This is a genomic window from Bradyrhizobium sp. CCGE-LA001, assembly GCF_000296215.2.
In the GTDB taxonomy this organism is placed as follows: domain Bacteria; phylum Pseudomonadota; class Alphaproteobacteria; order Rhizobiales; family Xanthobacteraceae; genus Bradyrhizobium.
Genome location: NZ_CP013949.1, coordinates 5,353,255 through 5,410,213, shown reverse-complemented (window position 1 = coordinate 5,410,213; position 56,959 = coordinate 5,353,255). Strand labels below are relative to the sequence as shown.

The following is a 56,959-nucleotide window of genomic DNA, read 5'->3' as shown; positions in this document are numbered from 1 at the left end:
GCCACACCATTACGCAGATCATGGCGAGCAGCATCAACAGGTCGCGCCCGACGGCGTTGACAAGCATGTTGAGGACGTCGGTGATCGACTTGGCGCCGGCGGTCAGCCGCGCCAGGAATTCAGAGGAATGCCGCTCCGAGAAGAAGCCGACGCTCTCGCGCATCAGCTTGGCGAACAGCTGGCGCTGGTTGGTGGCAAGGATGGCGTTGCTGATCTTCGTCAGGATCACCATGTGGCCGTAGGTTGCGACACCCTTGATGAACAGCAGGATCACCGTGATGCCAGAGAACATCGCGATGCCCGGGATGTTCTTGTCGACATAGGCCTGGTTGATGACCTGGCCGAGCACATAGGTCGCGCCCGCGGTCGATCCGGCGGCAAGCGCCATCAACGCGAAAGCAACGAGGTACCGCCGCCAATAGACGACGCCCTGCTCCACGACCAGGCGGCGAATCAGGACCACTGCCGCATAGGGATCGTCGGTGATTTTCTTTGGAAACTGGGCCATCCGGGGTCCATTGACGGGGCAGGGCAAAGCCTGCCCGCGCGTCAGGGATCGATGGGCCTCTGTGCCCGCTCAAGCGGGCCTTTTCAAGCCCAATTAAGGGCTTGCGCTTGAGATGATTCTAGGCCGACACGGCCTGGCGGAGCTCGCCGTGGCGCTCGCGGAACAGCTTGTCCTCCCAGGCCAGCGCATGGGCAGCGATGGTCTCGAGGTCCTCGTATTGCGGCCGCCAGTCGAGCAGGCCGCGGATGCGGCTGGTGTCGGCCACCATGGTCATGATGTCGCCGGGCCGCCGCGGGGCGTATTGCACGGCGAAGCTGCGGCCGGAAACCCGCCGCACCGCGTCGATCGTCTCCAGCACCGAATAGCCACGGCCATAGCCGCAATTGAGCGTCGTCGAGGCGCCGCCATTGCGCAAATAGGCCAGCGCCGAGCGATGCGCCTGCGACAGGTCGGTAACGTGGATGAAGTCGCGGATGCAGCTGCCGTCGGGGGTCGGATAATCGGTGCCGAACACGTCGATCTTGGCGCGCTGGCCGGTGGCGGCTTCCACCGCGATCTTGAGCAGATGCGTGGCGCCGACGGTGGCAAGGCCGATGCGTGCGTGCGGATCGGCACCGGCGACGTTGAAGTAGCGCAAGGTCACATATTGCATGCCGTAGGCGGCGGCGACGTCGTGCAGCATGATCTCCGTCATCAGCTTCGACGAGCCGTAAGGCGACAGCGGCCGCGTCGGCGCGTGCTCGGGCACTGGCACCTGATCCGGATTGCCGTAGACGGCGGCGGTCGAGGAGAAGATGAAGCGGCCAATGCCGCGCTTGACCGCGACGTTGAGCAGATTGCGCGCGGTCATGAAATTGTTGCGGTAGTAGCCGAGCGGATCGCGCATCGAATCCGGCACGACCACCGAGCCCGCGAAATGGATGATGCTCTCGATGTCGTGCTGCGCGATCACGCCTTCGAGCAAATTCTCGTCGCCGGCATCGCCGATGAAGAGCGGCACGCCCTCGGGCAGATAGGTGGAGAAACCCGTGGAGAGATCGTCGATCACGACGACGTCCTCGCCGGCTTCCGCCAGCGCCAGAACCGTGTGACTTCCGATATAGCCGGCACCGCCGGTGACAAGCACAGTCATGATCTCACCCGTCTTCGATCAACGCGCAAAACTAACGCTTGCGTGGTGAAGAGGGGGTATCGGCGCGGCTGAACTGGTCACTATGCTTAATGTTGCGTATAGGGATTTTGCGAAACGGAGCGTGACGTGGCGAATTTCCCCGGCGATCTCGATGTGATCGTGCCAAATCTGCACAGGCGCTATTCCGGGGTCACCGCGACCAACCGGATGGTGGCGCCGCGCTTGGCGAAACTATATCGCGCCGCCTGGTTCGGCTCGGACGCGCCGGAGGGCATTGCGCGCCTTGGGGTTGCGGATTTCCTGAAGCTGTGGCGCCGCAAGGCGCCGCTGATCTGGCACGCGCGGCGCAACAACGAGATGATCGCAGGTGTCGTGTTGCGCGCGCTCGGCTGGCCGCTCAAGCTCGTGTTCACCTCTGCCGCGCAGCGCCATCACAGCTGGATCACGCGCTGGCTGATTCGGCGCATGGATGCGATCATCGCGACGAGCGACATCTCGGCTTCGTTCCTGAAGGTGAAGGCGACCGTGATCCCGCATGGTGTCGACACCGACGTCTATGCTCCTCCGACGGATCGTGCGGCGGCGTTCGCCGAAAGTGGTCTGCCCGGCCGCTACGCCATCGGCTGCTTCGGCCGCGTGCGGGCGCAGAAGGGCACCGACGTATTCGTCGATGCGATGTGCCGGCTTCTGCCGCGTCATCCCGATTTCGCCGCCGTGATCGTCGGCCAGGTCACGCCCGAGCAGACAGCTTTCGCCAACGATCTGAAAAAGCGCATCGAGGCAGCCGGCCTGCAATCGCGCATCATCATCACCGGCGAATTGCCGATCGAGCAGGTGCAGCGCTGGTATCAGCGGCTGACGATCTACGCCTTCACCTCGCGCAACGAAGGTTTTGGCCTGACGCTGATCGAGGCGATGGCGGCCGGCAGCGCCCTCGTCGCCGCACGCGCCGGCGCGGCCGAGCTCGTGGTGGAGGATGGCGTCAGCGGCGTATTGATCCCGACCGGCGATGCGGACGCGTTGGTCGCCGCGCTGGAGCCGCTGATGGGCGATGTCGATGCAGCGACGGCAATGGGCGCGCGAGGGCGGGCGCGGGTGCTCGAGCGCTTCAGCCTGGACGCGGAGGCGACGCGGATCGGTGAGGTCTATCGGCCGCTGCTCTGAATCGTCACATTTCGCGCGCGCCAAACAATAAGTGCGAAAACAACCCCATGCACAGTAGACGACGATAGCAAGATCAACGACTTGGCCGGCGGCTCTCTTGGGTGCTGATTTTTCGAAGTTCGACGCGTCGGGCAAAACACCTGTAGACAGGCATCATCCCAACATGCCTGTTTTCCGCAGGACGTCCGCAGGACGTCCGCCGGACGAGCCGGGTGGCGGATCTCTGGCCCGATCAATCCGAGGATTGTCGTGCGGCCTGCTTCCTGGCCTTCTGACGCAGGAAGCTGACCTCGAGTTCGTCGCCGTTCACGCGATCGAGCTGGCATCGCCGGTAGGCGAGGCCGACCGAGGAAAGGACAAGAAAGAATTCGGCCAGCGTCAGGCCCTCGATGGAGCTCTCGACGCGAAGCGTGGCGGAGTTCTCGGACACGTCCTTGACGTAGCAGGGGCGCCGCCAGGTGCCGTCGATCGCCATCATCTGGGCCGGCAGCGGCCGCTCGAAGGCGACGCGCTGGCTCTCGCGTTCCTTCTCTTTCGGCATGCCCTACTGCTTCGCCCGCGGCTGCAAATGAGCACCCGGCGCTCTCGCAGCGGGGGAGGTTGCTGGCCGCAGCCTGCGCTCGTAGGCGCTCGCAAGGTCGAGCAGGCGCTTCTTGGTGAACGGGTCAGCCTTGGTCGCAAGTTCGCGGATGTGCTCGGCGCGCGTTTTGATGAAATCGTCGTCCATTGGCTCTCCCCGGAAATGCGAGGATGCCGACTCTTCCCGAGTGTGTAAGTAACATTTGTTACAAAGGCGCGTGCGAAGGCCCCTTTACGTCTCCGTCCTTACCCCCGTTTCCCCCAGCACCCGCTGCGCGATCGCCACCACCTCGCTCGCCGCGATGTCCCGCATGCAGCGGTGGTCGTTCATCTTGCAGATCGTGCTCTGGCAGGGCTGGCACGACAGCACGCTCTTGTCCTGCACCACGGTTGCGGCGAGGCCGTTGAGGGGAGCCCAGAGATAGGGGCTGGTCGGGCCGAAGATGCCCATGGTGGGGGTGCCGAGGGCGGCTGCGATGTGCATCAGGCCGGAATCGTTGGAGATGGCGACGCCGGCGGCGGCCATGGCCAGCACGCCGTTGCGCAAATCGGTGCCGGTGAGGTCGCGGACACCCGGGCCGCCAGCCGCCACGATCTCCTGGGCCAGGTCCTTTTCCGCGGGGCCGCCGACCACCCAGACCTCCAGCCCGCGCTCGACCAGCAACCGCGCGGCCTCGGGGTAGGAGGTCCAGCGCTTGGAGATGCCGACCGAGCCGGGGGCCAGCGCCACGGCTGCGCCGTTGCTCAGTCCGTTGGCCTGTCGCCAGCGGACGATGTCCTCTGGGGGCACGCGGAGCTGCGGCACCGGCCATTCCGGGGGCAGGGGCGCGCCATCGGGCTGCGCGAGGGCGGCGTTCTTGTCGATGAAGCGGGGCAGCTTCTTCTCGCCCCAGCGCCAGTGGTTGAGCAGGCCGAACCGGAACTCGCCGACGAAGCCGACCCGTTCGGGGATGCCGGCCAGCGCAGGCGCAATGGCCGCCTTCCAGGTCCGGGGCAGCACCAAAGCGGTGCCGTAGTTCCGCGCGCGCAGCAGTTTTGCCAGGCTGAGCTGGCGGCCAATGGCGAGCCGGCCGCGCGGCAGGTCCCAGACGATGCCCTCACGCACGCCGGGCATGTAATCGACCAGCGGGGCACACAGCGACGTCGTGAGCAGATCGACCGGCCGGTTCGGCCAGCGCTGCTTCAGCACCCGCACAACGGTGTGATTCCGGACGAAATCGCCGATCCACATGTAGGGAATGATCAGGATCGGGCGCGTATCGCTCCGGTCTGGATCTTCACTAAATTGCGAATCTTGGTTCATTCGTTAAATAGCATTTGGGAGCGATATGGCGTCGCGGTTCGGTTAGCCGCTCCGGGCCGGCAGGTAAAGCCGGGAGAGCGGTGGTCCAAAACGCTTACACTTTGGCGGACGATGCGCTACGGCAGTTATCGGGGCCGCAAAGATCGGGCAGGGATTTCGGAATGTTGCTGGTGACCGGTGGGGCCGGTTTTATCGGGTCGAATGTCGTCGCCGCGCTGAACGAGGCCGGCCGCAGCGACGTCGTCGTGTGCGATCTGCTCGGCGACGAGGGCAAATGGCGGAACCTCGCCAAGCGCCAGCTTGTGGATATCGTGCCCCCGGCCGAGCTGCTGGATTGGCTGAAGGGCCGCAAGTTAGAGGCCATGATTCATCTCGGGGCGATCTCCGAGACCACCGCGACCGACGGCGATCTCGTGATCGAGACCAATTTCCGCCTGTCGATGCGCCTTCTGAACTGGTGCGCGGCGAATGCGGTCCCGTTCATTTATGCTTCCTCGGCGGCGACTTATGGCGATGGCGCGGATGGTTTCGACGATGACGCCTCGCTGCCGGCGCTGAAGAAGCTGCGGCCGATGAATCTGTACGGCTGGAGCAAGCACCTGTTCGACCTCGCCGTCGCCGAACGGGTCGCGCGCGGCGATCAGCTCCCGCCGCAATGGGCCGGACTAAAATTCTTCAACGTGTTCGGGCCCAACGAATATCACAAGGGCTCGATGATGAGCGTGCTGGCGCGTCGCTTCGAGGACGTCAAAGCGGGCCGCGTCGTGCAGCTGTTCAAGTCGCACCGCGACGGCATCGACCACGGCGACCAGCGCCGCGATTTCATCTATGTCGACGATGTCGTGCGCGTCGTCATGTGGCTGCTGGCGACGCCGTCGGTATCCGGCCTGTTCAACGTCGGGACCGGCAAGGCGCGTAGCTTCCGGGATTTGATGCTGGCAGCCTATGCCGCGCTCGGCAAAAATCCCAACATCGAATATATCGACATGCCCGAAAGCATCCGCAACAGCTACCAATATTTCACCCAGAGCAAGGTCGATCACCTCCATCGCGCCGGTTATAACGGCGGCTTCACGACGCTCGAGGATGCGGTGAAGGCTTATGTCGGCGATTATCTCGACCGGCCCGACCGCTTCCGCTGAGGCCTCGATCATGCCGGCACCCATTCTCGATTTCGACGCCCTCGCACGAGCCATCTCGGGCCGCACGGTGTTGTGCATCGGCGACATCATGCTTGACGAGTTCGTCTATGGCGAGGTGTCGCGGATCTCACCGGAGGCACCCGCGCCAGTGATCTCGGCCCAGCGCAGCGAGATCCATGTCGGCGGCGCCGGCAACGTCGCGCGCAACGTCGCCGCCCTCGGCGCGCGCTGCATCTTCGTCGGCCTCGTCGGGGAGGACGATTCCGGAAGGCGGCTCGCTTCCGCCCTGGCGGAGCACGCCGGCATCGACAGCGTGCTGGTATGTGATCCGTCGCGCCCGACCACGCGAAAGGTCCGCTTCGTCTCCGAGCATTTCTCCACGCACATGCTGCGTGCGGATTGGGAGCAGGCGCTGCCGGCCTCCGATGCGATCGAGACGAAGCTGATCGAGGCGATCCTGCCGCAGCTCGCGCGCGTCGACATCGTGCTATTGTCCGACTACGCCAAGGGCGTGTTGACCGCGCGCGTGATCCGCCACACCATCGACGCCGCCCGTAAGCTCGGCAAGCCCGTCATCGTCGATCCCAAGAGCCTCAACTGGGCGATCTATCGCGGTGCGACGCTGCTCACACCGAACCGCAAGGAATTCTCGGAAGCGACGCGCAGCCGTGCCGACACCACGCAGAGCATCGTCGATGCCAGCGAAGACGTGATGCGGCTCGCCGATTGCGAGGCGATCCTGGTCACGCTCGGTGAGCACGGCATGACGCTCGTGCCGCGCGGCGGCGAGGCGGTCCATGTTCCGGCTTTTCCGGTCAAGGTGCGCGACGTCTCCGGGGCCGGCGACACCGTCGCCGCCGCGCTCGCGGTGTCGCTCGCTGCGGGCGCCGACTGGGACACCGCGCTGCGCATGGCCAATGCCGCTGCCGCGGTCGCCGTCGGCAAGCAGGGCACCGCCAGCGTGAGCGCGGTCGAGCTGCGGCGAAAGATCCTGCCGCATGCCTATCTCGCCGCCGAGGAGAAGATCGTGCTCGAACCTGATACGCTGGACGCCCAGCTCGCCGAATGGCGAAGGCAGGGTCTGCGCGTCGGCTTCACCAATGGCTGCTTCGACATCCTCCATCCCGGTCACGTCAAGGTGCTGACTGCGGCCCGCGCCGCCTGCGACCGCCTGATCGTGGGGCTCAACAGCGACGCCTCGGTGCGGCGGCTGAAGGGCGCAGATCGGCCGGTCCAGGACGAGCGCGCGCGGGCCGAGGTGCTGGCTGCGTTGGAGGCCGTCGATCTCGTCATCATCTTCGAGGAGGACACGCCGATCGAGCTGATCACCAGGATCAAGCCCGGCGTGCTGGTCAAAGGCGGCGACTACACCCGCGAGCAGGTCGTCGGTCACGAGGTCGTCGAGGCCGAGGGCGGGACGGTCGTGCTGGTCGACATCCTCCAGGGCTTCAGCACCACCGCTCTAGTGCATCGCGCGCGGGGAGGGGGCAAGTGACGGCGCTCGCCGGCGGGACGGCCGGTCAGATGTTCGGGCGGCGCCTACGCAGCCCGGCAGCCTGGCGCGAGACGGTGGACATCCTGGCGGTCCTGACCGCGGCTTCGCTGCCATGGTCGACGTCGCTCGCGGGAATCTTCAACGCGCTGATGCTGCTCTGCATGGTGCCGTTTCTCGACTTCCGCGCGTTCCTGCAATCGCTGAAGCGCCCGATCTGTGTTGCGCCGATCGCACTGGTCGTTCTCGCGCTGGTCGGGACGCTGTGGTCGGAGGCGTCCTGGGGCGCGCGCCTCTATGCGGTCAATCCAACCGTCAAGCTGCTCGTGCTGCCCATCCTGCTCTACCATTTCGAGCGCTCGCAGCGCGGGCATTGGGTGCTCGTCGCCTTCCTGGTGTCCTGCGCACTGTTGTCGGTGATGTCGTGGCTGGTCGCCTTCTATCCCAACCTCGCCCTCAAGACCGATCCGCCGGAACGCGGCATCTTCGTCAAGAACTACATCGACCAGAGCCAGGAATTCACGCTCTGCGCGGTCGCGCTGGCCTATCCAATCGTAATGCTGCTGCGCGAGAAACGATACTGGTTCGCCGGGCTGCTCACGGCGCTCGCGCTCAGCTTCTTCGTCAACATGGCCTTCGTGGTGGTGTCGCGCACTGCGCTCGTCACCATTCCGATCATGTTCGGTGTGTTCGCGCTGCTTCACCTGAAATGGCGCAGCATTGCCATCGTCGCTGCCGCTCTGCTCGCAGGCGCCGTTCTCGCCTGGCAGGCCTCGCCGCATCTGCGCGAGACCGCAGAGCGGTTCAAGAGCGACTACACCCGCTATGTGGAAAAGGGGGAGCCGACCTCGCTGGGCCTGCGGCTCGAATTCTGGCGGAAATCGCTCGGCTTCTTCGCGGAGGCGCCGATCGTCGGGCACGGCACGGGCTCGACCCGCGGATTGTTCGAGCGCGTCGCGACGCCCAGCGGGCAATACCAGGCGTCAGCCGAAGTGATCGGAAATCCGCACAACCAGACGCTGAACGTCGCCGTCCAATGGGGCGTCATCGGCATCGTCGTCCTGTATGCGATCTGGATCCTGCATCTCTTGTTGTTTCGCGGCGACGGGCTTGCCGACTGGATCGGGCTCCTGGTGGTGGTGCAGAACGTCTTTACCTCGCTGTTCAACTCCCATTTGTTCGACTTTCACGAGGGCTGGATGTACGTCATCGGCGTCGGCGTTGCCGGCGGCATGGTGATGCAGGCGCGACGGACCGGGGCCAGGACGGCGGAAGCTGGTTCCTGAAGGGTCGGCGCGGATGCCTTGGCTGGCAAGCTGGCATGTCTTGCCGAGATGGGCTATCCAGCGCGGATCAAGTTTGCACCTAACTGGGCTTTCATCGGTCGGCGGATGACGCGTCTTTCGCATCTCACCTTGCGCAACTTCCTGATCGCGCTCCACGACCTGCTGGCGACCACGGCGGCGCTGTTCGTTGCTTTCTATCTGCGATTCGAGGGCGGCGACGGCTTCTACGAGCGCCTGCCGCTGCTGTTCCAGATCCTGCCCTATTTCCTCGCCTTCAGCGTGGTCGTGTTCTTCATCTTCAACCTGACCACGACGAAGTGGCGCTTCATCTCGCTGCCGGACGCGCTCAACATCATCCGGGTCGCGACCGTTCTGACGGTTGCCCTTCTCGTCCTCGACTACATCTTCGTCGCCCCGAACGTCCGCGGCGCCTTCTTCCTCGGCAAGGTGACGATCATCCTTTACTGGTTCCTCGAGGTCTCCTTCCTCAGCGCATCACGCATGGCTTACCGCTATTTCCGTTACACGCGGGTGCGGCGTCATGCGAGAACCGACGATGCTGCCCCGACGCTGCTGATCGGCCGTGCCGCGGATGCGGAAGTGCTGTTGCGCGGAATCGAGAGCGGAGCGATCAAGCGCATCTGGCCGATCGGCGTGCTGTCGCCCTCGAGCTCCGACCGCGGCCAGTTCATCCGCAACGTGCCGGTGCTGGGTGGCATCGACGATGTCGAGGACGTCATCGCGGACTTCGCCAAGCGCAACAAGCCGATCGCCCGCATCGTGATGACACCGTCGGCGTTCGAGCCGGAGGCGCATCCGGAATCGATCCTGATGCGGGCACGAAAGCTCGGCGTCATCGTCAACCGCATGCCTTCGCTGGAGAGCGGCGACACGCCGCGCCTCACGGCCGTCGCGGTCGAGGACCTCCTGCTGCGGCCGAGTGAAGAGATCGACTATGCGCGCCTCGAAGCCCTGATCAGGGGCAAGGCGGTGATCGTCACGGGCGGTGGCGGCTCGATCGGGTCGGAGATCTGCGAGCGCGTCGTCGCCTTCGGCGCCGCGCGTCTCTTGATCGTCGAGAATTCCGAGCCGGCGCTCTACGCGGTCACCGAAGTGCTCGCCGGCACGACGGCCGAGATCGAAGGACGCATCGCCGATATCCGCGACCGCGAGCGCATCATGCGCCTGATGGCCGAGTTCAAGCCGGACATCGTGTTCCACGCCGCGGCCCTCAAGCACGTGCCGATCCTCGAGCGCGACTGGAGCGAGGGCGTCAAGACCAACATCTTCGGGTCCATCAACGTGGCGGACGCAGCGCTGGCCGCCGGCGCCGAAGCCATGGTGATGATCTCGACCGACAAGGCCATCGAACCGGTGTCGATGCTGGGACTGACCAAGCGCTTTGCGGAGATGTACTGCCAGGCGCTGGATCACGACCTCGCAGCGGCGGGGCGCGGCGCCAAGCCGCCGATGCGGCTGATCTCGGTCCGGTTCGGCAATGTGCTGGCCTCGAACGGCTCGGTGGTGCCGAAGTTCAAGGCGCAGATCGAGGCCGGCGGCCCGGTGACGGTGACGCATCCGGACATGGTCCGCTATTTCATGACCATCCGCGAAGCCTGCGATCTCGTCATCACGGCTGCCACGCACGCGCTCGGAACGCAGCGCTCGGACGTCTCGGTCTACGTGCTCAACATGGGCCAGCCGGTGAAGATCGTCGATCTCGCCGAACGCATGATCCGCCTGTCCGGCCTGCAACCGGGCTATGACATCGAGATCGTGTTCACGGGGATGCGGCCGGGCGAGCGCCTGCACGAGATCCTGTTCGCCTCCGAGGAGCCGACCCGCGAGATCGGCGTTGCCGGCATCATGGCCGCGCAGCCGAACGAGCCGCCGATGCAGACGCTGCGCAAATGGATTGCCGCGCTCGAGCAGGCCATCGCGCGCGACGACCGCGCCACCATCAGGACCATCCTGAAGGATGCCGTTCCCGAGTTCGGGTCGACCGCGGCCTGACCATGCAGTCTTCAGGCAAGATCGTCGTCGCGAGCCAGCATTACCCGCCTGACACGAGCACGACGGCATCGATCATGGCGGAGATTGCCTGCCGTCTCGCCCAAGACCACGACGTCGTCGTGCTGTCGGGCTCGCCGGGCGCGCTTCCGGCCTCGCAAACCGGCCCGGGCAAGCCGCGCGTCGTCATGGTCAGGAACCGGATGGCGGGCAAGGCAGCGCTGCTGCGGCGCGGCCTGTCCGAGCTGCTGTTCGCAGGGCGCACGTTCCTCGCGCTGATCCGGCAGCTGAGACGGGGTGACGTCGTGCTCACCGTCACTGCGCCCTTCATGCTGCCTTACGCGGTCGCGGCAGCGGCAAGGCTCAAGGGCGCGCGGTCGGCGCTGATCATGCACGACCTATTCCCTGACGTGCTGGTGATGGCGGGCCTGTTGAAGCCCGGCTCGTTCGTGACGCGGACGATGCGCGCCGCCAACAGCCTGATGTTCCGCGCGCTCAATGCCGTCATCACCATCGGTCGCGACGCGGAGCGTCCGCTGCTGAGCTATTCCGGCATGAGGCGAAACAAGATCCGCTTCATCCCGAACTGGGCGACCCTGGTACCCGGGCCGCGTCCCCTTACACGGGACAATCCATTCCGCAAGGCGCTCGCCGCGCGCTTCATCGTCGGGCTATCAGGCAATCTCGGCTTCACCCATGATCCCGAGATCGTGTTCGAGGCGGCGCGCCTCCTCAAGGATGAGACGGACATCCACTTCCTGCTGTCCGGCTGGGGCATCGGCTTCGAGCGGCTGAAACAGTTGCAGACCGAGGCGGGACTGCCCAATGTCTCCTTTGTCGCGCGCGTCGCCGATTTGGAGCTCGAGGCATTTCTGGCGTCCGCCAATCTCTGGATCATTCCCTACCGGAAGGACGTTGCGGGAGTGTCGGTGCCGAGCCGGTTCTACAATCTGCTGGCGGTCGGCCGTCCCGTGGTGTTGGTCTCCGAGCCGGAGGCCGAGGCCGCCTTGACGGTGGCCGAGAGCGGGCTCGGCTGGGTCGTGACGCCAGGCCGCGCCGACCAGCTCGCTGAAGCGATCCGCGCGGCCTGCCGTTCGGACGACGACGCCATGACGGAGCGCGCGGTGAAGGCGGCAGCGCGCTTCGACCGCACCGTTGCGATGAATGCTTATGCCGGCCTGATCGAGGAATTGTTGCACAACCCGGACCTTGCGGAGCAACGATGAGCGAGAACAAACCAGTCGTGCTCGTGACGGGAGCGAACGGCTTCGTCGGTCGTCATCTCACGCCGGCAATGGCACGCGAGGGCTGGTCCGTCCGCCGTGCAGTCCGCAGCCCGAACGGCAGCGACGACGAGGTCGCGATCGGATCAATCGGCCCGCAGACCTGCTGGCAGGCCGCGCTCGAAGGCGCCGACGCCGTCGTCCATCTCGCCGCGCGCGTGCATCACGCCCAGGAGAAGAATGCGGAGCAGATCTATCGCGACGTCAACATCGCCGGCACCCTGCAACTGGCACGCTGTGCGGCGGCCGCCGGCGTGCGCCAGTTCATCTTCGTGAGCACGGTCCTCGTGCATGGCCGCAGCAACGACTGGCGTGCGCCGTTCAGTGAAGACGACGTCCTGACACCCCGCGGCCTCTACGGCATGTCGAAGGCCGAGGCCGAGGCCGGTCTGAGAGCGATGGCGCCCGACAACGAGATGAACATCTCGGTGATCAGGCCGCCGCTGATCTATGGTGCGGGCGCCAAGGGTAATTTCGCGCTGCTGACGCGCGCAGTGGATCTCGGACTGCCGCTGCCCTTCGCCGGGATCCGCAATCACCGCGCCTTCCTCGCCGTGCAGAACCTGTCATCGTTCATCCTGCACCGGCTCAGCCATCCCGACCCCACCAGCAATTTCGAGATCTTCCTGGTGGCTGACCGGGAACAGGTCTCCACGGCCGAATTCATCGCGCATCTGGCGAAAGCGTCCGGCAAGCGCCCGCGCCTGTTCGCCGTGCCGCCGGCCTTGCTCGGGGCACTTCTCAAGATGATAGGCCGACAGAACACGCGCGACAGCCTGATCGGTTCGCTCGAGCTCAACATCTCGAAGGCGCTCGCGACCGGCTGGCAGCCGCCGGTCTCGCTCGACGAGGGGCTGCGGCTGGCGCTGTCGGCTCAGAGGAATTGAGGTCGGGAGAAGCGCCGCAGCACGATCGCGATCGCGATCGCGCCTGCGAGCAGGGAGAGGAGCGTGATCGCGATCGAGCCGGCGCGGACGGTCGCGATAGCAAGCAAGGCCAGCATGAGATTGAGCGCAAACACCTCGCCGATCACCTGCGGCACCCTGAAGCCGTTGTCGGTCGCGCGCTGATAGAAATGTGAGCGGTGCGCCGACCAGAACTGTTCGCGGCGCGCGATGCGGCGAAACAGCGTGATGGTGGAATCGGCGAGGTAATAGCCCGGCAGCAGCAGCGCCGCGGCGGGGTGCCCGTGCCAGGCAAGCTCGAGCAGGCACCAGCCGAGCAGCAGGCCGATCGGCAGGCTGCCGACATCCCCGAGAAATACGCGTGCGACCGGCTTGTTGAACGGCGCAAAGCCGAACATGGCACCGCACAGCGCGATCGCGAGCAGGGTGGCGGCCGAGGAGAGCTCTCCGAGCCATCCGAGCAGCCCGAGCGCGGCCGTCGTCGGCACCACTTCGGCCACCGTCATCAGGTCGAGGCCGTCCATGAAGTTGACGAGGTTCACGAACCAGACGCCGGCAATGACGATCAGGACGCGTTCGAACGCAAGCGGCAGGGCGGGCACGATCCGCAGCGCCTCCGGTGCCGCAGAGACGACAGTGGTCACGGCCGCGGCTTGCAGCAACAGCCGTACGGTGACCGGCAGAGGCCTGATGTCGTCGACCAGCCCGACCAGCGCGATCAGCACGGCGGAGCCGATCAGGGGCAGGGGAATCGCGCCATGGGCCCAGGCGGCCCAGGGCGCAGCGACCAGCAGGGTGGCTGCGACGACGGCGATGCCGGCGCCCTGCGGTGTCGGGATACGATGCGAGGACCGCGCATTCGGCCGCGCCAGCGCATAACGCTGCAGCAGCGGCATGCTCAGGTAGGTGATGCAGGCGGAGATCAGCGCAGCGAGCACGGCCGGCGCGAGCGCGAACAGGACCAGTCCGACCGCATGGTCTTCACCCGCGGCGGACGTCGTCACTCCGGCACCCCGATCGGGGCCGATCCTTGCGCGGCCTTTTCCGCGCTGAGGATCCAGACCAGGCCGCCGATCGCGCCGACGATGAACAGCACCGCGCCGAACAGCAGCGAGACGTTGACGCCCTCGTCAGCGGCGAGCCCGGCGAAGCCGAATGCAAGGCTCATCGTGGCTTCACGCACGCCCCAGCCGGCGATCGAGATCGGCATCAAGGTGATCAGCATCACCGGCGGCACGAGCAGAAAGACGTCGCTGAAGCTGACCGGGGCCGCAATCGCCTGCACGACGCACCAGGCGATGACGACCGCCAGCACGTGGACCAGGATCGACAGGACCGCGATGATCGGCCCGCGGGCGGGGCTGAAGATCACGCGATTGGCGATCACCGCGCAGGCGTGAAGGTGATGCGTTGCCCACCAGGTTTTCAGCCAGCGCCATTTCAGCGCGCCGAAAATCAAAAAACCGAGTCCGCCCGCGAGCGCCGCGAAGTCGAGCAGCAGCAGCGCCGAGCGCCCGTGCGGATCGGTGATGAGGCTGTAGCTCCAGGGCAGGCTCGCGACGATGAGGATGGCGAGTGCGATCAGGCCGATCGCGCGATCGACGAAGATTGAGTAGGTCGCCGCACGCCATCCGGCGCCGGCGCGCGCGACCAGCCACAGCCGGACCGCGTCGCCGCCGATGGCGGACGGCAGCGTCTGGTTGAAGAAGGCGCCGATCACGTTGTAGCGCATGGCGCGGGCGAGCTCGAGCGGCGCGCCGCATGCGGCGCTGATCTCGCGCCAGCGCAGCACGCCGATGAAGATCTGCAGGAAGGTGACCGCGATCGCCAGGCCGATCCAGAGCAGGCTGGTCAGCGTGAAGCGCGAGAATAGTTCGGACAGGTCCACCTTGCGCAGCGCCAGATAGAGCAGCGCCGCGGAAATCAGGATCTTGGCCGCAGAAAGCAGGATTCGGCGCATCTCGCCCGCATCAACAGGGTTTGCTTAGATTGGAGGCAACCCGACGCGAGGCGCCGAATTCGGCCGCTTTGGTATGGTTTTGGCGCCGATCTTGCAATAGCCGTCGTAGGAGCCGTCGTAAAGGACGTTTGCAAAAGGGCGCTGTGATCGCCGGCCAGGCTATTGCGACCCCCACGAGGCCGCGGCTAAAGAGGCGCGGCGGACTGGATATTCCTTGGGAACAGGATGACGGATCAGGCGATTTTGGTCACGGGCGCTGCCGGCTTCATCGGCTTCCACGTCGCCCGGCAGCTCCTGGGCGAAGGCCGCACCGTCGTCGGGCTCGACAATCTCAACAGCTATTACGATCCGGCGCTGAAGCGGGCGCGCCTCGCGTTGCTGCGGAACGAGCCCCGCTTCTCCTTCGTCGAGGCCGATCTCGCCGACCGCGCGACGATCGCCGCACTGTTTGCGCAACACCGCTTTGAAAAAGTCGTGCATCTCGCGGCTCAGGCCGGCGTGCGCTACTCGATCGAGCACCCGCAGACTTACGCCGATTCCAATCTTCAGGGCTTTCTCAACGTGCTCGAGGGCTGCCGCAACAACGGCTGTCGTCACCTCGTCTACGCTTCGTCATCGTCCGTTTACGGCGCCAACACAAAAATGCCATTTGCGGTTGCGGACCGCACCGATCATCCGGTGAGCTTCTACGCGGCGACCAAGAAGGCGAACGAGGTGATGGCCCAGTCCTACAGCCATCTCTACCGGCTGCCGGTCACGGGCCTGCGCTTCTTTACCATTTACGGGCCGTGGGGACGGCCTGATATGGCCATGTTTCTGTTCGTAAACGCCATCCTGGCGGGCAAACCGATCCGTCTCTTCAACCATGGCAGGATGCGCCGCGACTTCACCTATATTGATGACGTGACGCGTGTCGTATCCAAGCTGATCGATCTTGTGCCTGCTGACGATCCGTCTGCCGCAAATGCGCCGTCAAAGCTCTACAATGTCGGCAATCACCACCCGGAGGAACTGATGCATGTCGTCGGTCTTCTGGAGCGGGAGCTGGGCCGGACGGCGATCAAAGAATTGCTGCCGATGCAGCCGGGAGATGTGCTGGAAACGTTCGCGGATGTCGAGGACCTGATGCGCGACACCGGCTTTGCGCCGTCAACGCCGATCGAGCAGGGGGTCCATAACTTTGTCACCTGGTATCGCGACTACTTCAAGGTTTGAGATGACGATGGACAAACGCATTATCCCCCTGATCATGTGCGGCGGCGCCGGCACGCGGCTGTGGCCGGCTTCGCGCGAAGTACGACCAAAACAGTTCCTGCCGCTGTTCGGCCCCCGCTCGACCTTCCAGGACACGCTGCTGCGCGTGTCTGATCCTGCCCTGTTCGACCGGCCGATCGTCATCACCAATGCGGCCTATCGCTTCATGGTGCTGGAGCAGCTCGCCGAGATCGGCATCGAGGCCGACGTGCTGCTCGAGCCGATGCGGCGCGATTCGGGCCCTGCGATCGCCGCCGGCGCAGTGTTCGCGCAGAACCGCGCCAGCGAAGCCATCGTGCTCGCGCTCGCCGCCGACCACGTGGTGCAAGACAACGCCGCCTTCGTCGCCGCCTGCCGCGAGGGCCTCGCCGCCGCGAATGCCGGGCGCATCGTCACCTTCGGCGTCAAGCCGGAGCGCCCCGCGACCGAATACGGCTATATCAACCCGGGCGAAGTGATCTCCGGCGAGGTGCATGCGGTGGCGCGTTTCGTCGAGAAGCCGGACGCGGTGAAGGCGTCCGACTACGTCAATTCCGGCTATCTCTGGAACAGCGGCAACTTCATGTTCCCGGCCAGTGTGCTGCTCGATGAATATCGCAGGGTCGATGTCGCGAGCATCGAGGCCGTGACCAATGCGGTCAACAATGCCGGCCGTGATCTCGGCTTCGTCACGCTGGAGCCGGAAGCCTTCGGTTCGGCGAGGGCAATCTCGATCGACTATGCCGTGATGGAGAAGACCGCGCGCGCTGCCGTGGTGCCGGTGTCGTGCGGCTGGTCCGACGTCGGCTCCTGGCTCGCGGTGTGGGAGCTGTCGGAGAAGGACGCGCAAGGCAACGCCGCGCACGGCACTGCGGTGTTCGAGGACTCCCGCAATTGCAACGTCACCACCGATTCCGCGCTCGTCGCGCTCGAAGGCGTCGACGATCTCGTGGTGGTCGCCACCGCGGACGCGATCCTGGTCTCGCGCCAGAAGGACGCCAACGGGCTGAAGCGCCTGGTGACCAAGCTGAAGGCGGTCGCACCGAAGGTCACCGAGGAGCACCTGAAGGTGCATCGGCCCTGGGGCAGCTATCAGTCCGTCGACAATGGCGAGCGCCACCAGGTCAAGCGCATCGTGGTGAAGCCGGGCGGGCGCCTGTCGCTGCAGAAGCATCACCATCGCGCCGAGCACTGGATCGTGGTGCGGGGCACGGCCCAGGTCACCGTCAACGAGACCGTGAAGACCGTGCACGAGAACGAGTCGATCTACATTCCGATGGGCGCCGTCCACCGGATGGAGAATCCCGGCAAGATCCAGCTGGAACTGATCGAGGTCCAGACTGGAAGCTATCTGGGGGAAGACGACATCATCCGGATTGAAGACGACTATCAAAGGTCGTAACCAGCAAACTCCGAATCACGCGACCCGGGCCGGAAGAGCGGTATCTTTTTCGGCTTAAGGCCCGGGGAACGTGTAATTTTTTGAATCAAATCGTGTCCGGATCGCTAGCTCCGCGTTCGCCACAAATGTGGCGGCCATGCTAGAAGCGGCGCCGGGGATTTGGGTTAAATCGGGGTTCCACCAGATGAGTTCCATAGGGTCTGTGGCGGCAAAGGCCGGCCTGCGTGTCGGCGTTATCGGCGCCGGCGTGATGGGCAGCAACCATGCGCGCGTGCTCGCGGGTCTTCCCGGCGTCACCCTGGTCGGGATCGTCGATCCCTCGCCGGCACACCGGACGCGCACCATCGAGCTTGCGACCTGTCAGGGCTTCGAGACGCTCGACGAGCTGCTCGCCGAAGGCGTCGATGCCGTCACCATCGCCGCGCCGACCCATCTGCACCACGACTTGGCGCTCGCCTGCATCGCCAGGAACATCCACGTTCTCGTGGAAAAGCCGATCGCCTCCACGGTCGAGGAGGGCCGCGAGATCGTCGCCGCCGCGCAAAAGGCCGGCGTCACACTGATGGTGGGCCATGTCGAACGCTTCAATCCTGCGGTCGCCGCGGTCAAGAAGGCGATCGCCGGCGAGGACATTCTCTCCATCGCGATCACCCGCGTCGGCCCGTTCCCGCCGCGCATGTCCAATGTCGGCGTCGTCATCGACCTCGCCGTGCACGATATCGATCTGATCCGCTGGTTCACCGAATCCGACATCGTCGAGGTGCAGCCGCAATTGTCGAGCGCCGTCGCCGAGCGCGAGGACATCGCGCTCCTGCAATTCCGCACCGCCAGCGGCGTGCTCGCCCACATCAACACCAACTGGCTGACGCCGTTCAAGGCGCGCAGCGTCACGGTCGCCACGCGCGGCAAATACGTGATGGGCGATCTGCTGACGCGCCAGGTCACCGAATGCTTCGGCTTCCAGCCTGACGGCAGCTATTCGATGCGGCATCTGCCGGTCGGTCATGACGAACCGCTGCGCGCCGAACTGCTCGCGTTCCTCAAGGCGGTGCGTGACGGCGAAACGCCGGCGGTCACCGGCGACGAAGGCGTCGCCAGCCTCGAGATCGCCACGCAGTGCCTGGAGACGCCAACGCGACCTGCCGCCACGGCGCCTGCCCGCAAGGGCCCGCGCCGCGTCGCCGGCTGATCCTTATCCATGTCGATCACGCAAGAAGGCACCAAGAACCAGACCATGAACCAGCATCTGCGGTCCGAACCCATTCCCTTCATCGACGTCGGCGCACAGCGCCGCCGGCTGGGCGCCTCGCTCGATGCAGCCGTGAAACGGGTTCTCGATCATTGCCAGTTCGTCAACGGCCCCGAGGTGTTCGAGCTCGAGAAGCAACTCGCGGCCTATTGCGGCGCCAAGCACGTGATCGGCTGCGCCAGCGGCACCGATGCGATCCTGATGGTGATGATGGCGAAGAATATCGGGCCCGGCGATGCCGTGTTCTGTCCGTCCTTCACCTTCATCGCGACCGCCTCGCCGGTGGCGCGGACAGGCGCTACGCCCGTCTATGTCGACGTGGACGAGGCCACCTTCAACATGAGCCCGGAGTCGCTGAAGCGCGGCATCGCGACCGCTCGCAAGGCCGGGCTCAAGCCGGCGGCAGTGATTCCGGTCGATCTGTTCGGCCAGCCCGCCGACCACGACGCCATCGCCGAGATCGCCAGGGCCGAAGGCCTGTTCGTGCTCGACGACGCAGCCCAAGGCTTTGGCGCCAGCTACAAGGGCCGCAAGCTCGGCACCTTCGGGCACGCCACGGCGACCAGCTTCTTCCCGGCCAAGCCGCTCGGCTGTTTTGGCGACGGCGGCGCCATCTTCACCGATGACGACGAGCTCGCGGCCACGCTGCGCAGCATCCGCGTGCACGGGCAGGGCGTCGACAAATACGACAACGTCCGCCTCGGCCTCACTGGCCGGCTCGACACCATGCAGGCCGCGGTCCTGATCGAGAAGCTGAAGATCTTCGACGACGAGGTCGCCGCCCGCAACAAGGTTGCGGAGCGCTACGCACGCGGCCTGAGCAACGTTGTGACCGTGCCGCGCCTCAGCCCCGGCAACACGTCGGTGTGGGCGCAGTACACGATCCGTCTGCCTGAAGGCACCGACCGCGACGGCTTTGCCGCCGCGCTGAAGGCTCAGGGCGTGCCGACCGCGATCTATTACGGCAAGTCGATGCATCAGCAGACCGCCTACAAGCAATATCCGGTCGCAGAGGGCGGCCTGCCTGCTTGCGAGAGCCTGTCCCAGGACGTCATCAGCCTGCCGATGCACGCCTATTTGACCGAGGCTGACCAGGAGCGGGTGATCGCTGCAGTCCGCGGCGCGCTGGCGGGGTGAATCTTTCCCTCTCCCCTTGTGGGAGAGGGTGGCTCGCCGCGCGAGCGGCGAGACGGGTGAGGGGTCTCTCTCCGTCTGGAATGCTGGGAGAGAGACCCCTCACCCAATCGCGTTTGTCTCTACCTGCGGCGCTGCCCTCTCCCACAAGGGGAGAGGGCACAGCAATGCGCATTTCTAGTCGGGCGCTCGTCTTTTTTGATCACGTCAACTTCAAAGCCTTATCGTTAGGCTGATAAGTCTCTAAAACAGACGCATGCTCGGACGCATCTTCACGGTTGGTGGATACACGCTGCTCTCGCGGGTGACGGGGTTTGCGCGCGACATCATGCTCGCGGCGATCCTGGGCGCAGGCCCCGTGGCAGATGCCTTCTTCGTGGCGCTGCGGCTGCCCAATCATTTCCGAGCGATCTTCGCCGAGGGCGCCTTCAACGCGGCGTGGGTGCCGGCCTACGCGCATGTCCATGGCGAGAAGGGCGAGGCGGCGGCAAAACTCTTCGCGGACCGCATCTTCACGCTGCTCCTGGCTTCGCAGGTGGTGCTGCTGATCGTCGCCTGGCTGTTCATGCCGCAAGCGATGAGCATCTTGGCGCCCGGCTTTTCGGAGGACGCCGAGCAACGCAAGCTCGCGATAGAGCTCACCCGGATCACCTTTCCCTATCTGCTGCTGATCACGCTCGTCACGCTCTATGGCGGCATGCTCAACGTGATGCAGCGCTTTGCCAGCGCTGCGGCCGCCTCGATCTTTCTCAACGTCGCGATGATGATGACGCTGGCGGTGGCCGTCTGGTTTCCGACCGCGGGGCACGCGGCAGCCTGGGGCGTGCTGATCTCCGGCTTCCTGCAATATTTCCTGCTCGCTGGCGATCTCGCCCGCCACGGCGGCCTGCCGCGTTTCGCGCCGCTCAAGCTCGACGAAGACGTGCGCGGCTTCTTCAAGGCGCTCGGCCCTGCGACGCTGGGATCGATGGGCACGCAGGTCGCGCTATTTGCCGACACCATCATCGCGACCTTCCTGCCTGCCGGCGCGCTATCGGCGCTCTATTACGCCGACCGTCTCAACCAGCTGCCGATCGGCGTCATCGGCATCGCGATCGGCACGGTGCTGCTGCCGGAGATGTCGCGGCGGATCACGGCCAGCGACCATGATGGCGCAATGCGGGCGCAGCGCCGCGCATTCGACTTCACGCTGCTGTTCTCGGTGCCATTCGTCGCCGCCTTCATCACCGTGCCTGACGAGATCATGCGTGCCCTGTTCGCGCGCGGCGCGTTCTCGCAAGCCGATGCGGTTGCCGCAGGCAATACGCTCGCTGCCTATGCCATCGGTCTCATTCCCTTCGTGCTGATCCGCAGCGCCGTCGCGACCTTCTATGCGCGCAAGGACACCGCGACGCCGGTCCGCGCGTCGCTGACCGGCATCGCCGTCAACGTCGCGCTGAAGCTCGCCTTGATGGGATCGCTCGCCCAAATCGGCCTCGCGCTCGCCACCGCCGTCGGCGTTTGGACCAATCTCCTGCTGGTGCTCTACTTCGCAGTGCGGCGAGAATTCCTCGTGCTGGATCGGGCGTGGCTCTTGTCGCTCATCAAATTCTTCGTGACCGGGATTATCCTCGCGGCCACCTTCTGGCTGATCGCGCGCTTCAGCGGTTCTATCGTCGGCGCAATGCACTTCCGGGACGAGTTGACGCTTGCCTTGCTGGCCATCGGAGGAACGATCGTCTACGCGCTCGCGATCCTCATCCTGTTCGGCCGCAATTGGCTGGTCGCGTTGGTGCGCAAGTAGTTTTTATTGCCCAACCCGTTTGCCTTGCCAGTTTTTCCACGGCAATATGCTACCAAAACAACCATAGGACGGGAAAAGACAATGGCGGCTCCCATCAAGTTCGGCGTTGGCCAAAGCGTGCTGCGCAAGGAGGATGATGCGCTCATCCGCGGCAAGGGCCGCTATACCGACGACTATTCGCCGCAGGCTGCGCTGCGCTGCCTGATGCTGCGCTCGCCGCATGCGCATGCCAAATACACCATCGATGTGAGCCGCGCCCGCGGGCTCCCCGGCGTCGCGCTGATCCTCACCGCGGATGACGTGGGGGATCTCGGCAATCTGCCGTGCCTGTTCAACCTCGAGACCGATCCCTTCACCGGCCCGCCTTACCCGATCCTCGCCAAGGACGAGGTGCGCCATGTCGGCGATGCCATCGCCTTCGTCGTTGCGGACACCATCGACCAGGCCCGTGACGCGATCGAGGCGATCGAGGTCAAATGGAGCCCGTTGCCGGCCGTGACCGGCGTCGTCAACGCCGTCAAGAAGGGCGCGCCGCAAGTCTGGCCCGACAAGGCCGGCAACGTGCTGTTCGACGTCTCGATCGGCGACAAGGCGGCCACCGAAGCTGCCTTTGCCAAGGCGCATGCGGTCGCCGAAATCTCCATCGTCAATCCGCGCGTGGTCGCGAGCTTCATGGAGACGCGCGCCGCGGTCTGCGAATACGACGCCAAGCGCGACCATCTGACGCTGACGATCGGCAGCCAGGGCAGCCATCGCCTGCGCGACATCCTCTGCCAGAACGTGCTCAACATCCCCACCGACAAGATGCGGGTGATCTGCCCCGATGTCGGCGGCGGCTTCGGCACGAAGCTGTTTCCCTATCGGGAATACGCCCTGATGGCGGTCGCGGCGCGGCAGCTGAAGAAGGCGGTGAAGTGGGCGGCGGACCGCACCGAGCATTTCATGGGCGATGCACAGGGCCGCGACAACGTCACCACCGCGAAGATGGCGCTGGCCGAGGACGGCAAGTTCCTCGCGATGGATTGCGACCTGATGGGCGACATGGGCGCGTATCTCTCGACTTTCGGTCCCTATATCCCGCATGGCGGCGCCGGCATGCTGCCCGGCCTCTACGACATCCAGGCGTTCCACTGCCGGGTGCGCACCATCTTCACCCACAGCGTGCCGGTCGATGCCTATCGCGGCGCGGGGCGGCCCGAGGCGGCCTACGTCATCGAACGTCTCGTCGATGCCTGCGCGCGGAAGCTCGACATGACGCCGGATGCCATCCGGCGCAAGAATTTCATCCAGCCGAAGGCGCTTCCTTACAAGACCGCGACCGGCAAGGTCTACGATTCCGGCGACTTCGCCGCGCATCTCAAGCGCGCGATGGAGATCGGGGAATGGAAGGAGTTTGGCAAGCGTGCCAAGGCGGCCAAGAAGAACGGGTTGATCCGCGGCATCGGCCTTGCGAGCTATGTCGAGATTTGCGGCGTGATGGGTGAGGAGACGGCCAATGTCCGCCTCGATCCCAGCGGCGACGTGACCGTGCTGATCGGCACGCAATCAAGCGGGCAGGGCCACCAGACCGCCTATGCGCAGATCGTCGCCGAGCAGTTCGGCCTGCCGCCGGAGCGCGTGCATATCCGCCAGGGCGACACCGAGGAGATCGCGACGGGCCTCGGCACCGGCGGCTCGGCCTCCATTCCCACCGGCGGCGTTTGCGTGGAGCGCGCTGCGGGCGATCTGGGCAAGAAACTGAAGGAGTTCGCCGCGCAGGCGCTGGAGGCAAGCGCAGGCGACCTCGAGATCACCGACGGTGTGATCCGGATCGCCGGCACCGACCGCTCGATCTCCTTCGCGGACCTTGCCAAGCGTCCCGGCGCCGATCCGTCGAAGCTGAACGGCAGCGCGACCTTCGCCAGCGCCGACGGCACCTATCCGAACGGCACGCATTTGGCGGAGGTCGAGATCGATCCGGCCACCGGCATCATCAAGATCGTCAACTACGTGATTGTCGACGATTTCGGCAAGACGCTCAATCCGCTGCTGCTTGCGGGCCAGGTGCATGGCGGCGCCATGCAGGGTATCGGCCAGGCCCTGATGGAGCAGGTGGTGTATGGCGCGGGCGATGGTCAGCTCATCACCGCGACCTTCATGGACTACGCGCTGCCGCGCGCCGCGGACGGGCCGGCCTTCGTGTTCGAGACCGCCAACGTCCCCTGCAAGACCAATCCGCTGGGCGTGAAGGGGGCGGGCGAGGCCGGCGCGATCGGCTCCTGTCCGGCCATCGTCAACGCCATCGTCGATGCGCTCTGGCGCGAATACAAGATCGACCACATCGACATGCCGGCAACGCCCGAGCGGGTGTGGATCGCGATCAACGAGCATCATCGGCGCCACAGCCTCTAGTCCGAGATCCTCCCGCGCGGGCGGGAATAAACGCCCCGCGCGGGGTTCTATCCATGATGGGTCCCGACTTCCCCTGAAGCCGGTGAAGCATGCCCTGAACGTCTCGAGAGCCGGAGAAACGAGCCAATGAAGCGAACGATGATTGTCGCGGGCGTCCTCGTGCTGGGCGCAGGCGCCGTAATGGCGCAGCAGGAGATTGCCGTCCAGCAGGACAATCTGATGCGCTCGATCGCCAAGAACCAATATGGTGTCATTCAGAAGATGACCAAGGGCGAGATCCCCTTCGACAAGAAAGCTGCCGATCAGGCCATTGCCAGCATCGAGGCGGACGTTGCCAAGATCGCGAAGACCTTCGAGATCAATCCCAAGCAGGACGTGGTGAACGCGACCTATGGCTCGTCGCCAAAGGTCTGGCAGAACAAGGCCGATTTCGACTCCAAGATTCCACCCGTGCAGAAGGCGATCGCCGACGCCAAGGGCAAGATCACCGACGTTGCGAGCCTGAAGGCGGCCTACACCACGATCAATGATCGCTGCAACGATTGCCACGATACCTATCGGGTGAAGTTGAAATAGCTGGGCAGAGCCCATAGCCCGGATGAGCGCAGCGATATCCGGACAACTGCCAGCTCGGCCGGTCTTGCCGGATATCGCTTCGCTCATCCGGGCTTCGAGACTCAGTCGCGCAGTTCAACGGGAAATTCCGTGCGCAAGGTCTGACGTTCCGCAGGCGGAGCGGCTATCTATGCTTCAGTTGCCGCGGCGTTGACGAGAGCTGTCGGAACCCAGCGCATCCGCTCCGATTGCCTCATCAATGCGAAGACCACAGCGCCGCGAGCGAACCAACAGCGAGGCAGGGCCATGGTAAAACCGTTCCCGTCGAAGACCCACATCGGCAACCACATGCTGCATCCGGAAACCCTGATGCTGACCTATGGCTATGATCCGCAATTGTCGGAAGGCGCCATCAAGCCGCCGGTATTCCTGACCTCGACCTTCGTGTTCAAGACCGCCGATGACGGCCAAGACTTCTTCGATTTCGTCGCCGGCCGGCGCGAGCCGCCGGAGGGCATGGGTGCAGGCCTGGTCTATTCACGCTTCAATCACCCCAACAGCGAAATCGTCGAGGATAGGCTCGCGATCTACGAGCGCACCGAGAGCTGCGCGCTGTTCTCGTCCGGCATGGCGGCGATCGCAACCACGATCCTCGCCTTCGTCCGCCCAGGCGACGTCATCCTGCACTCGCAGCCGCTCTATGGCGGGACAGAAACCCTGCTGACGAACACGCTTGCGCGTCTGTCGATCGGCGCCGTCGGTTTCGCCGACGGCATCGACGAGGCGGCAGTCAAGCAGGCTGCGGAGGAGGCCATGGGCAAGGGGCGCGTTTCGATGATCCTGATCGAAACTCCGGCAAATCCGACTAACGGACTGGTGGACGTCGCGATGATGCGCCGTGTCGCCGAGGCGATCGGAAAGACGCAAGGCGACACGCCGATCATCGCCTGCGACAATACGCTGCTCGGGCCGGTGTTTCAGCGGCCGATCGAGCACGGCGCGGATGTTTCCCTGTACTCGCTCACGAAATATGTCGGTGGTCATTCCGACCTGATTGCGGGTGCAGCGCTCGGCTCCAAGGCGCTCATGAAGGGCATCAAGGCGCTGCGCGGCGCCATCGGCACCCAGCTCGATCCGCACTCATGCTGGATGATCAACCGGTCGCTGGAGACACTGAGCCTGCGCATGGAAAAGGCCAATGCGAATGCGCGCCTCGTCGCGGACTTCTTGCGCGATCACGCCAAGGTGGCGAAGGTCCATTATCTCGGTCACCACGAAGAGGCGTCTGCCGCGGGCCGCGTGTTCGCACGGCAGTGCCTGGGGGCGGGCTCGACGTTCTCCTTCGACATCGTCGGCGGCAAGGATGCGGCCGTCAAATTCCTCAACGCGCTGCAAATCTTCAAGCTCGCGGTCAGCCTCGGCGGAACGGAGTCGCTCGCCAGCCTGCCGGCGACCATGACCCATTCCGGCGTTCCCGCCGCCATCCGCCAGAAGATCGGCGTGCTCGATTCCACCATCCGGCTGTCGATCGGCATCGAGAATCCGTCGGACCTGATCGCCGACCTTGCGCAGGCGCTGAACGCGGCTTGAGCGTGGCGAGAATTGAAAAGGCCGGACGCCCCCTCCAGCGCCCGGCCTTCGCCGACGAAGCCGCGTTGAGAGCCTACTTCGTCACCTGGCCGCGGATCTCGCCGCCCGGATTCGCCGCGGTGTGGATGTTGATGTAGTACTTGCCGCCGAGCAGATCTGCGGCCTGCGCGTCGGTGAGCGTGGCTTCGCCCTTCACGGGGCTTGAAGCCGCATTCGGGATCGGGACGGCAACGCCGGCATTCTTGCCGGCCTCGGCAGGCCCGTGGAAATGCGCGGCGGTGGCAGGCCCGGAGAGGCCCGAGTAGGTGACGGTCCAGGACAATTTCTTGCTGGCGGCGTCATAGTCCAGGTCGGCCGTTCCGGTGGCGCTGCTGGTGTTTGGCGGCACTTCGGCCTTGCCATCCAGCGCCGCCTTCAGCTTTTCAGCGCTGGCGGGGCCGGCGAATGCGACCGCAGCGCCGAAGGCCAGCGTGGCGAAAAGAGCTTTATTCATGGGGTTCTCCCTGTTGACGCCTGATTGCTGTCAACCTGCAAACAGTGCGTCTGCGACTTTATTCCCACGGTCGGGCCAAACCATCTAAATTAATCGTGGCTGGAGCGGGCACGGAATATCCGTAAGCTCGTGGTCCTGACGGAATGCTTCGATGCTGCGACGAGCGATGCTTGCTGTCCTGATCGCCATGGTTGTGGCGTTCGGAGTCTATTGGTGGCTGACCATGCCAGCCGCCATGGCGGTGCCGGCCGCAACGCGTGCGCCCGATCTCGCCAACGGGAAGGAGCTGTTCAACGCCGGCGGCTGTGCGTCCTGTCATGCCGTGCCGAACCAGGACGATCGCCTGCGGCTCGGCGGCGGCCTGCCGCTCCGCTCGCCGTTTGGAACGTTCTACGTTCCCAACATCTCGCCGGATCCCAATGACGGCATCGGCCGCTGGAGCGAGAGCGATTTCGTCAACGCCGTGATGCGCGGCATCTCGCCCGATGGCAAGCACTACTTCCCCGCTTTTCCCTACACCTCGTATCATCTCGCGAAGGTCGACGATGTCCGCGATCTCTTCGCCTACCTCAAGACGTTGCCCGCCGTGCAGGGCAAGTCGCGTGATCACGACGTGCCGTTTCCATTCGATATCCGGCGCAATGTCGGCATCTGGAAATTACTGTTCATGAATACCGGGTCGTTCGTGCCGGACGCGTCGCGTTCGGAGCAATGGAATCGCGGTGCCTATCTCGTCAACGCATTCGGCCATTGCGCCGAGTGCCACAGCCCGCGCAATGCGCTCGGCGGCATTATCCGCAGCCAGCGCTTCGCCGGCGGTCCCAATCCGGAAGGGGAGGGCTGGGTCCCGAACATCACGCAGAAAGGCATCGGCACGTGGAGCGAAAAGGACATCGCCGACTTTCTCGAGACCGGCGACATGCCCGAGGGCGACAGCGCCTCCGGCGCGATGCGTCCCGTGATCAAGAATCTGGCGCAGCTGACGGCGGAAGATCGTGCCGCGATGGCTGCCTATCTGAAGTCGCTGCCGCCGGTGGACGGACCGACGCCGCCCAAGCGCAAGGAAGGAAGCTAGCGCAGCCGCGCTAGCCCGCGCCGAACGCCTTGAAGGTGATGATGGTGAGGGTGTCCTGGATGCCCGGCAGCACCTGCACCTTCTCGTTGACGAAGTGGCCGATGTCGGTGTCCTTGTCGACGTAGAACTTCACCAGCAGGTCGTATTGGCCGGCCGTGGAGTAGATCTCGGAGGCGATCTCGGCTTCGGCGAGCGCGTTGGCGACCACATAGGACTGGCCGAGCTTGCATTTGATCTGGACGAAAAAGGGAACCATCGCGGTCACTCCGAAAGCACATCTGGCCGGCTAATAGGCCAAACCCGGCCGGGTTTAGCAAGCGGCCGGCCGCCTGTACAAGCCGCCAGGCGCAGGTCCGCCGCTCAGGAGGCGACAGCCGCAGCCGTGAATGCATCCCGAAGCCGCTGCGCCAGCTCGACCTTGCGATAGGGCTTGGTCAGCACGATTGCCTGCGCATGCGCGCGGCCCTGCTCGACCAGGGTCTCCAGTGCATAGCCCGAGGTGAACAGGACGGGCAGCGAGGGGCGAATCCGCCGCGCCTGATCGGCGAGATCCCAGCCGCTCATGCCACCGGGCATCACGATGTCGGTGAACAGCAGGTCGATGCCGGGATCGGTGCGCAGCTGCTGCAAGGCCTCCTTGCCGTTGACCGCGGCGACGACGCGATATCCGAGTGCTTCAACCCTGCGGATGACGGAGGAGCGAACGAACGGATCGTCTTCCGCGATCAGGATCGTCTCGTATCCGCGCAGCGCTGTGTCCTCGCCCTCCGCAAGATCCGCCTGCGATTGTCCCGCCGCGGCGCGCGGCAGGTAGATCCGGACCGTGGTCCCCAGGGCCGGCTCGCTGTAGATCGAGACATGGCCGCCGGACTGCTTGGCGAAGCCGTAGACCATGCTGAGGCCGAGGCCGGAGCCTTTGCCGACCTCCTTGGTGGTGAAGAACGGTTCGAAGGCGCGTGCGCTGACGTCAGGCGTCATGCCTTCGCCGTCGTCGGTGACCGAGATCAACGCGTAAGCGCCGGACGCGACTTCGGGATGAAGCGCGCGATAATCGTCGTCGATCGCGGTCAGCTCCGTGCTCAGCGTCAGATGTCCGCCTGCCGGCATGGCGTCCTGCGCGTTGAGCGCGAGATTGAGCACGGCCGATTCGAGCTGGGCGCGATCGGCAAAGGCCGTGATCGTGCCGGGGCCCGAGCTCGTCCTGATCTCGATGTCTTCGCGCAAGGTCCGCTTGAGCAGCTTGAACATGGAATCGAGCAGGCCGCGGCAATCGATCATCTGCGGCTGGAGCAATTGGCGCCGGCTGAAGGCGAGCAGCCGCTGCGTCAGCTCGGCGCCCCGTTCGCCCGACTGGCAGATGTCGTCGGCAAAGCGCCTGAGGTCGGGCCTGGCCTTGAGCTGCTCGCTGAGATGCTCGGCGTTGCCGATGATCACGGTGAGCAGATTGTTGAAATCGTGCGCGATGCCGCCGGAGAGCTGACCGACCGTCTCCATCTTCTGCGCCTGCTGCAGCTGCTGCTCGGTGAGCTTGCGCGCGGAGAGGTCGTGGATGATGCCGACGAAGATCAACTCGCCGTCCTGCCGCGCCTGACCCACCGACAGGTCCATCGGGAAGGTCGATCCATCCTTGCGCAGGCCGACGGATTCGCCGCCGGTCGCGAAATGCCGCGTGGCATTGTCGGACGAAGCGTCCGCCTCGGGCATCAACATGCTGACGTTCCAGCCCATGACCTCATCGGCCTGGTAGCCGAACAGGCGCTCGCAGGCCGGATTGAACAGCAGGATGCGGTCCTGCGCATCGAACAGGATGACCCCGTCGACCGCGGTCTCGACGATCGCGGTGAGCCGGGCCACGCTGTCGCGCATCGCGCGCTGGGCATCGCTGACCTGCTGCAGCAGAAGCGTCGCGTCCCGGCTCTTGATCTCCTCCTCCTCGAGCGCGGCCTGGACCTGCCGCAACTCGAACGGAGAGGGAATGGCGAGGATCTTCGGCAGCAGCGGCCAGAGCGCAGCGGCGGTGAAGACGGAGGCGACCGCCGTGGCCGCCTTGAGGAGGCCCTCGATGCCGTAGATCGGGACCCAGAGCGTGTAGATCGACAGCACATGGGTCAGGCCGCAGGCCATGATGAAGATCGCGAACGCCCAATAGACCCAACCGAATTTGAGGTCGCGCCGCTTGGTGACGAGGATGGCGAGGGCAAACGGGATGGAAAAGTAGGCGGCCGCGATGCAGGCGTCGGCGACCACATGGAGCCAGACCAGCTGGGGTTCCCACAGCAGGCAGATGCCGTGCGGCGAGAACGTCGAGGAGTCGAGGAGACGTTGAAAATAGGCCCACATAATTCCACCCGGGGAGACGCGCGGGCCGGGGGCGGCTCGCGCGATTGGCGTCCTTGGACGATTCCACCACCTAACGTCTCACTCATCGGTGTGGACGCCAAGGGCAGGCTGGCAAAGCCATGGCGCGGCTCGCTTTTCAAGCCCGCCCGATTGCGGGGGAGATGCGGCGACGGTCGCAAGCGGTGCGTGGCAGCGAATCATCGCTGCCGCGCTTGCTGGGGTTCCGCAGGCGCGCTAGGACAGGTCATGACGTCCACCAGCAGATGCATCCCGCGATGACGACCCCGGTCGCACTCACCATCGCCGGCTCGGATTCGAGCGGCGGCGCCGGCATTCAGGCGGACCTGAAGACGTTTGCCGCGCTCGGCGTCTATGGCGCGTCCGCCATCACGGCGCTGACGGCGCAGAACACGCGTGGCGTCACGGGCATTCACGCCGCGCCGGCGGAGTTCGTCACCGCACAGATCGATGCGGTGTTTTCCGATCTCGACGTTGGCGCCGTGAAGATCGGCATGGTGGCCCAGGTCGCCAGCATCGAGGCGATCGCGAGCGCATTATCGCGCTGGGCGCCGCGCCACGTGGTGCTCGATCCCGTGATGGTGGCAACCTCCGGCGACCGGCTGCTCGCCGCCGAAGCGATCGAAGCGTTGCGCACGCGACTGATTCCGCTGGCCTCGGTGATCACGCCGAACCTGCCCGAGGCCGCCGCGCTGCTCGACGAGCCCGTGGCGGCGAGCGAGGCTGCAATCGAAAGCCAGGGGCGCCGGCTGCTGGCGCTCGGCTGCCGTGCCGTCCTGATCAAGGGCGGGCACGGCGAGGGCGCGGAGAGCACCGACTATCTGATCGATGCCGACAGTACGATCGCGCTCGCTGCGCCCCGCATCGCCACCGGGAATACCCATGGCACGGGCTGCTCGCTGTCATCGGCGATCGCGGCGGGCCTCGCCAAGGGCGAGGCGCTCGAGCAGGCCGTGCGCAACGCCAAGGCCTGGATCACCGCGGCGATCGCGGCCGCCGACCGCTTCAGCGTCGGCCACGGCCACGGACCGGTCCATCATTTCCACAAGTTCTATTGAAGCGGGTAAAGCCTGAACGCACGCCTCGTCCTTCGAGACGACCGCCTCAGCGGTCTCCCGATGAGGCCAAGCAGCACGGCACATCGAAACTGCTGCCGCCCATTCAGTCCTCATCCTGAGGGGCCCGCCTTAAGCGGGCGTCTCGAAGGATGGCAGCAGTGCCAGTCTCAAAAGGGAGCTCGGACCAATACGGGCAGCCCCTGCGGCGCCATGTCGCCTGATTGTCGCATGCGACTGATATTCGCGGGCAGGGCGAGGCGAGGTTTGATTCGTATCCGCGGGTGCCTCAAGGGTTCAATCGGTCATCTCCCTGTCACGGGACATTGTTACGGGTTGGCGCATGGGAAGTTACGATGTGAGTGACGAGAGCCCGGAGCGGCGCTTTCGCACGTTGTTCATCTCCGACGTCCATCTCGGAGCCCGCGGTTCCCAAGCCGATCTTCTGCTCGACTTCCTGCGCTACCACGACGCCGACACCATCTATCTCGTCGGGGACATCGTCGACGGCTGGGCGCTGAAATCGAGCTGGCACTGGCCGCAATCGCACAACGACCTCGTCCAGAAGCTGCTGCGCAAGGCGCGCAAGGGCGCCAAGGTCATCTACATTCCCGGCAATCACGACGAATTCCTGCGCAATTATTACGGCACGCATTTCGGCGGCATCGACGTCGTCGAGAACACCGTCCATACCGGCGCCGACGGTAAGCGCTATCTCGTCATCCATGGCGATATCTTCGATCTCGTGGTGCAGAACGCGCGCTGGCTCGCCCATCTCGGCGACAGGGCCTACGACTTCGCGATCCAGATGAATCGCTTCGTCAACTTCTTCCGCCGCCTGTTCGGCGTGCCCTATTGGTCGCTGTCGCAATGGGCCAAGCAGAAGGTGAAGAACGCCGTCAACTATATCGGCGCTTTCGAGCAGGCGCTCGCCGCCGAGGCGCGGCGCCACGACGCCGACGGCGTGATCTGCGGCCACATCCACTACGCCGTGATCCGCGACGAAGGCGGCATCCGCTACATGAATTGCGGCGACTGGGTCGAGAGCTGCACGGCTCTCGTCGAGCACGACGACGGCCATTTCGAGATCATCACCTGGGCGGACCAGCTTCAGAAGCCGGCAGCCGTCCCGCAGGTCGCGGCAAGAGCTGCGTGACGAGAGCCGCCTGATGCGCATCCTGGTCGCGACCGACGCCTGGCACCCGCAAGTCAACGGTGTGGTTCGGACGCTGACCAAGCTCGCCGACGCCGGCAAGAGCCTAGGCGTCGAGTTCGCGTTCCTGACGCCGCAATCGTTCCGCACCTTCGCGATGCCGAGCTATCGCGACGTCCGCCTCGCCATGCCGCGCCCGGCGCGCATCGCGAAGCTGATCGAGGAAGCGCGCCCGGACAGCATCCACATCGCGACGGAAGGTCCGATCGGCCTGATGGTCCGCCGCTATTGCCGCCAGCGCAAGCTGCCGTTCACGACCAGCTTCCACACCCGCTTTCCCGAATATGTCCGCGCCCGCGTGCCGGTGCCGGGCTCGCTGATCTGGCGGGCGCTGCGCCGCTTCCACAGTCCCAGCCGGGCCGTGATGGCGGCAACGCCCGCGCTCGCCCGCGAGCTGACGGAGCGCGGCTTCGACAATGTCGTGCTGTGGCCGCGCGGCGTCGACACGCAGCTGTTCCATCCGCGACCCGTCGATCTCTGCCTGCCCGCGCCGGTATTCCTGTCGGTCGGCCGGGTCGCAGTGGAGAAAAATCTCGAGGCGTTCCTCGATCTCGACCTGCCCGGCACGAAGGTGATCGTCGGCGACGGTCCGGCGCGCGCCGCACTCGAAGAGGCCTATCCCGAGGCGATCTTCCTCGGTGAGAAGCACGGCGAGGGGCTGGCTGAAATCTATGCCGCGGCCGACGTCTTCGTGTTCCCGAGCAAGACCGACACGTTCGGCCTGGTCCTGCTGGAAGCGCTCGCGAGCGGCCTGCCGGTGGCCGCCTTCCCGGTGAAGGGCCCCCGCGACGTGATCGGCAATGCGCCGGTCGGCGTCCTCGATCACGATCTGCGCAACGCTTGCCTCGCCGCGCTTGGCATCTCCCGGCAGGATTGCGTCGCCTTCGCCGCAAATTACACCTGGGAAGCCTCGGCCCGGGTCTTCATTGACAGCATTCATGCCGTCGGCGCGGTGCTGTCTGGCCCGAACGGCGCGGAACAGCCGCGCTTTGTGGCCTGATTGGGAAGAAACCTCTCGCGGAGGTGTCTTGCCCGGTCCTCATTGGCCGCGATAACATTCCGCCATGACCGAACAGCTCCTCCCGGTCGGCCCTGCCGACATCGATGCCGCGGCGCGTGTGATCGCGCCTTACGCGATCCGCACCCCGCTGTTGTCTTTTCCCGTGCTCAACGAGCGTGTCGGCGCAAAGGTGTTCCTGAAGCCGGAGATGCTCCAGCGCACCGGCTCCTTCAAGTTCCGCGGCGCCTTCAACAAGGTGTTCTCGATCCCGCAGGACAAGCGCGCCGGCGGCGTCGTCGCGTTCTCCTCGGGCAACCATGCTCAGGGCGTGGCTGCCGCGGCGAAGATCCTCGACATGCAGGCGACCATCGTGATGCCGGCGGATGCGCCGCTGTCCAAGCGCGAGCGCACCAAATCTTACCGCGCCGAGGTCGTGCTGTACGATCGCGACCGTGACGACCGCGAGGCGATCTCGCGCGGCATCGCCGAGAAGCGTGGTGCGACGCTGGTCAAGCCGTACGACGATCCCTTCGTGATTGCGGGGCAGGGCACCGCCGGCCGCGAGATCGCGGAGGACATGGCGGGCCTCGGCCTTGCCCCCGACATCGTGGTGGCGCCGGCCTCCGGCGGCGGCCTGATCGCCGGTGTCGCGACCGCCGTGAAGGCGCGTTATCCGCAAGCGCAGATCGTCGTGGCCGAGCCCGAAGCGTTCGACGATCACGGCATTTCGCTGAGCGCGGGCCACCGTGAGCCGCATCCGCCGGCGGGCCGCACCATCTGCGACGCACTGATGGCCTTGATGCCCGGCGAGATGACGTTCGCGATCAACAGCAAGCTGCTGGCGCGCGGCGTCACCGCATCGGACAAGGAAGTCGGCGCGGCCGTCGCCTTCGCCTATCGCGAGCTCAAGCTTGTGGTCGAGCCCGGCGGCGCCGTCGGCCTTGCCGCGCTGCTCGCCGGCCGCCTCGACGTCGCAGGGAGGAATGTCGTCATCGTGCTCTCCGGCGGCAATGTCGATGCGGATTTGTTCGCAGAGCTGGTGGCGTGATCTCTTACTAGTCCCGCTTCGCCTCTTCCCACTTGTAGTAACCACGTGTGGGATGAGTGTTGGGCACACTATGTGCCCACAGGCGTCATGGCCGGGCTTGTCCCGGCCATCCACGCCCTTCCATGCAGCACAAAGAACGTGGATGCCCGGGACAAGCCCGGGCATGACGATCTCTTCTGGGTTTGCAAGTGGAGCGCAGACTGGCCTCGCGCGAGTTCCCTCACATGAAGAAAGGGCAGAGCGTCGTCGCTCTGCCCTTTGGTGTTGTTAGTTCGAACTTGCCGCTTGCTCGGTGCAATCTCTCCGGCTTGCGGGCGAGGTCGGCGCACCTTCCTCGTGGCAATCAGCGCATGAAGCCGCCGCGACGGTTGCCTCCGCTATTCATGCTCGGCGCCTGGTTCATCGACTGCCGGAAGTTGTTGTTGCTGCTGACCATGCCGCTCGGCATCGTGTTGAGCTGCGGACGGCGGTCCACATTGTTCTGCATCTGCACCTTGTTCACTGGAGCGTTGTTGATCTTCACGCCGTTGGTGATGCGGATCGGACGGTTCTGCGTCTGACCGTTGACGGGCTTCGAGTCGATGTTCGAGCCACCCTTATCGACATTCACCGGCATGCCGACGATCTTGCCGGGCCTGCGGTTGTTGCCGTTCGGCGTGGTGTTGGTCGCAGGCAGGGTCACGATCTTGCCGCCGCCATTGGCGTTGGTCGTGTTGGTCGGCGCGGGCAGGGTGACGATCTTGCCCGGGGTCTGCGACGGCGCGCCGTTCGGCTGGTTGTTGCCCAAGGGCAGTTTGGCGATCGGCCCGCCATTGCCGAGCTTGCCGATGTTGCCGTCGATCGGCTTCTGCACGATCGGCAGATTGCCAGTGATCTGCGCGCCGCCATTGCCGGGCATCACCGGCATGTATTTGGGCTGACCGAGATTGCCGATCTTGAGCGTCGGGGCAATGGTCTGCGGCGCCAGGAACTTGGTCGCCTGCATCAACGGGATCTGCTTCGGCTGCACCTGCAGCTTTAGCGCTATTTGCGCATAAGGGCTGTTGCCGTAGCTATCATAGAAGCTCTTGTAGCCGAGCGGCGAGTTCGCGAGCACCGCCTTGTGCCAGGCCTGCGTGAGCAGGAGGTTGTTGAGCAGCCAGCGGATGTGGTCGCACAGCGGATCGTGCGGGTACATCCGGATGAACTCCTGATAATACTCCGGCCGGCCCTCGGACACGACGTAGTCATAGGCCTGGCGGGTCGAGCGACTCGGCAGGTTGGAGGCCATCTGCACCACCGGCGCTTTCACCGGGGCGCGGTTGGCGGCAACGGCTGTGTCACCGAAGAAGGTGAAGTCGGACGTCAAGGACGAGCTCTCCCACGGGATCTGCGCGCCGCTGGTGGTCTGGTTGACCTGGAGGCGCACACGCTTGAACAGCTGCTCGATCGGAACGTTGGGCTCGCGCGCGACGTTCAGGAACGCCTGGGTGTAGGGGCTGTGACCACTGGTGCCGTCGAGCGCCTCGGCGCCCGGCGCAGTCGAGTAGCCGACGATCGAGCCGTTCGGCGCATCGACGATGGCGAGGCCCCGGCCGGCGTCGTTGACCTCGGGGAACGGGTTGTTGCGGCAGGCGTCGAGGATCACGATGCGCATGCGGCTCGGGATCGTCTCCAGCGTCGACATCACGTCGACCAGACGCACGGAATTGTTGACGAGCTCGGTCGGGCTGGACACCTTGGCGTCGACGGGAACGAGATAGTTCTCGCCGGCGAGCTGCACGCCGTGGCCGGCATAATAGACCATCGCCACCGTGTTCGGGCCGCGCGAAGCGACCTTGGCGGAGAAGTCCTGGACCACGCGAAGCATGTCGTCCTGGGTCAAATCGGTCGCGGCGACCACTTCGAAGCCGGCGGAATTCAGGAATTGCGCCATCGACTGCGCGTCATCGTCGGGGTTCGCGAGCTGCGGCGCGTTCTTGTAGTTCGCATTGCCGATCACCAGCGCCACCCGCTGCTCCGGGCCTTGCAGCGCGGTGGGGGCCGGCTGGACCGGGGCGACTTGCGCGGAAACGGGCCCGCAGCTGAAGCCGAACAGGCTTCCCAGCAGGCTGGCCGTCATCAGGAAAGGCTTTAGGCGGAACATGGCGTGCTCCTTTGGCACTCATCTCGATGCGAGATTGGTTGCGAGCAAGCCTGACCGCGTTCGAGCGTGCGGTCCGTGATCCCAGTCACCATGGCGGCAGACGTGATCTGAATCACGTTGGGAACCTGCTATGGTGAACGACCGATTGGGAGGAAGTCCGTCACATGCTGAAATCGATCGATCCGATCCTGACGCCCGACCTGCTCTGGCTGCTCGCCGCCATGGGCCACGGCGACGACCTCGTTTTCGTCGACGCCAACCACCCGGCGACCCGTATTGCCGCGGCAACGTCCTCGCAGCGCCTGATCCAGCTGCCGGGCATAAACATGGAGACGGCTGCCCGCGCCATCATGTCGGTCTATCCACTCGACGATTTCGATCCCGATCCGGTGCGCGTGATGATGCCGGTCGACGATCCCGACCGCGTGCCCGAGGTGCAGCGGGCCGTGCTGGCCGAGATCGAACGCGCGGCCGGCAGCGTCGTCACGCCCGGCAAGCTCTCACGTTCGGATTTCTATCGCGCCGCGGCCGCAGGCTTCGGCGTGGTGCAGGTAGGGGACAGCCGGGGCTATGGCTGCTTCCTGATCAGGAAGGGCGTGATCAGCTAGGGGACATCACCAGCTCTGAGGGCCAGCCGATCCGGACCAGCAGACCGTCAGGTCCGTTGATGCCGAATTCATACATGCCCCATTCGCGATGACGCAGAACGCCGCCGGGACGGATGATCAAATCGTCCACGCGCGCAGCGATGGCCTCGACCTCGGGCGTGCGAATGAAAATGCCGAATGGATTGTGCTCGGGCACCCGCCAAGGGTCCTCGCCGGCTTGCGTGAGATGCACCTCGCAACCCCAACCGGCCATGATGACGTAGCCGGCATCGCCGCCGCCACGCGCGAAGCCGAGACGTTCCCAGAACGGAATCGCGGCGAGAAGGTCGTTGCTCGGAATAATGGCGAATGCGCCGACGCGCGGGGTTTCAGACATTCGTCCCTCCGGAACATGCAAGCCGTCCACTGCTGTGCTTTGCATGCTTATCGCGAGAGCACGATGAGCAGAAGCGGCGAAAAGCCTCGCACCCGAATTTGAGTGGCCTTCTCGCATCCGCCTGTCTATGGTCGATCCATGTCTCGCCTGATGTGTCTATTCGTCGCCGTCATCCTGTCTCTGCTGCCCGCCACAGCACCCGCTGAGCCAGTTCAAAAGCGCCCCAAGCCGGTCTGGAAAGGCTATGGCTTCCTGCCTGGCTATCGGCAGCCGCTGAGCAACAGCATTCCGCTCTACAAGCAGAAGGACGCGATGCGCCGCCTGTCGCGCGCCGACCGGCGCCATTGGTACATCGACCCGGTTCTGCAGTACTACCGTTGGGACGGCGAGTGGCACTATTTCGGCCGCCCCGGCTTCAACGGCGGCCGTTACAATGGCGGCAGTTTTGGTCCGTGCTGGACGCGCACGCCAATCGGGGCGGTGTGGAATTGCGGGTGATGGGCGCGGTGACGCTTGCAGTGACGCGGGTGTAAGCAGCGCGCTCTACTCTACGACCGTCACCCTGAGGTGCTCGCCCCTTCGGCGAGCCTCGAAGGGCGACAGCCCCGCTGCATCGGAGCCGCGCATCCTTCGAGGCTCCCCGCACGATGCTGCGCATCGTGCGCCTCGCACCTCAGGATGACGGAGCTGATAGTCACGTTGTTGCGCTCGCAATGATGCTGCGGAGAGAGCCGGCCTCAACATTTCTCTCGTGCCCCGGCTCAGCAGCGCAGCGCTTCTTCAGCGATGCGCTGCTGAGCCGGGGCCCATTGTTGCTGAAGAGTTCGTGGCCTCTGGGTCCCGGCTCTGCGCTGCAACGCTGACGCGTTGCCGCTTGTCCGGGACACGGTGCTGAGCCTTACGAAAAGAACGCGATCTTCTCGGCCTGGGTCATGCGGCGGATCGGACCGAGCGGGTCGTTGGCGGCGGCTCGCGGCCTTTGCAGGATGCCGCTGGCGAGGATGGTGGCACCGAGGGAGGGCTCGGGCGAGGACAGGGGCGAAGGCATCGGCAGAGTCGCGTTCGGCGCGACGCCGAGCGTTGCCGTCGCGGCCATCGCCGGCGCCTGCTGCTCCATCACCTCGGCGGCGGCTTCCGCGATGGCGTCGGTGAGGCGGGCGAGCGAGTCCATCGCGATCGGCGCGTCCGCGGCGGGCTCTTCCGCGACCGCCGCGACGACCGGCTCTGGCGCGACCGGCTGCGGCGGCTCCGCAGCAATGGGAGTTGCGACCTCTACAGCCATCGGTTCCGGAGCGGCCGCCGCCATCTCCACCGGTTCGATGATCTCGTCGAACTCAGGATCGGGCGCGGCCATCTCCAGCGCGATAGCGTCCAGGATGGCTTCGTCTTCGGCTTCCGCGGCGGCATCGAGCGAGAACTCGTCGGTGACTTCCGCGAAGGCGGCGGTCTCTGCGACCGGCTCTTCAAACGCAACGCCTCGAGGCGCGGCTGCTTCACGTGCCGCGTCTTCGAGTTCGGCTTCGCCCAGTCTGACCGGGCTTTCGGCCGCGATGTCTGGCGCGAGGGCGATCTCCATCGCTTGCTCGGCGATGGCGGTCGTATCGGCGACGTCAGCTGCTTCGACGGCGGCGCCGGTCTCGGGAGCTGCTGCGACGTCTTGCGGCGTCTCCGTAAAAGCCACGGGGGCTTCGCTCGCCGCCGCGCCAAGCGCGACCTCTGCAGGCGGCACGTCCGCCGTTGACGACGGCGCCTCTTGCCTGGGAGCTGCCGCGGCCTGCGGCGTTGCGTCGCCGTCGAGTTGCTCAACGCGATCCTTCAGCAGATCGAAGGCGGCCTTGAGCTCGACGCGGGGATCGATGGTCGAAATCTGGCCGCAGGCAGCCTCGATCGAGGCCAGCTGCGAATCAATGAGGTCGCAGATCCGCCCGTCGGCGCCGATCTCGCGCCAGCGCCAGGAGATCTCCTTGATGATGCGCACCCCGCGCGGGATCGGCGCGAGGCTCGCCTCGATCGCCGCGGGATCGAACGCCGCGATCGCGATCGTCTCGGCCTCGCGGATGGCGCGGCGGATCTCGACCAGCGCTTCGGGCAGGCGGTCCTCGACGACCGGTTGCCGCTGTGCCGCAAGGGTTTCTTCGATTTTCGCGACCGCATCGAGCACCATGCGGGTGTCGGCATTGCGGTTGCGCTTGGCGTATTCGCCGAGGAACCAGCGGCCGCGCGCGGTCTCCATGAAGGCTTCGCGGATCGCGTCGTAATCCTGCTCGTTCGGCTCGGCCGCGCGGGCAGACATGGGCGAGAGGGCGAATGCTTCGTTGGCCATGACAATCTCGTCGCGCAAATCAGTACGCGTTACTGTAACGATCACCACGATATCGACCGAATCGCAATTGGTTTGATGGCAGGCGAATCACAAATCCCCATTGCAGCGGCGCAGAAGCGGCGATTCGCCGTGAGTCTAGCGCTGTTCTATTCGGCCGTCTTCGCGGTCTCGGGCACGCATCTGCCGTTCTTCCCGCTCTGGCTGAAGGGGATCGGCATCGACGCAGCCTGGATCGGGATCATCAACGCGCTGCCGGCGATGACGCGTTTCACCACGCTGCCGCAAGTGACCGCCTTCGCCGAGAAGCGTCAGGCCATTCGCGGTGCCATGATGGTCTCGGTGCTGGCGACCGCGATCGGCTTCACCGCCGTCGGCCTGCAGCAGCAGCCGCTGGCGCTGTTCCTGATCTATGCGCTGACCTGCATGATCTGGACGCCGACGATGCCGCTGACCGATGCCTATGCGCTGCGCGGCGTCGCGCGCTACGGGCTCGACTATGGACCCCTGCGGCTATGGGGCTCGGCTGCGTTCGCCGCGGGCTCGCTCGCCTGCGGCTACCTCGTGGACGTCATCGCAGCGCGCGATCTGATCTGGATCATCGTCGCATGGGCGGTCGTCGCGGTCGCAGCCAGCCTGCTGCTTCAGCCGCTCGACGAGATTAGGCGCAAGAGCGCCGAGGCGCGTGCCGACACGGCGCTGCTGCGCGATGCCGGCTTCTGGGCCATCATCGCCTCGGCAGCGCTGATCCAGGGCAGCCACGTCGCCTATTACACGTTCTCCGCCATCAACTGGCAGCTCCACGGGATCAGCGGGCTGACGATCGCGGGCCTGTGGACGCTCGGTGTGATCGCCGAGATCGTCGTGTTCGCGCTGTCGCCGCGCTTCTCGCTGCATCCGTCCACGATGATCGCGATCGGCGGCGTGAGCGCCGTGGTGCGCTGGATCGTCACGGCGAATGAGCCGCCGCTGCTGTTGCTCGCGATCGTGCAGCTCGGCCACGGCTTCAGCTTCGGCATGACCATTCTCGGCACCATGAATCTCCTGGTGCAGCGCGTGCCCTCACATCAGATCGCGCGGGGCCAGGGCTATTACGCCGCGTGCAACGGGCTCCTGGGCGCTGCGACCTCGATCGCGTCGGGCGCGATCTATGCCCGCATCGGCGATAGCCTCTATTACGTCATGGCGGCGATGGCCGCGGCCGGCGCGCTCGTGATCTGGTCGGCGCGGCACCGGCTGATGGCTCATCCCCAGAGCGAGGCGTCCGGCGGATAGACCAGGCTGCCGTCATAGCGCAGGCCGTGGTCGCGATCGCGCGCGAGCAGCAGGGGACCGTCGAGATCGACGAAGCGTGCCTGCGGTGCCACCAGCATCGCCGGCGCCATCGACAGCGATGTCGCGACCATGCAGCCGATCATGATCTCGAAGCCAAGCGCCTGCGCAGCATCGGCCATCGCCAGCGCCTCGGTGAGGCCGCCGGACTTGTCGAGCTTGATGTTCACGGCATCGTAGCGGTCGCGCAGCGGCGCGAGCGAGGCGCGGTCGTGCACGCTCTCATCGGCGCAGACGGCGAGCGGCCGCTTGATCCGCGCCAGCGCCTCGCCCTTCCCAGCCGGCAGTGGCTGCTCCACCAGGGTGACGCCGGCCGCGGCGCAGGCGGCGAGGTTGTGCTCCAGATTGGCCTCGGTCCAGGCTTCGTTGGCATCGACGATCAGCTCGGCTGCGGGGGCGGCCTTGCGCACCGCCGCGATTCGCTCCGGATCGCCGTCGCCGCCGAGCTTGATCTTGAGCAATGGCCGGTGCGCCGCCTTGGCGGTCGCCACGGCCATGGCCTCCGGCGCTCCTAACGAAATCGTGTAGGCCGTGGTGCGCTCGGTCGGGGGCGGACGGTCCAGCAGGTTCCAGGCGCGCAGGCCCGCCGCCTTGGCCTCGAGGTCAATCAGGGCGCAATCCAGCGCGTTACGGGCCGCACCTGACGGCATGGCGGTCTGGAGGGCCGTTCGTGTCAGCCCGCCCGCCACAGCCTCCTGCATGGCCTTTACCGCAGCCAGCGTTGCCTCGGGCGTCTCGCCATAGCGCGGATAGGGCACGCATTCGCCGCGGCCGGTCAGGCCGTCCCGGCTGACCTCCGCCACGACGGTCACGGCCTCGGTCTTGGCCCCCCGGCTGATGGTAAAGCTGCCGGCGATCGGGAAGCGCTCGATTCGCGCCGCCAGGGCGAGAAGTTTCGTGGAAGTCATTTTGAACTCTGGCGAAATCTGAACCTGCTAGTTACCTCTAGCAACTAACAATGGCCAGTTGGGGATACCTTCTCTAGGTAAGGGCGCGTGCGCAACCATCCGATTCCATCCGTTTCCTGCGCTTCGGCACGGGAGCGGACATCTTGAACGGCGATCCGAAGCTGGAGCGGATTGCCAAGGGCAACGCGCTGGCACTGTGCGCCACCGGCACCTGGACCGCGAGCTTTGCGCCGGTCCTGGAGCGGATGGTGGCCGATGCCGAGAAACTCGCCGGCAGTCCCCAAAGCATCTTCATCGACGTCTCCGAGGTCGCCAAGCTCGACACGTTCGGCGCCTGGCTGATCGAGCGGCTGCGCCGCAGCCTGACGAGCGGCGCGGTCGAGCCGCAGATCGCGGGGCTCTCCGCCAATTATTCCAGCCTGGTCGACGAGGTGCGGCGGGTACGGGCAACCCCGGTGATCGACAGCAGCCCGATCACCATCACCGGCATGCTGGAACAGATCGGCCGGACCGTCACCGGAATTGCCGGCACCGTTGCCGGCCTCGTCGACATGCTCGGCGCGGTGCTCGCGGCGGGCTTTCGCATCCTGATCCATCCGCGCTCGTTCCGCCTGACCTCGACCGTGCACCACATGGAGCAGGTGTGCTGGCGCGCGGTCCCGATCATCGTGCTGATCACCTTCCTGATCGGCTGCATCATCGCCCAGCAGGGCATCTTCCATTTCCGCAGGTTCGGCGCAGACATCTTCGTCGTCGACATGCTCGGCGTTCTGGTGCTGCGCGAGATCGGCGTGCTCCTGGTCGCCATCATGGTCGCGGGCCGATCGGGCAGTGCCTACACCGCCGAGCTCGGCTCGATGAAGATGCGCGAGGAGATCGACGCGCTGCGCACCATGGGCTTCGACCCGATCGAGGTGCTGGTGCTGCCGCGCATGATGGCGCTGGTGCTGGCGCTGCCGATCCTCGCCTTCCTCGGTGCGATGGCCGCGCTCTATGGCGGCGGTCTGGTGGCCTGGCTCTATGGCGGCGTCCAGCCCGAGGCGTTCCTGCTGCGGCTGCGCGACGCCATCTCGATCGATCATTTCATCGTCGGCATCGTCAAGGCGCCGGTGATGGCCGCCGTGATCGGCATCGTCGCCTGCGTCGAAGGGCTCGCCGTGCAGGGCAGCGCGGAGTCGCTGGGACAGCACACCACGGCGTCGGTGGTGAAGGGCATCTTCTTCGTCATCGTGATGGACGGCGTCTTCGCCATCTTCTTCGCCGCGATCGGGATGTGACGATGGCGGGCGAGATTCAAGACCCCATCATCCGCGTCCGCGGTATCACCGTGCAGTTCGGCGCAACACGCGTGCTCGACGGCCTCAACCTCGACGTCAAGCGCGGCGAGATCCTCGGCTTCGTCGGTCCCTCCGGCGCGGGCAAGTCGGTGCTGACCCGCACCATCATCGGCCTCGTGCCGAAGGTCGCCGGCTCCATCGAGGTGTTCGGCGTGGATCTCGATTCCTCCAGCACGTCGGAGCGCCGCAACGTCGAGCGGCGCTGGGGCGTATTGTTTCAGCAGGGCGCGCTGTTCTCCTCGCTCACGGTGCGGCAGAACATCCAGTTTCCGATGCGCGAATATCTGCGCGTCTCGCAGCGGCTGATGGACGAGATCACCATGGCCAAGCTGACCATGGTCGGCCTCAAGCCCGAGGTCGCCGACCGCTTTCCCTCCGAGCTCTCGGGCGGCATGATCAAGCGCGTGGCGCTGGCGCGCGCGCTGTCGCTCGATCCGGATCTGGTGTTCCTGGACGAGCCGACCTCGGGTCTCGACCCGATCGGCGCCGGCGATTTCGACGAGCTGGTCCGGACGCTCCAGCGCACTTTGGGGCTGACCGTTTTCATGGTAACCCACGATCTTGACAGCCTGTACACCGCATGTGACCGCATCGCCGTTTTAGGGAACGGTAAGATCATTGCGGCAGGGTCGATCGCCGACATGCAGGCCTCGCAGCATCCCTGGCTGAGGCAGTATTTCCATGGCAAGCGCGCCCGCGCGGTCATGAGTTGAGTAGCCGGAGCACCTGATGGAAACGCGGGCGAATTACGTCTTGATCGGCTCGTTCACGCTGGCGGTGATCGCCGCCGCGATCGGCTTCGTGCTGTGGTTTCAGTCGCTGCACACCACCAAGCAGCGCAGCCCCTTGCGCGTCGTGTTCGAGGGTCCGGCGGCGGGCCTGCGCAACGGCGGCAGCGTCAACTTCAATGGTATCCGGGTGGGCGAGGTGGTCTCGGTGAAGCTGGACAACCCGCGGCGGGTTGTCGCACTCGCCATGATCGAGAACAACGCCCCGATCCGCAAGGACACGTTGGTCGGCCTCGAATTCCAGGGCCTCACCGGCGTTGCCGCCATCTCGCTCAAGGGCGGCGACGAGGCCGCTCCGGCACCGCCGCTCGACCAGGACGGCATCCCGACGCTGACGGCGGACCCCAACAAGCTCCAGGACGTCACCGAGGCGATCCGCGCCACGCTGCAGAACGTCAACAAGATCGTCGCCGACAATCAGGAATCGGTGAAGAACTCGCTGAAGAACCTCGAGACCTTCACCAATTCGCTCGCGCGCAATTCCGAGAAGATCGACGGCGTGATGGCCAAGGTCGACGGCGTCATGCTCAAGGCCGATAGCCTCATGCTCGGCCTCAACACGCTCGCGGGCGGCAAGGATGGCGGCGAGCTGTTCCAGGCGGTGAAGTCGATCCGCGAGCTCGCCGAGGATTTCGACAAGCGCTCCGGTGCGCTGATGGCCGACGGCCGTCGCACCCTCGGCGACATCAGCCGCGCCGTGAACAATTTCGACCGCAATCCCACCCGCGTGCTGTTCGGCGCCAGCAATTCATCGCAGCCGGCGCCTGCGCCCGAGCCGCCGAGGCCGGCGGCAGCGCCGAGGCGGTAGGCCAATCGGCGCCTTTCACTATCGTCATTGTAGCCAGGTTTCGTGTCCCGGACGCGTGCAGCGTGTAACGCTGCTGCGCAGAGCCGGGGTCCAGATGGCAATCGCCGTCCGCGACATGGGCCCCGGCTCTGCAGCGCACCGCCGAAGGGGCGCTGCGCTGCGTCCGGGGCACGAGAGGAGAGAGGCGAAACTGTTTCCCTGTCATTGCGAGCGTAGCGAAGCAATCCAGGCTGTCTCTGCGGAGGTAGTCTGGATTGCTTCGTCGCAAGGGCTCCTCGCAATGACGAGGTTGCAGGAGCAGCGCGATATTCCAATGCGCAGTGCCGCTTCTCTTACGGCATCCAAAACAAAAACGGAGGCCGTGAGGCCTCCGTTTTCATTCGCTGTTCTTTGCTGTCCGTCGCTTACCCCAACCGTCCCGCCGCGTGCGCGAGCAGCGTGTAGACCAGCCCGGTCTCCGAGGTCAGGTGGCTGCGCAGCTCCTGCGGGCCGCGGCCGTCGCGGGCGACTTCGTCGAGCAGGCGCTCGAACTCGGCGACATAGCGGTCGACCGTGCCCTTGAAGTTGCGGTCGGCGCGGTACTTGCGGGCGACCTCGTCGAAGGCCTTCTGGCCGGCGGGCGTGTACAGGCGCTTGGTGAAAGCCTTGTTCTCGCCGCGCTGATAGCGGTCCCACATCTCGGCGGCCAGGTTGCGGTCCATCAGCCGGCCGATGTCGAGCGACAGCGATTCCAGCGGATTGCTGCTGGCCTGCGGCTGCGGAGCGGGGGCCGGGCGGCCACGGGGAGCCTCACGGCCGGTCGGCGCGCCCTGGTTGGCGTCGGTGCGGTTGAGCAGGTCCGACAGCCAGCCGTCGCGACCCTGGTCGTTGCCGGCAGGAGCGACCGGCGGCGCTTCGGTGCGGCGCGCGGCCGGCATGCCGAGGTCCGGCGGCGGCAGCGTCGAGGCACTGCCGGTGTCGCGCGTCCGGGTTTCGGTGGTGCGGCCGCTTGCAATCGCCATCACCGGCTCTTCCTGGCGCTGCACGCTGGCGCGGCCCGCCGTGGTGACGTCGAGGCCGCGGCCGTGCTGGGCCACGATGCGGTTGAGCTCGGCGAGCGCCTCGATCTGGTCGACGATCACCTTGCGCATCTGCGCGGTGCTCTCGGCGGCCTCCTGCGGCATCTCGAGCACGCCGCGGCGCAGCTCGTTGCGGGTAGCCTCGAGCTCGTTGTGCATCTCGAGCGCCATCTGCTTCATGCTGGAGACGAGATTGGTGAAGCGCTCGGTCGACTGCTTGAACATCGCATCCGCTTCGTCCGTGGTCTGGCGGTAGATGTCGTGCATTGCCTCGATGGTCTGCCGGTGCTCCTCCTCGGAGGCTGCGCGCACCGCCTCGAACTGGCGGGTGATGGCGGCCGAGCCGGCGCCGGCGGTCTCGGCGACGACGCGGGCGATGTCGCGGGCCCGCTCTTCGGCGGCGGCCAGCGATTCATCGAGCAGGCCGGTGAAGCGCGACAGGCGCTGGTCGAGATCGGCCGTGCGCAGGTCGATGGTGGTGACGAGCGATTCCAGCGCCTGCTTGCGCTCGGCGAGCGAGGCGGTGGTGTTCTTGTTGCTCTGCTCGACCACCTGTGCGGCATCGACGAGCGCCTTGCCGTGCTTGTCGAACTGGGTCGACAGCTCGCCGAGGTCTTGCAGCGCCTTCGTGGTCTTGCTGTTGAAGACGTTGAGCTGGTCTTCCAGGCCCTGCGTCGCAGCGCCGTTGCGCGAGGTGACGTCGTTCATCGCCGAGACGAAATCGGCAACGCGCGTCACCAGCGCCCGCTCCAGCGAGTTGAGGTTGTCGTGCGCACCGGTCAGCACCTCCTGCAGCAGGATGTTGCCTTCACGCAGGCGCTCGAACAGGGCGACCGTGTCGGTGCGCAGGATCTTGCTGGTCTCCTGCATCTCGGTGACGGCAGCGATCGAGACCTGGCGCGACTGGTCGATCGCCGAGCGCGAGGCATGCTCGAGGTCTTTGAGCGACTTGCCGACCGCGCCGGTGGCGATCTCGCTCGCCGTGTTGATGGCGCGGGCGACTTCCGAGCCGTTGCCCATCATGGTCTGCGAGAAGGCCTGGCCGCGCGTCTCGATCGACTTCAGCGCGTCGGAGGTGACGCGGTCGATGTCGAGCGTGAGTTGGCTGGTCTTGGACCCGATCGCGTCGATCAGGGCGCCGCGCTTGGCGTCGATCATGTTCGACAGACGGTCGGCCTGCTGCTGCACATAGGTGACGATCTCGTCGGTCTTGCCGGTCATGGCCTGGCCGAAGCTGCTGCTTGCGGCGAGCACCGAGCGCTCGACATCGGCAGAGCTCGTCTTGACCCGCGAGCTCGCCTCGTTGGAGGCGGAGATCAGCGCGTTCTGGGCGTTGAGCGCGCTGGTCTGGATGTCGTTGGTCGCATTCGCGGTGGCCGCGCTCAGCGTGCGCTCGATCTCGGTCGAGATCGCGCGGATCTGGCTCGCGGCATCCGCCGAGGTCGAGGTCAGCGAGGTCTGCGCCTCGCGTGCGCTGTTGAGGATGGTCGAGGCGGTGTCGGCGCCGACTGCGGTCAGCGTGCGCTCGATGTCGGTGGTGAGCGACTTGATCTGGCTCGCCGCGTCGGTCGAGGCGGAGATCAGCGATCCCTGCGCCTCGCGCACGCCGCTGGTGAGCGCCTCGATGGTGGCGCCGCCGGCGGTCGCCAGCGCGCGCTGCATCTCGGCCGCAAGCGAACGGACCTGACTGGTCTGCTCGGCCGAGACCGTGAGCAGGGTGGTCTGGGCGTCGCGGGCGCTGGTGGTGATCGTCTCGGCGGTCGTCTGGCCGACCTGCGAGAGTGAACGATGCACTTCGGCCGCGAGCGACTTGACCTGGTTGGCCGCCTCGGAGGAGGCCGTCACCAGCATGTTCTGCGCCTCGCGGGCGCCGGAAGTGATGGTCTCGGCGGTCGAGGTGCCGGCCATCGAGAGCGAACGCTGCACGTCGGCTGCGAGCGACTTGACCTGCGCCGCCGCATCCGTGGATCCGGTGACGAGCGTGTTCTGGGCCTCGCGAGCGCCGCTGGTGAGGATCTCGGCGGTCGAGGTGCCGGCCATCGTGAGCGAGCGCTGCACGTCCGACGACAGCGCCTTGATCTGGTTGGCGGTCTCAGTCGAGGCCGCAATCAGGGCGCTCTGTGCATCGCGGGCGCCGGCAACGATCGACTCCGCCGTGGTCGTGCCGGCCAGCGTCAGCGAGCGCTGCAGGTCGGTGGAGAGCGTCTTGACCTGGTTGGCTGCATCCGAGGACGCCGTGACGAGCGTGGTCTGCACCTCGCGGGCGCCGGACAGGATCGAGGCGGCGGTCGCCGAGCCCGCCGCGGTCAGCGTGCGTTCGACGTCGGCCGCGAGCCCCTTGAGCTGGCTGGACGCATCGCCCGATGCGGCGACCAGGGACGACTGCGCCTCGCGGGCGCTGGTCAGGATCGAGTTCGCCGCGCCGGTGCCGACCGCGGTCAGCGCCTGCTCGACCTCGGCGGAGGTCATCTTCAGCTGGGCATTGACGTCGGAGGAGACCGTCAGCAGCGACTGCTGGGCGGTGCGTGCGCCGGTCTGGATGGTCTCGCTGGTGTTGACGACGAGGTTGGTGAGCGAGCGCTCGGCGTCCTCGACATGCGAGCGGATCGCGGTCGAGATCATCTCAGCGCGGGACATCATGTCCTCGCTGGCCTGGCGTCCGCTGCTCTCGATGCGGCCGGCGACGGCTTCGACGCGCGAGCCGAGCAGGTCCTCGAACTGCGCCACGCGCACGTCGATGTCGCTCGCGACCGAGCCGACTTTGGTCTCGATGGTGTGATGGATCTCCTGGAAGCGCGCCGTGACCGTGTCGGTGAGATGCGTGCTGCGGCTGTCGATGACCTCGGTGACACCTGTGATGCGGCGGTCGACCGCCTCGATCGCCTGCGCGGTGCCGTCCGTGAGGGTCGAGGTCAGCAGCGTCAGGCGGGTGTCGATGGACTGCACGGCCTGGGAGGCGCCGTTGGTCACGGCGGTGGTCAAATAGGTGAGGCGGCTGTCGATGGACTCCAGCGCCTGCGTCGCGCCGCCGGTGAGCGTCGTCGTGAGGTGCGTCAGTCTCGTATCGACCGACTGGATGGTCTGGGACGCGCCGTCGGTCAGCGAACTCGTCAGATGATTGAGGCGCGCATCGATCGTCTCGATGGCCTGCGAGGCGCCGTGGGTGAGCGACGTCGTCAGGTGGGTGAGGCGGTTGTCGATCGACTGGATCGCCTGCGCGGCGCCGTCGGTCAGAGACGTCGCCAGCGTGTTGATGCGTCCGTCGATGGTCTCGGTCATCGACCTGGCGCGGGTATCGAACGATAGTTCGAGCGAGGCGACGCGGCCGACGAGCTGCTCGTCGAACGTCTTGATATGGCCCTCGATCGTGCCGTCCAGGCTGGCGATCTTGTCGTTCAGCGAGGCGTCGAGGCTGCTGACGCGTTCGCCGATGGTGGTCTCGAAATGCACCAGGCGCTGATCGAGCACGCCGGTGATGGCGCCGCCGTTCGCGGTGAAGCGGCTGTCAAAATTGTCGACATAGGTCTTCAGCGACTCGTGGATATCTTGCGTACGCTGGCCCATGCGCTCGACGATCTCGCCGCCGAAGGTCTTCACGGTGCGATCGAACTCGGAGATGTGGCGCGTGATCAGCGCGCCCAGCGTGCCGGAATCGCGGGCGAACTTCTCGACCAGCTCGGTGCCCTGGTTGCGCACGAGCTCGTCGAAGGCGCTCATCTGGAGCGACAGCGAGTCGTGCGCGGTCTCGGTCTGGGTGACGACCTTGGCGACGAGCGCATTGACGGTGGCGTCGAGCGCCTCGCTCGCCTTGTCGCCGCTCGTCATGATCTGTCCGGCGAGCCGGTTGCCGGCGTCGTCGATCTTGGCGGAGATGTCGTTGGAACGCAGCTCGAGCTCCAGCAGCAGCGAGTCCGACGAATTCTTGAGGGAATCGTGCACCAGCTCGGTGCGCTCGGAGATGCCGTCGACGATCGCGGCGGAGCGCTGCTCGAACTCGCCCGTGATGCGGTCGATGCGCTCGTTCAGCATCTCGTGGACGCGGTCGGCGAGGTCGACGAACTCGTCGTGGACGTGGCCGGTCTTGAAGTTGAGGCTGGTGGTCAGCCGCTCGCTGGCGTCGAGCACGGCGCGCGTGGTCTCGTTGCTGGCCTCCTCGAGGCGGTCGAGCAGGTCGCCGCCGCGCTCGCCGAGCGCCAGGATCATGTTGTCGCCGGCATTGCTCAATGCACTGGTGATGTGGGCGCCGCGCTCTTCCAGCGCGCCAGTGATGGACTTGGCGACCTCGTCGACGCGCGAGGCGATCGCGTCCGAGATCAGCGCGATGTCGTGGCGCAGGTCGATCTGCACGCCGGAGATGGCGCTGCGGACCTGCTCGGCCTGGCCGACCAAGTTGTCGCGCTGATGCGCGATGTCCTGAAGCAGGGCGCGGATGCGCACCTCGTTGTCGGAATAGGCGCGCTCCAGCGCGGCAACCTCGTTGGCGACGAGCGTCTCCAGCTCGCCGGCGCGCGCGATGGCGCGCTCGATGCCGTCACCCATCGCCGCGACCTCGCGGCGGATGGCCTGGCCGACGGTGACCATGGAATCCGAAGCCGAGCCTTCCGGCTCGGAGAAGCGGATCGCGACCTGCGCCATCGCCTGCGCGATCATGCGCATTTCCTGACCGCGCCAGACGAGGCTCGCCAGGAAGTAGAACAGCATGACCGGCGCGAAGAACATCGCGACCAGGCCGGCAATGACGAGCACGCCGCCGCTCTGGCCCATGGCCGCCTGGATCGAGGCCAGGAAACCGAACGTCAGCGCGGCGCAGGCGGCGAGCCAGACGCCGGCGAAGATGGTGGCGAAGGTGTAGACGTTGCGGGCAGGGCGGCCCTTCTGGAGCGCCTGGAGCAATTGACCGATAGTCTCGCGGTCGTCATTGGCGGGACGGCGCGAGGTGCGTGGCTCCTCGATCGGATCGAACACGGTCGACCGTTCGTTGGCGGCCGGCCGCGGCTCGAAGCTCGGATCGTCAAAGGTCGGGGGCGCAGGTGGCGCCACCGGAGGCGGCGTTTCGTTGCGCATCGTCGCGTTGCGGCTGGTGTCCGCCGCGGTGTCACTGATGTTGAGGGCTTCCTGGATTGCAGAAAGCGCAACTTCTGTGGGGTCTTTGACCTTTTTCGGAGTGTTCGCCATGTTCAGTCCGAGCCCTCGTTACTTGTACGCGTCCCCCCGCGAGCTCTGCGCGCGCTACGCAAGCCCACAGACCGGATCATGCCGCTTGCGCGGATCTCCGAGCCGTCCCCACCCGGACGGCTTGTCCGCCAATTTCTGCAACATCCTATTGGCAGAGCGTCGCGAATGAAATGCCCGCGATTAAGACATTCTTAATCATCGTTAACAGGATCGCGGCGTAACGCCTTAGCAATAAATGCAATTCTCCACTGAACTCGGCCAATTGCGGCAACTTTTCGTCAAGAAGCCGGCGGAATTGCGTACATCAGGCTAAACATTTCGTTAACCAATTTCATGCTTGGGTGGGCGGAACTGACCGCCGGACGGCGGGACCATCGCGCGACGCCGGGGCCTTAGGTCATGACGCCTGAACTGCAACGGATGGACTGGATGCCCTCGCCCCCGCTTGCACCCATCGACAGCCCTCTCGACCTAGATCATCTCTCCCGGATGACGCTTGGTGATGCCGAGCTGGAGCAGGAAGTGCTGGCCATGTTCGCCGAGCAGGCGGTCCGCCTGATCGCGGCCATGACGGCGCTGCCGGCCGAGGCCGGCGCGCTCGCCCATAAGCTCAAGGGGTCGGCGCGCGGGATCGGCGCCTTTGCGGTCGCAGATGCCGCCGCTCACCTGGAGACCGCGATCCGGACCGGCCAGGACCGGCCCCGCGCCTTCGCCGCGCTGAAGGAGGCGGTGACCGAAGCCCGCGCCGCCATCGAGACCATCCTCAAGCCCTGAGGCCGAAGGGGTCGGAAGTGGCCTTTACTCTTTTGTTTTGACGTATTTTCTTCCCGCAAAGGGGAATTTTGATCGCCTCAAAACGCTATGGCGCCGGGCTGACCGACCCGTTATAGGACAGCCCGGACCCTCCTTCATTCCCAGCATCGCGGCAGCACGAGCACACATGGCCAAAATTCACTTTGTCGACCACAAGGGCGAAACCCGCACGGTGGAAATCGAGAACGGCGCAACCGTGATGGAAGCGGCCATCCGCAACAGCATTCCCGGCATCGAGGCCGAATGCGGCGGCGCCTGTGCGTGCGCGACCTGCCATGTCTATGTCGACGAAGCCTGGCGCGAGAAGGTCGGCAGCCCGACGCCGATGGAAGAGGACATGCTCGACTTCGGCTTCGACGTGCGTCCGAACTCGCGCCTGTCCTGCCAGATCAAGATCTCCGACGAGCTCGACGGGCTCGTCGTCGCAACGCCCGAACGCCAAGCCTGATTTTATCGGCCTGATCCTACAAGCCTGATCGTAAAAGCCTGGTCCTTCTCGATCAAACTATGGACCGGGCGGCGCGACCTCGATGCCGCGCTTGTGCCAGGGTCTCAGCTTGGCGATCACCTCCGCGGTGAGCGGCGTCGGCCGGCGCGACGCTTCGTCAATCATCACGCCGACGGACGTCGCCGAGGCGATGCACTTTCCTTGCGAAAACACGACCTGCTCGAAGGTCACTGACGTTCGCCCGAGCTTCACCACGCCGAGGCCGAGCTCGATCGTGTTCGGCCAGTGCAGCTCGGCGCGGAAATGGACGTCGAGCCGCACCATGATCCAGGCAAGGCCCGGCGGCGTCAGGCCGTATTCCGGAAGCTTCATCAGCGTGACACGGCCGGTCTCGAAATAGGTGGCGTAGACCGCGTTGTTGACGTGGTGGTTGGGATCGAGATCGCCGAAGCGGACGTTGTCGCCGAGGCGGTAGGGGTAGTCCTCCAGGCGCGGCGTCGTATCGAGGCGGCTTGGTGCGTTCACCGATTGATCTCCGTCATATCCGTCCTCGTTACAGCCCAGTTGTCTCGACCCGGCAAGTGGCGCGGCCGCGGGGCGCTCCCGCTTTTATGCCTTCCCTGATCCATCCGCGTTGGCTAGACAGGCAGGGTCACCTCTGCCCAACGGGCGCCGTCCAACCGATAACGACCGATAAAGAGACGACATGAGCGACGTGATCAAAACCGATGTGCTGATTATTGGCGCCGGCCCCTGCGGTCTGTTCGCCGCTTTCGAGCTCGGCCTTCTCGACATGAAGGCGCATTTCGTCGACATCCTCGACAAGGTCGGCGGCCAGTGCGCCGAGCTCTACCCGGAAAAACCGATCTACGACATTCCCGGCATTCCCCAGGTTTCCGGTCAGGGGCTGACCGACGCGCTGATGGAGCAGATCAAGCCGTTCCACCCGACCTTCCATCTCGGCGAGATGATCGAGACCGTGGAGAAGATCGGCGATCCCGCGTTTCGCTGCACCACCGATGCCGGCAAGGTGTTCGAATGCAAGGTGGTGGTGATCGCGGCCGGCGGCGGCTCGTTCCAGCCCAAGCGTCCGCCGGTGCCGGGGATCGAGGCCTATGAAGGCACCTCGGTGCACTATGCCGTGCGCAAGATGGAGACCTTTCGCGACAAGAACGTGCTGATCGTCGGCGGCGGCGATTCCGCGCTCGACTGGACGCTCAACCTGCATCCGCTGGCAAAGCGCATCACGCTGCTGCATCGGCGCGACGAGTTTCGCGCCGCGCCGCACAGCGTCGAGCAGATGCGCGCGCTGGTCGCGGGCGGCAAGATGGATCTGACGCTCGGTCAGGTCACCGCATTGTCGGGCGCCGACGGCAAACTCACCGGCGCCACCGTCAAGGGCAATGACAACAGCATGACAGAGGTCGCCTGCGACGCCATGCTGCCGTTCTTCGGACTGACGATGAAGCTCGGCCCGGTCGCAAACTGGGGCATTGCGCTGGAGAACAATCTGGTGCCGGTCGAGACCTCGGCGTTCGAGACCAATGTGCCGGGTATCTTCGCGATCGGCGACATCAACACCTATCCCGGCAAGATCAAGCTGATCCTGTGCGGCTTCCATGAGGGCGCGCTGATGTCGCAAAAAGCCCACCGCTACGTCTATCCGGAGAAGCGGCTCGTGTTCCAGTACACGACCTCGTCCTCCAGCCTGCAAAAGAAGCTCGGTGTCAACTGACCGCAGCCGAGCGGGCAGGCCGTGCCCCATGTTTCTGGTGCTGGAACCGTTCGCGAAATCGCCGTAGTCTGCGGCCATTGCGGTTGTGGCTTGGCAGGGTATTGGCTCAGCAAGGTGATGATGATGCGGACTCTCTTTTCCAGCTTTCGACTGCTCCCCTTTCTTGCGCTCGCACTGTCGCTGGCCGCGGTGACGCCGTCCGTGGCGCAGACCGCGGAGCCCACGGCGGCGGGTCTCTGGCAGAAGGTCGAAGACGGCAAGACGGTCGGATGGTTTCTCTTCGTCGATCGCAACGGGGTCTTCGAAGGCGCGATCGCAAAGACCTTCCCGCGTCCCGGCGACGATCCGAACGAGGTCTGCAGCAAGTGCACCGACGATCGCAAGAACGCGCCGGTGCTCGGCATCTCCTTCGTCCGTAACATGAAGCGCGAAGGATTGAAGTACGAAGGCGGCAACGTGCTCAATCCGCGCGACGGCCAGATCTGGAAGGCCAACATGAAGGTCAGTCCCGATGGCCAGACCCTGACGCTGCGCGGCTATCTCGGCATCGCGCTGCTCGGCAAGGACGAAACCTGGACGCGCCTGCCGGATGCCAACATCGCCCAGGTCGATCCTGCCATCGTCGCCAAATATCTCCCCGCCCAGGCCACCACCGCGAAGTCCGCGACACCCGCGGCCAAGAAGGGCGGCGCGATGATGGCACCGGCGCCCAAGCAGTAACGCACGTGCCGTTCCGGTCGGCGCTGAGCGCCGAACCCGGAATGACAAAGCAAAGCTTAGCGCGCCTGGCTCTCCGAACCCGCGCTCGCGAGCTGCTTGACCCGCGGCGACAGCACCGAGACCTGCGCCGGCGAAGCGGGCATGCCGGAGACGATCATCGCGGGGCTCGCCGACTGTTCCTCGACGCCGGCGCCGCCGAGCACCTGCACCTGCGTCGTCGAGATCGGAAACGATGTCACTTCGAAAGAGGGAAGCTCGGTGGCGAAGGCGCCGGCCGAGCCCGCGATCATGGCGCCGGCAACGGCAATCATCGAGAGGACACGCATTGGAAAACCTCCGTGGAAGATGTCAATCGGAGGTTTGGTCGCCCCGGTGCCGGGACAGGTTCGCTCATGTGCGAACGTTCTCATCGCTTGCGGCGCATATAATGATTGCTTGATGCGCAAGGACGAAACGAGGACGAAGTTTTCCGCGCCGATGTTTCAGGACGGTTTTGGGGAAGAGCCGGTGATCTCTTGGCTTGCCGGCCTCAGGTCACCGGCGCCGGATTGAACAGCGTCAGATCGTTGTGGATGCCCCAGCGATCCGACCACGGCTTGGTGCGGCCCGAGGCGACGTCGAGGATCAGGCGGAACAGGTCCCAGCCGGTCTCCTCGATGGTCTTCTCGCCGGTGGCGATGCGGCCGGCGTCGAAGTCGATCAGGTCCTTCCAGCGCCGGGCGAGCTCGCTGCGGGTCGCGACCTTGATCACGGGCGCCGCCGCAAGACCGTAGGGCGTGCCGCGGCCGGTGGTGAACACTTGCAGTGTCATGCCGGAGGCGAGCTGCAGCGTGCCGCAGATGAAGTCGGAGGCCGGCGTTGCTGCGAACAGCATGCCCTTTTGCGTCGCCTTCTCGCCGGGCGAGAGCACGCCGGTGATGGCTGACGAGCCCGACTTGACGATCGAGCCCAATGACTTCTCGACGATGTTGGCAAGGCCGCCCTTCTTGTTGCCGGGCGTGGTGTTGGCGCTGCGGTCGGCGCCGCCGCGGGCGAGATAGGAATCGTACCAGGCCATCTCACGCACCAGCGCGCGGCCGACGTCCTCGTTGATGGCGCGTCGCGTGAGCAGCTGGATCGCGTCGCGCACCTCGGTCACTTCCGAGAACATCACGGTGGCGCCGGCCCGCACCAGCAGGTCCGCGGCGAAGCCGACGGCGGGGTTGGCGGTGACGCCGGAGAAGGCATCGCTGCCGCCGCATTGCAGGCCGATGACGAGATCGGAGGCGGGGCAGGTCTCGCGCTTGCGGGTGTTGAGCACCTTCAGCCGCGCCTCGGCTTGCGTCATGATGGCATCGACGATCGCGCCAAAACCGTCGAAGGCCTCGTCCTGCATGCGCACGATGGCGTCGCTGATGCCTTCCGGCACCAGCCGCTCGGGCGCGAGCTTCTCGCAGCCGAGGCCGACGACGAGGATCTCGCCGCCGAAATTCGGGTTCAGCGCGATGTTCTGCAGCGTGCGGATCGGCACGACAGCGTCGGGCGCGGTGATGGCGACGCCGCAGCCATAAGCGTGCGTCAACGGCACGACGTCGTCGACATTGGGGTACTTCGGCAGCAGCTCGGCGCGGATGCGCTTGACCGCATATTCCATCGTGCCCTTGACGCATTGCACGGAAGAGGAGATGCCGAGGATGTTCTTGGTGCCGACCGAACCGTCCGGATTGCGGTAGCCCTCGAAGGTGAATCCTTCGAGCGGCGGCAGCGGCGCAGGGACCGCGGTCGAGATCTCGAGCTTGTCGAGGGCAGGGGCCTCCGGCATGCGGATGCGCGCCTCGTCGACCCATTCGCCGGCCTGGATCGGGGAGAGCGCGTAGCCGATGATCTCGCCATAGCGGACGATCGGCGCGCCTTCCGCGATATCGACCAGCGCCGTCTTGTGCCCCTGCGGCACGAAGGCCCGCAGCGTCAGCCCGCAGGCAAAGCGCGAGCCGGCGGGAAGCCCGAAATCATTGACGACGATGGCGACATTGTCGCGCTCGTTGAGTTTGATGTAGCGGGGCTGCTCTTTCGCTGCGACGTCCTG

At 65.6% G+C, this 56,959-nt stretch carries 48 protein-coding genes (2 of these 48 running past the window's edge); 30 read left to right on the top strand and 18 right to left on the bottom strand.

Features of this window, described 5'->3' with window-relative positions; translation table 11 throughout:
- Both BCCGELA001_RS25330 and galE read right to left on the bottom strand, forming a co-directional pair.
- Nucleotides 1-508, bottom strand: partial view of an ABC transporter ATP-binding protein gene (locus BCCGELA001_RS25330; protein ID WP_008555094.1) — the 5' end (the start) only. Its footprint begins 1,295 nt before the window's first position; 508 of the gene's 1,803 nt are visible here — the first part of the coding sequence; its start codon is at nt 506-508; its stop codon lies off the left edge, out of view.
- Between the two features lie 118 nt (nt 509-626).
- Nucleotides 627-1,640 carry a UDP-glucose 4-epimerase GalE gene (gene galE, locus BCCGELA001_RS25325; protein ID WP_008555092.1) on the bottom strand — a complete coding sequence of 338 codons (1,014 nt, stop codon included), beginning with the start codon at nt 1,638-1,640 and terminating at the stop codon, nt 627-629.
- Nucleotides 1,641-1,766: 126 nt separating this feature from the next.
- On the opposite strand from galE, the gene BCCGELA001_RS25320 reads away from it, so the two are divergent.
- Nucleotides 1,767-2,804: a glycosyltransferase family 4 protein gene (locus BCCGELA001_RS25320; protein ID WP_008555090.1), complete on the top strand. Its 1,038-nt coding sequence runs from the start codon at nt 1,767-1,769 to the stop codon at nt 2,802-2,804.
- Between the two features lie 232 nt (nt 2,805-3,036).
- On the opposite strand, the gene BCCGELA001_RS25315 is transcribed toward BCCGELA001_RS25320, so the two are convergent.
- The 3 genes from BCCGELA001_RS25315 to waaF form a co-directional block, all read right to left on the bottom strand.
- Nucleotides 3,037-3,345, bottom strand: coding sequence for a hypothetical protein (locus tag BCCGELA001_RS25315; protein WP_008555088.1), 309 nt, complete (start codon nt 3,343-3,345; stop codon nt 3,037-3,039).
- A 3-nt stretch (nt 3,346-3,348) separates the two neighbouring features.
- A complete protein-coding gene (locus BCCGELA001_RS25310; RefSeq protein ID WP_008555086.1) occupies nt 3,349-3,531 on the bottom strand; it encodes a hypothetical protein in 183 nt (60 codons plus the stop codon).
- Between the two features lie 84 nt (nt 3,532-3,615).
- Nucleotides 3,616-4,686 (bottom strand): lipopolysaccharide heptosyltransferase II, encoded by a 1,071-nt coding sequence (gene waaF, locus BCCGELA001_RS25305; protein ID WP_060736594.1) that lies wholly within the window; start codon nt 4,684-4,686, stop codon nt 3,616-3,618.
- A gap of 161 nt (nt 4,687-4,847) precedes the next feature.
- Between waaF and rfaD the strand changes: the two genes are divergently transcribed.
- From rfaD to BCCGELA001_RS25275, 6 genes are all read left to right on the top strand, one after another.
- Nucleotides 4,848-5,828, top strand: coding sequence for an ADP-glyceromanno-heptose 6-epimerase (rfaD, locus tag BCCGELA001_RS25300; protein ID WP_060736593.1), 981 nt, complete (start codon nt 4,848-4,850; stop codon nt 5,826-5,828).
- A 10-nt stretch (nt 5,829-5,838) separates the two neighbouring features.
- Nucleotides 5,839-7,323, top strand: coding sequence for a D-glycero-beta-D-manno-heptose-7-phosphate kinase (rfaE1, locus tag BCCGELA001_RS25295; protein ID WP_008555060.1), 1,485 nt, complete (start codon nt 5,839-5,841; stop codon nt 7,321-7,323).
- The gene (locus BCCGELA001_RS25290) at nt 7,320-8,606 is read left to right on the top strand and encodes an O-antigen ligase family protein (protein ID WP_060736592.1); all 1,287 of its coding nucleotides are present in this window, start codon (nt 7,320-7,322) and stop codon (nt 8,604-8,606) included. The genes rfaE1 and BCCGELA001_RS25290 overlap by 4 nt, the downstream gene beginning before the upstream one ends.
- A 105-nt stretch (nt 8,607-8,711) precedes the next feature.
- A complete protein-coding gene (locus tag BCCGELA001_RS25285) occupies nt 8,712-10,619 on the top strand; it encodes a nucleoside-diphosphate sugar epimerase/dehydratase (protein ID WP_060737826.1) in 1,908 nt (635 codons plus the stop codon).
- A gap of 2 nt (nt 10,620-10,621) precedes the next feature.
- Nucleotides 10,622-11,842 carry a glycosyltransferase family 4 protein gene (locus tag BCCGELA001_RS25280; protein ID WP_060736591.1) on the top strand — a complete coding sequence of 407 codons (1,221 nt, stop codon included), beginning with the start codon at nt 10,622-10,624 and terminating at the stop codon, nt 11,840-11,842.
- Nucleotides 11,839-12,786: an NAD-dependent epimerase/dehydratase family protein gene (locus tag BCCGELA001_RS25275; protein ID WP_060736590.1), complete on the top strand. Its 948-nt coding sequence runs from the start codon at nt 11,839-11,841 to the stop codon at nt 12,784-12,786. Before BCCGELA001_RS25280 ends, BCCGELA001_RS25275 begins: the two co-directional genes overlap by 4 nt.
- Here BCCGELA001_RS25275 and BCCGELA001_RS25270 read toward each other — a convergent pair.
- Together BCCGELA001_RS25270 and BCCGELA001_RS25265 are read right to left on the bottom strand one after the other, a co-directional pair.
- The gene (locus BCCGELA001_RS25270; RefSeq protein WP_442855179.1) at nt 12,774-13,769 is read right to left on the bottom strand and encodes an MraY family glycosyltransferase; all 996 of its coding nucleotides are present in this window, start codon (nt 13,767-13,769) and stop codon (nt 12,774-12,776) included. The two genes, BCCGELA001_RS25275 and BCCGELA001_RS25270, sit on opposite strands and share 13 nt — an antisense overlap.
- Before the next feature lie 35 nt (nt 13,770-13,804).
- Nucleotides 13,805-14,764 carry a lysylphosphatidylglycerol synthase transmembrane domain-containing protein gene (locus BCCGELA001_RS25265; RefSeq protein ID WP_008555036.1) on the bottom strand — a complete coding sequence of 320 codons (960 nt, stop codon included), beginning with the start codon at nt 14,762-14,764 and terminating at the stop codon, nt 13,805-13,807.
- A gap of 225 nt (nt 14,765-14,989) precedes the next feature.
- Between BCCGELA001_RS25265 and BCCGELA001_RS25260 the strand changes: the two genes are divergently transcribed.
- The 8 genes from BCCGELA001_RS25260 to BCCGELA001_RS25225 all read left to right on the top strand — a co-directional run bounded on the left by BCCGELA001_RS25260 (nt 14,990) and on the right by BCCGELA001_RS25225 (nt 26,101).
- Entirely contained in the window at nt 14,990-15,979 is a 990-nt protein-coding gene (locus tag BCCGELA001_RS25260) for an NAD-dependent epimerase (protein WP_060736589.1), read from the top strand.
- Nucleotides 15,980-15,986: 7 nt separating this feature from the next.
- The gene (locus BCCGELA001_RS25255) at nt 15,987-17,399 is read left to right on the top strand and encodes a mannose-1-phosphate guanylyltransferase/mannose-6-phosphate isomerase (protein ID WP_060737825.1); all 1,413 of its coding nucleotides are present in this window, start codon (nt 15,987-15,989) and stop codon (nt 17,397-17,399) included.
- A gap of 184 nt (nt 17,400-17,583) precedes the next feature.
- Nucleotides 17,584-18,588 carry a Gfo/Idh/MocA family protein gene (locus BCCGELA001_RS25250; RefSeq protein ID WP_060736588.1) on the top strand — a complete coding sequence of 335 codons (1,005 nt, stop codon included), beginning with the start codon at nt 17,584-17,586 and terminating at the stop codon, nt 18,586-18,588.
- Nucleotides 18,589-18,597: 9 nt separating this feature from the next.
- Nucleotides 18,598-19,785 (top strand): DegT/DnrJ/EryC1/StrS family aminotransferase, encoded by a 1,188-nt coding sequence (locus BCCGELA001_RS25245; protein WP_236840749.1) that lies wholly within the window; start codon nt 18,598-18,600, stop codon nt 19,783-19,785.
- A gap of 253 nt (nt 19,786-20,038) precedes the next feature.
- Nucleotides 20,039-21,565, top strand: coding sequence for a murein biosynthesis integral membrane protein MurJ (gene murJ / locus BCCGELA001_RS25240; protein WP_060736587.1), 1,527 nt, complete (start codon nt 20,039-20,041; stop codon nt 21,563-21,565).
- Nucleotides 21,566-21,646: 81 nt separating this feature from the next.
- Nucleotides 21,647-23,956: a xanthine dehydrogenase family protein molybdopterin-binding subunit gene (locus BCCGELA001_RS25235; RefSeq protein WP_008554999.1), complete on the top strand. Its 2,310-nt coding sequence runs from the start codon at nt 21,647-21,649 to the stop codon at nt 23,954-23,956.
- A 126-nt stretch (nt 23,957-24,082) separates the two neighbouring features.
- Nucleotides 24,083-24,532, top strand: a complete 450-nt coding sequence (locus tag BCCGELA001_RS25230) for a c-type cytochrome (RefSeq protein ID WP_060736586.1) — start codon at nt 24,083-24,085, stop codon at nt 24,530-24,532.
- 285 nt (nt 24,533-24,817) lie between these two features.
- Nucleotides 24,818-26,101: a cystathionine gamma-synthase family protein gene (locus BCCGELA001_RS25225; protein WP_060736585.1), complete on the top strand. Its 1,284-nt coding sequence runs from the start codon at nt 24,818-24,820 to the stop codon at nt 26,099-26,101.
- 73 nt (nt 26,102-26,174) lie between these two features.
- On the opposite strand, the gene BCCGELA001_RS25220 is transcribed toward BCCGELA001_RS25225, so the two are convergent.
- Nucleotides 26,175-26,594, bottom strand: coding sequence for a CHRD domain-containing protein (locus tag BCCGELA001_RS25220; RefSeq protein WP_008554993.1), 420 nt, complete (start codon nt 26,592-26,594; stop codon nt 26,175-26,177).
- Between the two features lie 151 nt (nt 26,595-26,745).
- On the opposite strand from BCCGELA001_RS25220, the gene BCCGELA001_RS25215 reads away from it, so the two are divergent.
- Nucleotides 26,746-27,669 (top strand): c-type cytochrome, encoded by a 924-nt coding sequence (locus tag BCCGELA001_RS25215; protein WP_060736584.1) that lies wholly within the window; start codon nt 26,746-26,748, stop codon nt 27,667-27,669.
- A 10-nt stretch (nt 27,670-27,679) separates the two neighbouring features.
- On the opposite strand, the gene BCCGELA001_RS25210 is transcribed toward BCCGELA001_RS25215, so the two are convergent.
- Complete coding sequence (locus BCCGELA001_RS25210) at nt 27,680-27,925, bottom strand: Lrp/AsnC ligand binding domain-containing protein (protein ID WP_008554991.1); 246 nt, start codon at nt 27,923-27,925, stop codon at nt 27,680-27,682.
- Nucleotides 27,926-28,029: 104 nt separating this feature from the next.
- The gene (locus BCCGELA001_RS25205) at nt 28,030-30,009 is read right to left on the bottom strand and encodes a PAS domain S-box protein (RefSeq protein WP_060736583.1); all 1,980 of its coding nucleotides are present in this window, start codon (nt 30,007-30,009) and stop codon (nt 28,030-28,032) included.
- Nucleotides 30,010-30,284: 275 nt separating this feature from the next.
- Between BCCGELA001_RS25205 and thiD the strand changes: the two genes are divergently transcribed.
- From thiD to BCCGELA001_RS25185, 4 genes are all read left to right on the top strand, one after another.
- Nucleotides 30,285-31,085: a bifunctional hydroxymethylpyrimidine kinase/phosphomethylpyrimidine kinase gene (gene thiD, locus BCCGELA001_RS25200; RefSeq protein ID WP_060737823.1), complete on the top strand. Its 801-nt coding sequence runs from the start codon at nt 30,285-30,287 to the stop codon at nt 31,083-31,085.
- Between the two features lie 340 nt (nt 31,086-31,425).
- Nucleotides 31,426-32,238: a UDP-2,3-diacylglucosamine diphosphatase gene (locus BCCGELA001_RS25195; RefSeq protein WP_060736582.1), complete on the top strand. Its 813-nt coding sequence runs from the start codon at nt 31,426-31,428 to the stop codon at nt 32,236-32,238.
- Between the two features lie 13 nt (nt 32,239-32,251).
- Nucleotides 32,252-33,295, top strand: coding sequence for a glycosyltransferase family 4 protein (locus BCCGELA001_RS25190; RefSeq protein WP_008554978.1), 1,044 nt, complete (start codon nt 32,252-32,254; stop codon nt 33,293-33,295).
- A 64-nt stretch (nt 33,296-33,359) separates the two neighbouring features.
- Entirely contained in the window at nt 33,360-34,343 is a 984-nt protein-coding gene (locus BCCGELA001_RS25185; protein WP_060736581.1) for a threonine/serine dehydratase, read from the top strand.
- A 343-nt stretch (nt 34,344-34,686) separates the two neighbouring features.
- Here the strand turns inward: BCCGELA001_RS25185 and BCCGELA001_RS25180 are convergent, their stop codons facing one another.
- A complete protein-coding gene (locus BCCGELA001_RS25180; protein WP_060736580.1) occupies nt 34,687-36,468 on the bottom strand; it encodes a caspase family protein in 1,782 nt (593 codons plus the stop codon).
- A gap of 164 nt (nt 36,469-36,632) precedes the next feature.
- On the opposite strand from BCCGELA001_RS25180, the gene BCCGELA001_RS25175 reads away from it, so the two are divergent.
- A complete protein-coding gene (locus BCCGELA001_RS25175) occupies nt 36,633-37,076 on the top strand; it encodes an RbsD/FucU family protein (RefSeq protein ID WP_060736579.1) in 444 nt (147 codons plus the stop codon).
- Here the strand turns inward: BCCGELA001_RS25175 and BCCGELA001_RS25170 are convergent.
- Nucleotides 37,069-37,452: a glyoxalase/bleomycin resistance protein gene (locus BCCGELA001_RS25170; protein ID WP_008554958.1), complete on the bottom strand. Its 384-nt coding sequence runs from the start codon at nt 37,450-37,452 to the stop codon at nt 37,069-37,071. The genes BCCGELA001_RS25175 and BCCGELA001_RS25170 overlap by 8 nt on opposite strands.
- Before the next feature lie 138 nt (nt 37,453-37,590).
- Here BCCGELA001_RS25170 and BCCGELA001_RS25165 point away from each other — a divergent pair, with 138 nt between their 5' ends.
- The gene (locus tag BCCGELA001_RS25165; protein WP_060736578.1) at nt 37,591-37,950 is read left to right on the top strand and encodes a hypothetical protein; all 360 of its coding nucleotides are present in this window, start codon (nt 37,591-37,593) and stop codon (nt 37,948-37,950) included.
- 400 nt (nt 37,951-38,350) lie between these two features.
- On the opposite strand, the gene BCCGELA001_RS25160 is transcribed toward BCCGELA001_RS25165, so the two are convergent.
- Nucleotides 38,351-39,775, bottom strand: a complete 1,425-nt coding sequence (locus tag BCCGELA001_RS25160) for a hypothetical protein (protein WP_060737822.1) — start codon at nt 39,773-39,775, stop codon at nt 38,351-38,353.
- Nucleotides 39,776-39,850: 75 nt separating this feature from the next.
- Between BCCGELA001_RS25160 and BCCGELA001_RS25155 the strand changes: the two genes are divergently transcribed.
- Nucleotides 39,851-41,047: an MFS transporter gene (locus BCCGELA001_RS25155; protein WP_008554953.1), complete on the top strand. Its 1,197-nt coding sequence runs from the start codon at nt 39,851-39,853 to the stop codon at nt 41,045-41,047.
- Here the strand turns inward: BCCGELA001_RS25155 and dgcA are convergent.
- Nucleotides 41,017-42,012 carry an N-acetyl-D-Glu racemase DgcA gene (gene dgcA / locus BCCGELA001_RS25150; protein WP_060736577.1) on the bottom strand — a complete coding sequence of 332 codons (996 nt, stop codon included), beginning with the start codon at nt 42,010-42,012 and terminating at the stop codon, nt 41,017-41,019. The genes BCCGELA001_RS25155 and dgcA overlap by 31 nt on opposite strands.
- Nucleotides 42,013-42,155: 143 nt before the next feature.
- Here dgcA and BCCGELA001_RS25145 point away from each other — a divergent pair, with 143 nt between their 5' ends.
- From BCCGELA001_RS25145 to BCCGELA001_RS25135, 3 genes are read left to right on the top strand one after another with little or no spacing between them, the layout of a single operon-like run.
- Complete coding sequence (locus tag BCCGELA001_RS25145; RefSeq protein WP_060736576.1) at nt 42,156-43,289, top strand: MlaE family ABC transporter permease; 1,134 nt, start codon at nt 42,156-42,158, stop codon at nt 43,287-43,289.
- A 2-nt stretch (nt 43,290-43,291) separates the two neighbouring features.
- Nucleotides 43,292-44,062, top strand: a complete 771-nt coding sequence (locus BCCGELA001_RS25140) for an ABC transporter ATP-binding protein (protein WP_060736575.1) — start codon at nt 43,292-43,294, stop codon at nt 44,060-44,062.
- 16 nt (nt 44,063-44,078) lie between these two features.
- A complete protein-coding gene (locus tag BCCGELA001_RS25135; RefSeq protein ID WP_060736574.1) occupies nt 44,079-44,945 on the top strand; it encodes an MlaD family protein in 867 nt (288 codons plus the stop codon).
- A 404-nt stretch (nt 44,946-45,349) separates the two neighbouring features.
- Here BCCGELA001_RS25135 and BCCGELA001_RS25130 read toward each other — a convergent pair whose 3' ends face one another.
- Nucleotides 45,350-51,178: a negative regulator of septation ring formation gene (locus tag BCCGELA001_RS25130; RefSeq protein WP_060736573.1), complete on the bottom strand. Its 5,829-nt coding sequence runs from the start codon at nt 51,176-51,178 to the stop codon at nt 45,350-45,352.
- A gap of 399 nt (nt 51,179-51,577) precedes the next feature.
- On the opposite strand from BCCGELA001_RS25130, the gene BCCGELA001_RS25125 reads away from it, so the two are divergent.
- Together BCCGELA001_RS25125 and BCCGELA001_RS25120 are read left to right on the top strand one after the other, a co-directional pair.
- Nucleotides 51,578-51,952, top strand: a complete 375-nt coding sequence (locus tag BCCGELA001_RS25125; protein WP_144441463.1) for an Hpt domain-containing protein — start codon at nt 51,578-51,580, stop codon at nt 51,950-51,952.
- Between the two features lie 166 nt (nt 51,953-52,118).
- Entirely contained in the window at nt 52,119-52,439 is a 321-nt protein-coding gene (locus BCCGELA001_RS25120; protein ID WP_060736572.1) for a 2Fe-2S iron-sulfur cluster-binding protein, read from the top strand.
- A 57-nt stretch (nt 52,440-52,496) separates the two neighbouring features.
- On the opposite strand, the gene BCCGELA001_RS25115 is transcribed toward BCCGELA001_RS25120, so the two are convergent.
- On the bottom strand, nt 52,497-52,964 hold the full coding sequence (locus tag BCCGELA001_RS25115; protein ID WP_060736571.1) for an acyl-CoA thioesterase: 468 nt from the start codon (nt 52,962-52,964) through the stop codon (nt 52,497-52,499).
- A gap of 181 nt (nt 52,965-53,145) precedes the next feature.
- Here BCCGELA001_RS25115 and BCCGELA001_RS25110 point away from each other — a divergent pair, with 181 nt between their 5' ends.
- Nucleotides 53,146-54,174, top strand: coding sequence for an NAD(P)/FAD-dependent oxidoreductase (locus BCCGELA001_RS25110; RefSeq protein ID WP_060736570.1), 1,029 nt, complete (start codon nt 53,146-53,148; stop codon nt 54,172-54,174).
- 123 nt (nt 54,175-54,297) lie between these two features.
- Entirely contained in the window at nt 54,298-54,894 is a 597-nt protein-coding gene (locus BCCGELA001_RS25105) for a DUF2147 domain-containing protein (RefSeq protein ID WP_060737820.1), read from the top strand.
- Between the two features lie 56 nt (nt 54,895-54,950).
- Here BCCGELA001_RS25105 and BCCGELA001_RS25100 read toward each other — a convergent pair whose 3' ends face one another.
- Together BCCGELA001_RS25100 and garD are read right to left on the bottom strand one after the other, a co-directional pair.
- Nucleotides 54,951-55,220, bottom strand: coding sequence for a hypothetical protein (locus BCCGELA001_RS25100; protein ID WP_008566736.1), 270 nt, complete (start codon nt 55,218-55,220; stop codon nt 54,951-54,953).
- A gap of 203 nt (nt 55,221-55,423) precedes the next feature.
- Nucleotides 55,424-56,959, bottom strand: the 3' portion of a protein-coding gene (garD, locus tag BCCGELA001_RS25095) for a galactarate dehydratase (protein WP_060736569.1). 6 nt of this gene lie beyond the right edge of the window; 1,536 of the gene's 1,542 nt are visible here — the last part of the coding sequence; the start codon falls outside the window, past its right edge; the stop codon is at nt 55,424-55,426.

Bases quoted from the DNA above. Each gene is read 5' to 3' on its own strand.
- BCCGELA001_RS25245 (WP_236840749.1), top strand. From the start codon at position 18,598: ATGTCGATCACGCAAGAAGGCACCAAGAACCAGACCATGAACCAGCAT.
- BCCGELA001_RS25235 (WP_008554999.1), top strand. From the start codon at position 21,647: ATGGCGGCTCCCATCAAGTTCGGCGTTGGCCAAAGCGTGCTGCGCAAG.
- BCCGELA001_RS25105 (WP_060737820.1), top strand. From the start codon at position 54,298: ATGCGGACTCTCTTTTCCAGCTTTCGACTGCTCCCCTTTCTTGCGCTC.
- BCCGELA001_RS25130 (WP_060736573.1), bottom strand. From the start codon at position 51,178: ATGGCGAACACTCCGAAAAAGGTCAAAGACCCCACAGAAGTTGCGCTT.
- BCCGELA001_RS25135 (WP_060736574.1), top strand. From the start codon at position 44,079: ATGGAAACGCGGGCGAATTACGTCTTGATCGGCTCGTTCACGCTGGCG.
- murJ (WP_060736587.1), top strand. From the start codon at position 20,039: ATGCTCGGACGCATCTTCACGGTTGGTGGATACACGCTGCTCTCGCGG.
- BCCGELA001_RS25140 (WP_060736575.1), top strand. From the start codon at position 43,292: ATGGCGGGCGAGATTCAAGACCCCATCATCCGCGTCCGCGGTATCACC.
- BCCGELA001_RS25160 (WP_060737822.1), bottom strand. From the start codon at position 39,775: ATGGCCAACGAAGCATTCGCCCTCTCGCCCATGTCTGCCCGCGCGGCC.
- BCCGELA001_RS25255 (WP_060737825.1), top strand. From the start codon at position 15,987: ATGGACAAACGCATTATCCCCCTGATCATGTGCGGCGGCGCCGGCACG.
- BCCGELA001_RS25280 (WP_060736591.1), top strand. From the start codon at position 10,622: ATGCAGTCTTCAGGCAAGATCGTCGTCGCGAGCCAGCATTACCCGCCT.
- BCCGELA001_RS25275 (WP_060736590.1), top strand. From the start codon at position 11,839: ATGAGCGAGAACAAACCAGTCGTGCTCGTGACGGGAGCGAACGGCTTC.
- BCCGELA001_RS25185 (WP_060736581.1), top strand. From the start codon at position 33,360: ATGACCGAACAGCTCCTCCCGGTCGGCCCTGCCGACATCGATGCCGCG.
- BCCGELA001_RS25175 (WP_060736579.1), top strand. From the start codon at position 36,633: ATGCTGAAATCGATCGATCCGATCCTGACGCCCGACCTGCTCTGGCTG.
- BCCGELA001_RS25285 (WP_060737826.1), top strand. From the start codon at position 8,712: ATGACGCGTCTTTCGCATCTCACCTTGCGCAACTTCCTGATCGCGCTC.
- BCCGELA001_RS25265 (WP_008555036.1), bottom strand. From the start codon at position 14,764: ATGCGCCGAATCCTGCTTTCTGCGGCCAAGATCCTGATTTCCGCGGCG.
- BCCGELA001_RS25230 (WP_060736586.1), top strand. From the start codon at position 24,083: ATGAAGCGAACGATGATTGTCGCGGGCGTCCTCGTGCTGGGCGCAGGC.
- BCCGELA001_RS25170 (WP_008554958.1), bottom strand. From the start codon at position 37,452: ATGTCTGAAACCCCGCGCGTCGGCGCATTCGCCATTATTCCGAGCAAC.
- rfaD (WP_060736593.1), top strand. From the start codon at position 4,848: ATGTTGCTGGTGACCGGTGGGGCCGGTTTTATCGGGTCGAATGTCGTC.
- BCCGELA001_RS25220 (WP_008554993.1), bottom strand. From the start codon at position 26,594: ATGAATAAAGCTCTTTTCGCCACGCTGGCCTTCGGCGCTGCGGTCGCA.
- waaF (WP_060736594.1), bottom strand. From the start codon at position 4,686: ATGAACCAAGATTCGCAATTTAGTGAAGATCCAGACCGGAGCGATACG.
- BCCGELA001_RS25260 (WP_060736589.1), top strand. From the start codon at position 14,990: ATGACGGATCAGGCGATTTTGGTCACGGGCGCTGCCGGCTTCATCGGC.
- BCCGELA001_RS25120 (WP_060736572.1), top strand. From the start codon at position 52,119: ATGGCCAAAATTCACTTTGTCGACCACAAGGGCGAAACCCGCACGGTG.
- BCCGELA001_RS25165 (WP_060736578.1), top strand. From the start codon at position 37,591: ATGTCTCGCCTGATGTGTCTATTCGTCGCCGTCATCCTGTCTCTGCTG.
- BCCGELA001_RS25195 (WP_060736582.1), top strand. From the start codon at position 31,426: ATGGGAAGTTACGATGTGAGTGACGAGAGCCCGGAGCGGCGCTTTCGC.
- BCCGELA001_RS25110 (WP_060736570.1), top strand. From the start codon at position 53,146: ATGAGCGACGTGATCAAAACCGATGTGCTGATTATTGGCGCCGGCCCC.
- dgcA (WP_060736577.1), bottom strand. From the start codon at position 42,012: ATGACTTCCACGAAACTTCTCGCCCTGGCGGCGCGAATCGAGCGCTTC.
- BCCGELA001_RS25210 (WP_008554991.1), bottom strand. From the start codon at position 27,925: ATGGTTCCCTTTTTCGTCCAGATCAAATGCAAGCTCGGCCAGTCCTAT.
- BCCGELA001_RS25155 (WP_008554953.1), top strand. From the start codon at position 39,851: ATGGCAGGCGAATCACAAATCCCCATTGCAGCGGCGCAGAAGCGGCGA.
- BCCGELA001_RS25310 (WP_008555086.1), bottom strand. From the start codon at position 3,531: ATGGACGACGATTTCATCAAAACGCGCGCCGAGCACATCCGCGAACTT.
- BCCGELA001_RS25250 (WP_060736588.1), top strand. From the start codon at position 17,584: ATGAGTTCCATAGGGTCTGTGGCGGCAAAGGCCGGCCTGCGTGTCGGC.
- BCCGELA001_RS25180 (WP_060736580.1), bottom strand. From the start codon at position 36,468: ATGTTCCGCCTAAAGCCTTTCCTGATGACGGCCAGCCTGCTGGGAAGC.
- BCCGELA001_RS25215 (WP_060736584.1), top strand. From the start codon at position 26,746: ATGCTGCGACGAGCGATGCTTGCTGTCCTGATCGCCATGGTTGTGGCG.
- BCCGELA001_RS25225 (WP_060736585.1), top strand. From the start codon at position 24,818: ATGGTAAAACCGTTCCCGTCGAAGACCCACATCGGCAACCACATGCTG.
- BCCGELA001_RS25100 (WP_008566736.1), bottom strand. From the start codon at position 55,220: ATGCGTGTCCTCTCGATGATTGCCGTTGCCGGCGCCATGATCGCGGGC.
- galE (WP_008555092.1), bottom strand. From the start codon at position 1,640: ATGACTGTGCTTGTCACCGGCGGTGCCGGCTATATCGGAAGTCACACG.
- BCCGELA001_RS25190 (WP_008554978.1), top strand. From the start codon at position 32,252: ATGCGCATCCTGGTCGCGACCGACGCCTGGCACCCGCAAGTCAACGGT.
- BCCGELA001_RS25205 (WP_060736583.1), bottom strand. From the start codon at position 30,009: ATGTGGGCCTATTTTCAACGTCTCCTCGACTCCTCGACGTTCTCGCCG.
- BCCGELA001_RS25315 (WP_008555088.1), bottom strand. From the start codon at position 3,345: ATGCCGAAAGAGAAGGAACGCGAGAGCCAGCGCGTCGCCTTCGAGCGG.
- BCCGELA001_RS25125 (WP_144441463.1), top strand. From the start codon at position 51,578: ATGACGCCTGAACTGCAACGGATGGACTGGATGCCCTCGCCCCCGCTT.
- rfaE1 (WP_008555060.1), top strand. From the start codon at position 5,839: ATGCCGGCACCCATTCTCGATTTCGACGCCCTCGCACGAGCCATCTCG.
- thiD (WP_060737823.1), top strand. From the start codon at position 30,285: ATGACGACCCCGGTCGCACTCACCATCGCCGGCTCGGATTCGAGCGGC.